At 38.7% G+C, this 57,671-nt stretch carries 59 protein-coding genes, 2 pseudogenes and 1 riboswitch; of the genes and pseudogenes, 19 read left to right on the top strand and 42 right to left on the bottom strand.

Annotated features, from left to right (window positions below):
• Nucleotides 1-250: 250 nt before the first annotated feature.
• The 10 genes from COJ96_RS10075 to COJ96_RS10035 all read right to left on the bottom strand — a co-directional run bounded on the left by COJ96_RS10075 (nt 251) and on the right by COJ96_RS10035 (nt 11,703).
• Nucleotides 251-907, bottom strand: coding sequence for a CpsD/CapB family tyrosine-protein kinase (locus COJ96_RS10075; RefSeq protein ID WP_098572815.1), 657 nt, complete (start codon nt 905-907; stop codon nt 251-253).
• Nucleotides 894-1,631 (bottom strand): YveK family protein, encoded by a 738-nt coding sequence (locus COJ96_RS10070; protein WP_098572814.1) that lies wholly within the window; start codon nt 1,629-1,631, stop codon nt 894-896. Before COJ96_RS10070 ends, COJ96_RS10075 begins: the two co-directional genes overlap by 14 nt.
• Before the next feature lie 237 nt (nt 1,632-1,868).
• Entirely contained in the window at nt 1,869-3,668 is a 1,800-nt protein-coding gene (locus COJ96_RS10065; protein WP_098572813.1) for an ABC transporter ATP-binding protein, read from the bottom strand.
• 11 nt (nt 3,669-3,679) lie between these two features.
• Nucleotides 3,680-4,858, bottom strand: a complete 1,179-nt coding sequence (locus tag COJ96_RS10060; protein ID WP_098572812.1) for a nucleotidyltransferase domain-containing protein — start codon at nt 4,856-4,858, stop codon at nt 3,680-3,682.
• Entirely contained in the window at nt 4,851-5,324 is a 474-nt protein-coding gene (locus tag COJ96_RS10055; RefSeq protein ID WP_098572811.1) for a lasso peptide biosynthesis B2 protein, read from the bottom strand. Before COJ96_RS10055 ends, COJ96_RS10060 begins: the two co-directional genes overlap by 8 nt.
• Nucleotides 5,325-5,368: 44 nt before the next feature.
• The gene (locus COJ96_RS10050) at nt 5,369-5,668 is read right to left on the bottom strand and encodes a lasso peptide biosynthesis PqqD family chaperone (RefSeq protein WP_098572810.1); all 300 of its coding nucleotides are present in this window, start codon (nt 5,666-5,668) and stop codon (nt 5,369-5,371) included.
• Complete coding sequence (locus COJ96_RS10045; RefSeq protein ID WP_098572809.1) at nt 5,665-6,600, bottom strand: aldolase; 936 nt, start codon at nt 6,598-6,600, stop codon at nt 5,665-5,667. Before COJ96_RS10045 ends, COJ96_RS10050 begins: the two co-directional genes overlap by 4 nt.
• An 88-nt stretch (nt 6,601-6,688) precedes the next feature.
• Complete coding sequence (locus COJ96_RS28220; RefSeq protein WP_142332979.1) at nt 6,689-6,823, bottom strand: paeninodin family lasso peptide; 135 nt, start codon at nt 6,821-6,823, stop codon at nt 6,689-6,691.
• 14 nt (nt 6,824-6,837) lie between these two features.
• Entirely contained in the window at nt 6,838-8,775 is a 1,938-nt protein-coding gene (locus COJ96_RS10040; protein WP_098572808.1) for a lasso peptide isopeptide bond-forming cyclase, read from the bottom strand.
• A gap of 339 nt (nt 8,776-9,114) precedes the next feature.
• Nucleotides 9,115-11,703 (bottom strand): carboxypeptidase-like regulatory domain-containing protein, encoded by a 2,589-nt coding sequence (locus tag COJ96_RS10035; RefSeq protein ID WP_098572807.1) that lies wholly within the window; start codon nt 11,701-11,703, stop codon nt 9,115-9,117.
• 310 nt (nt 11,704-12,013) lie between these two features.
• Nucleotides 12,014-12,127, top strand: a riboswitch (SAM riboswitch).
• Nucleotides 12,128-12,261: 134 nt separating this feature from the next.
• On the opposite strand from COJ96_RS10035, the gene COJ96_RS10030 reads away from it, so the two are divergent.
• The 11 genes from COJ96_RS10030 (at nt 12,262) to COJ96_RS09975 (ending at nt 26,678) form a co-directional block, all read left to right on the top strand.
• Nucleotides 12,262-13,374 carry a methionine biosynthesis PLP-dependent protein gene (locus COJ96_RS10030; protein ID WP_098572806.1) on the top strand — a complete coding sequence of 371 codons (1,113 nt, stop codon included), beginning with the start codon at nt 12,262-12,264 and terminating at the stop codon, nt 13,372-13,374.
• Nucleotides 13,374-14,567 (top strand): cystathionine beta-lyase, encoded by a 1,194-nt coding sequence (gene metC, locus COJ96_RS10025; RefSeq protein ID WP_098572805.1) that lies wholly within the window; start codon nt 13,374-13,376, stop codon nt 14,565-14,567. The genes COJ96_RS10030 and metC overlap by 1 nt, the downstream gene beginning before the upstream one ends.
• Complete coding sequence (locus COJ96_RS10020; protein WP_098572804.1) at nt 14,564-16,429, top strand: bifunctional homocysteine S-methyltransferase/methylenetetrahydrofolate reductase; 1,866 nt, start codon at nt 14,564-14,566, stop codon at nt 16,427-16,429. The genes metC and COJ96_RS10020 overlap by 4 nt, the downstream gene beginning before the upstream one ends.
• Nucleotides 16,407-19,856, top strand: coding sequence for a methionine synthase (gene metH, locus COJ96_RS10015; protein ID WP_098572803.1), 3,450 nt, complete (start codon nt 16,407-16,409; stop codon nt 19,854-19,856). Before COJ96_RS10020 ends, metH begins: the two co-directional genes overlap by 23 nt.
• A 422-nt stretch (nt 19,857-20,278) precedes the next feature.
• The gene (locus tag COJ96_RS29205) at nt 20,279-20,404 is read left to right on the top strand and encodes a hypothetical protein (protein ID WP_257148477.1); all 126 of its coding nucleotides are present in this window, start codon (nt 20,279-20,281) and stop codon (nt 20,402-20,404) included.
• Nucleotides 20,405-20,748: 344 nt separating this feature from the next.
• Nucleotides 20,749-21,162, top strand: coding sequence for a MarR family winged helix-turn-helix transcriptional regulator (locus COJ96_RS10005; RefSeq protein WP_098572801.1), 414 nt, complete (start codon nt 20,749-20,751; stop codon nt 21,160-21,162).
• A 126-nt stretch (nt 21,163-21,288) separates the two neighbouring features.
• Nucleotides 21,289-22,500 (top strand): MFS transporter, encoded by a 1,212-nt coding sequence (locus COJ96_RS10000; protein WP_098572800.1) that lies wholly within the window; start codon nt 21,289-21,291, stop codon nt 22,498-22,500.
• A 215-nt stretch (nt 22,501-22,715) separates the two neighbouring features.
• Nucleotides 22,716-23,279 (top strand): NAD(P)/FAD-dependent oxidoreductase, encoded by a 564-nt coding sequence (locus tag COJ96_RS09995; RefSeq protein WP_098572799.1) that lies wholly within the window; start codon nt 22,716-22,718, stop codon nt 23,277-23,279.
• Between the two features lie 27 nt (nt 23,280-23,306).
• Nucleotides 23,307-23,690 (top strand): VOC family protein, encoded by a 384-nt coding sequence (locus COJ96_RS09990; RefSeq protein WP_098572798.1) that lies wholly within the window; start codon nt 23,307-23,309, stop codon nt 23,688-23,690.
• 172 nt (nt 23,691-23,862) lie between these two features.
• Entirely contained in the window at nt 23,863-25,374 is a 1,512-nt protein-coding gene (locus tag COJ96_RS09985; protein WP_098572797.1) for an MDR family MFS transporter, read from the top strand.
• Between the two features lie 329 nt (nt 25,375-25,703).
• A complete protein-coding gene (locus COJ96_RS09975; protein WP_180230045.1) occupies nt 25,704-26,678 on the top strand; it encodes a nuclease-related domain-containing protein in 975 nt (324 codons plus the stop codon).
• Between the two features lie 222 nt (nt 26,679-26,900).
• On the opposite strand, the gene COJ96_RS09970 is transcribed toward COJ96_RS09975, so the two are convergent.
• From COJ96_RS09970 to COJ96_RS28550, 6 genes are all read right to left on the bottom strand, one after another.
• The gene (locus COJ96_RS09970) at nt 26,901-27,299 is read right to left on the bottom strand and encodes a cytosolic protein (protein WP_098572794.1); all 399 of its coding nucleotides are present in this window, start codon (nt 27,297-27,299) and stop codon (nt 26,901-26,903) included.
• A gap of 96 nt (nt 27,300-27,395) precedes the next feature.
• Nucleotides 27,396-27,545: a hypothetical protein gene (locus COJ96_RS28555; protein ID WP_180230044.1), complete on the bottom strand. Its 150-nt coding sequence runs from the start codon at nt 27,543-27,545 to the stop codon at nt 27,396-27,398.
• Nucleotides 27,546-27,563: 18 nt separating this feature from the next.
• A complete protein-coding gene (locus tag COJ96_RS09965) occupies nt 27,564-28,784 on the bottom strand; it encodes a tetratricopeptide repeat protein (protein ID WP_098572793.1) in 1,221 nt (406 codons plus the stop codon).
• A gap of 164 nt (nt 28,785-28,948) precedes the next feature.
• Complete coding sequence (locus COJ96_RS09960; RefSeq protein WP_026567945.1) at nt 28,949-29,887, bottom strand: magnesium transporter CorA family protein; 939 nt, start codon at nt 29,885-29,887, stop codon at nt 28,949-28,951.
• A gap of 229 nt (nt 29,888-30,116) precedes the next feature.
• Nucleotides 30,117-31,013: a cation diffusion facilitator family transporter gene (locus COJ96_RS09955; protein ID WP_098572792.1), complete on the bottom strand. Its 897-nt coding sequence runs from the start codon at nt 31,011-31,013 to the stop codon at nt 30,117-30,119.
• Between the two features lie 122 nt (nt 31,014-31,135).
• Complete coding sequence (locus COJ96_RS28550) at nt 31,136-31,273, bottom strand: hypothetical protein (protein ID WP_180230043.1); 138 nt, start codon at nt 31,271-31,273, stop codon at nt 31,136-31,138.
• A gap of 100 nt (nt 31,274-31,373) precedes the next feature.
• Between COJ96_RS28550 and COJ96_RS09950 the strand changes: the two genes are divergently transcribed.
• Entirely contained in the window at nt 31,374-31,589 is a 216-nt protein-coding gene (locus COJ96_RS09950; protein ID WP_098572791.1) for a YozQ family protein, read from the top strand.
• A 54-nt stretch (nt 31,590-31,643) separates the two neighbouring features.
• Here the strand turns inward: COJ96_RS09950 and COJ96_RS09945 are convergent, their stop codons facing one another.
• Nucleotides 31,644-32,402: a yteA family sporulation protein gene (locus tag COJ96_RS09945; RefSeq protein ID WP_098572790.1), complete on the bottom strand. Its 759-nt coding sequence runs from the start codon at nt 32,400-32,402 to the stop codon at nt 31,644-31,646.
• A 230-nt stretch (nt 32,403-32,632) separates the two neighbouring features.
• Here COJ96_RS09945 and COJ96_RS28545 point away from each other — a divergent pair, with 230 nt between their 5' ends.
• Together COJ96_RS28545 and COJ96_RS09940 are read left to right on the top strand one after the other, a co-directional pair.
• Nucleotides 32,633-32,794 carry a hypothetical protein gene (locus tag COJ96_RS28545; RefSeq protein ID WP_180230042.1) on the top strand — a complete coding sequence of 54 codons (162 nt, stop codon included), beginning with the start codon at nt 32,633-32,635 and terminating at the stop codon, nt 32,792-32,794.
• Nucleotides 32,795-32,850: 56 nt separating this feature from the next.
• Nucleotides 32,851-34,167: an amino acid permease gene (locus COJ96_RS09940; protein ID WP_098572789.1), complete on the top strand. Its 1,317-nt coding sequence runs from the start codon at nt 32,851-32,853 to the stop codon at nt 34,165-34,167.
• Nucleotides 34,168-34,201: 34 nt separating this feature from the next.
• Here COJ96_RS09940 and COJ96_RS09935 read toward each other — a convergent pair whose 3' ends face one another.
• The gene (locus COJ96_RS09935; RefSeq protein WP_098572788.1) at nt 34,202-34,828 is read right to left on the bottom strand and encodes a LysE family transporter; all 627 of its coding nucleotides are present in this window, start codon (nt 34,826-34,828) and stop codon (nt 34,202-34,204) included.
• A gap of 239 nt (nt 34,829-35,067) precedes the next feature.
• Between COJ96_RS09935 and COJ96_RS09930 the strand changes: the two genes are divergently transcribed.
• Complete coding sequence (locus tag COJ96_RS09930) at nt 35,068-36,054, top strand: potassium channel family protein (protein ID WP_098572787.1); 987 nt, start codon at nt 35,068-35,070, stop codon at nt 36,052-36,054.
• Between the two features lies 1 nt (nt 36,055).
• Here the strand turns inward: COJ96_RS09930 and COJ96_RS09925 are convergent, their stop codons facing one another.
• The 6 genes from COJ96_RS09925 to yugI form a co-directional block, all read right to left on the bottom strand.
• Nucleotides 36,056-36,463 (bottom strand): YugN-like family protein, encoded by a 408-nt coding sequence (locus tag COJ96_RS09925; protein WP_098572786.1) that lies wholly within the window; start codon nt 36,461-36,463, stop codon nt 36,056-36,058.
• Between the two features lie 105 nt (nt 36,464-36,568).
• Nucleotides 36,569-37,915 carry a glucose-6-phosphate isomerase gene (locus COJ96_RS09920; protein ID WP_098572785.1) on the bottom strand — a complete coding sequence of 449 codons (1,347 nt, stop codon included), beginning with the start codon at nt 37,913-37,915 and terminating at the stop codon, nt 36,569-36,571.
• 119 nt (nt 37,916-38,034) lie between these two features.
• Nucleotides 38,035-39,198 (bottom strand): iron-containing alcohol dehydrogenase, encoded by a 1,164-nt coding sequence (locus COJ96_RS09915; RefSeq protein WP_098572914.1) that lies wholly within the window; start codon nt 39,196-39,198, stop codon nt 38,035-38,037.
• Between the two features lie 93 nt (nt 39,199-39,291).
• The gene (locus COJ96_RS09910; protein ID WP_098572784.1) at nt 39,292-40,575 is read right to left on the bottom strand and encodes a Glu/Leu/Phe/Val family dehydrogenase; all 1,284 of its coding nucleotides are present in this window, start codon (nt 40,573-40,575) and stop codon (nt 39,292-39,294) included.
• 27 nt (nt 40,576-40,602) lie between these two features.
• Nucleotides 40,603-41,802 (bottom strand): ornithine--oxo-acid transaminase, encoded by a 1,200-nt coding sequence (locus COJ96_RS09905; RefSeq protein WP_098572783.1) that lies wholly within the window; start codon nt 41,800-41,802, stop codon nt 40,603-40,605.
• Between the two features lie 179 nt (nt 41,803-41,981).
• A complete protein-coding gene (yugI, locus tag COJ96_RS09900) occupies nt 41,982-42,386 on the bottom strand; it encodes a S1 domain-containing post-transcriptional regulator GSP13 (protein WP_098572782.1) in 405 nt (134 codons plus the stop codon).
• 232 nt (nt 42,387-42,618) lie between these two features.
• Between yugI and COJ96_RS09895 the strand changes: the two are divergent.
• Nucleotides 42,619-42,813 (top strand): annotated as a pseudogene (locus COJ96_RS09895) (helix-turn-helix domain-containing protein); the annotation flags it as partial.
• A 145-nt stretch (nt 42,814-42,958) separates the two neighbouring features.
• Here the strand turns inward: COJ96_RS09895 and COJ96_RS09890 are convergent.
• The 6 genes from COJ96_RS09890 to COJ96_RS09865 form a co-directional block, all read right to left on the bottom strand.
• Nucleotides 42,959-43,222 (bottom strand): DUF1871 family protein, encoded by a 264-nt coding sequence (locus tag COJ96_RS09890; protein ID WP_098572780.1) that lies wholly within the window; start codon nt 43,220-43,222, stop codon nt 42,959-42,961.
• A 108-nt stretch (nt 43,223-43,330) separates the two neighbouring features.
• A complete protein-coding gene (locus tag COJ96_RS09885; RefSeq protein WP_098572779.1) occupies nt 43,331-44,527 on the bottom strand; it encodes an alanyl-tRNA editing protein in 1,197 nt (398 codons plus the stop codon).
• Nucleotides 44,528-44,654: 127 nt separating this feature from the next.
• Complete coding sequence (locus tag COJ96_RS09880; RefSeq protein ID WP_098572778.1) at nt 44,655-45,089, bottom strand: hypothetical protein; 435 nt, start codon at nt 45,087-45,089, stop codon at nt 44,655-44,657.
• A 154-nt stretch (nt 45,090-45,243) separates the two neighbouring features.
• Nucleotides 45,244-45,771, bottom strand: coding sequence for a superoxide dismutase family protein (locus tag COJ96_RS09875; RefSeq protein ID WP_098572777.1), 528 nt, complete (start codon nt 45,769-45,771; stop codon nt 45,244-45,246).
• A gap of 84 nt (nt 45,772-45,855) precedes the next feature.
• Nucleotides 45,856-46,065, bottom strand: coding sequence for a hypothetical protein (locus COJ96_RS09870; RefSeq protein ID WP_098572776.1), 210 nt, complete (start codon nt 46,063-46,065; stop codon nt 45,856-45,858).
• A 93-nt stretch (nt 46,066-46,158) separates the two neighbouring features.
• Nucleotides 46,159-46,902, bottom strand: coding sequence for a peptidylprolyl isomerase (locus COJ96_RS09865; RefSeq protein WP_098572775.1), 744 nt, complete (start codon nt 46,900-46,902; stop codon nt 46,159-46,161).
• Nucleotides 46,903-47,016: 114 nt separating this feature from the next.
• Between COJ96_RS09865 and kapB the strand changes: the two genes are divergently transcribed.
• Complete coding sequence (gene kapB / locus COJ96_RS09860; RefSeq protein WP_098572774.1) at nt 47,017-47,397, top strand: kinase-associated lipoprotein KapB; 381 nt, start codon at nt 47,017-47,019, stop codon at nt 47,395-47,397.
• Nucleotides 47,398-47,615: 218 nt separating this feature from the next.
• Here the strand turns inward: kapB and kapD are convergent, their stop codons facing one another.
• The 9 genes from kapD to COJ96_RS09820 all read right to left on the bottom strand — a co-directional run bounded on the left by kapD (nt 47,616) and on the right by COJ96_RS09820 (nt 54,334).
• Nucleotides 47,616-48,239, bottom strand: a complete 624-nt coding sequence (gene kapD, locus COJ96_RS09855; protein WP_098572773.1) for a 3'-5' exonuclease KapD — start codon at nt 48,237-48,239, stop codon at nt 47,616-47,618.
• Between the two features lie 177 nt (nt 48,240-48,416).
• The gene (locus tag COJ96_RS09850) at nt 48,417-48,800 is read right to left on the bottom strand and encodes a hotdog fold thioesterase (RefSeq protein ID WP_098572772.1); all 384 of its coding nucleotides are present in this window, start codon (nt 48,798-48,800) and stop codon (nt 48,417-48,419) included.
• A gap of 108 nt (nt 48,801-48,908) precedes the next feature.
• On the bottom strand, nt 48,909-49,136 hold the full coding sequence (locus tag COJ96_RS09845) for a hypothetical protein (RefSeq protein WP_098572771.1): 228 nt from the start codon (nt 49,134-49,136) through the stop codon (nt 48,909-48,911).
• Between the two features lie 170 nt (nt 49,137-49,306).
• A complete protein-coding gene (locus COJ96_RS09840; protein ID WP_098572770.1) occupies nt 49,307-50,815 on the bottom strand; it encodes a leucyl aminopeptidase in 1,509 nt (502 codons plus the stop codon).
• Nucleotides 50,816-50,981: 166 nt separating this feature from the next.
• Nucleotides 50,982-51,590, bottom strand: coding sequence for a 3D domain-containing protein (locus COJ96_RS09835; RefSeq protein WP_098572769.1), 609 nt, complete (start codon nt 51,588-51,590; stop codon nt 50,982-50,984).
• Between the two features lie 149 nt (nt 51,591-51,739).
• On the bottom strand, nt 51,740-52,063 hold the full coding sequence (locus COJ96_RS09830; RefSeq protein ID WP_098572768.1) for a YuiB family protein: 324 nt from the start codon (nt 52,061-52,063) through the stop codon (nt 51,740-51,742).
• 141 nt (nt 52,064-52,204) lie between these two features.
• Entirely contained in the window at nt 52,205-52,330 is a 126-nt protein-coding gene (locus COJ96_RS28540; RefSeq protein WP_180230041.1) for a YuiA family protein, read from the bottom strand.
• Between the two features lie 157 nt (nt 52,331-52,487).
• Nucleotides 52,488-53,015, bottom strand: a complete 528-nt coding sequence (locus tag COJ96_RS09825; protein ID WP_098572767.1) for an NUDIX domain-containing protein — start codon at nt 53,013-53,015, stop codon at nt 52,488-52,490.
• 101 nt (nt 53,016-53,116) lie between these two features.
• Complete coding sequence (locus COJ96_RS09820; protein WP_098572766.1) at nt 53,117-54,334, bottom strand: NAD(P)/FAD-dependent oxidoreductase; 1,218 nt, start codon at nt 54,332-54,334, stop codon at nt 53,117-53,119.
• A 444-nt stretch (nt 54,335-54,778) separates the two neighbouring features.
• Between COJ96_RS09820 and COJ96_RS09815 the strand changes: the two genes are divergently transcribed.
• Nucleotides 54,779-55,777, top strand: coding sequence for an NAD(P)/FAD-dependent oxidoreductase (locus COJ96_RS09815; protein WP_098572765.1), 999 nt, complete (start codon nt 54,779-54,781; stop codon nt 55,775-55,777).
• 41 nt (nt 55,778-55,818) lie between these two features.
• Here the strand turns inward: COJ96_RS09815 and COJ96_RS09810 are convergent.
• The 3 genes and pseudogenes from COJ96_RS09810 to COJ96_RS09800 all read right to left on the bottom strand — a co-directional run.
• Nucleotides 55,819-55,911, bottom strand: a pseudogene (locus tag COJ96_RS09810) (iron-sulfur cluster assembly accessory protein); the annotation flags it as partial.
• Nucleotides 55,912-56,137: 226 nt separating this feature from the next.
• Nucleotides 56,138-56,317 (bottom strand): hypothetical protein, encoded by a 180-nt coding sequence (locus COJ96_RS09805; protein ID WP_098572764.1) that lies wholly within the window; start codon nt 56,315-56,317, stop codon nt 56,138-56,140.
• 51 nt (nt 56,318-56,368) lie between these two features.
• Nucleotides 56,369-56,677: a hypothetical protein gene (locus COJ96_RS09800; RefSeq protein ID WP_098572763.1), complete on the bottom strand. Its 309-nt coding sequence runs from the start codon at nt 56,675-56,677 to the stop codon at nt 56,369-56,371.
• Nucleotides 56,678-56,952: 275 nt separating this feature from the next.
• On the opposite strand from COJ96_RS09800, the gene COJ96_RS09795 reads away from it, so the two are divergent.
• The coding region (locus tag COJ96_RS09795; protein WP_142332978.1) for a dihydrodipicolinate synthase family protein at nt 56,953-57,671 on the top strand (719 nt) is incomplete at its 3' end.

Genomic DNA, 57,671 nt, shown 5'->3' with positions numbered 1-57,671 from the left:
TATATGAACTTCGTAAAGAACACATAATTAACATTTTTATTAATTTCCGGGCATCTAACCCGTCCTCACATCACACTATTGACGACTAGCGTCTAAGGTCAAAGACCCACAGCATGACCGAGTACCTCCATAGATAACGGCAAGGAGACATCACCAGAATCACCCTATTAATCTTAAAAGAAACGTTTTTTTCTTAATAACGAACAAATGGGTTAAAAAAATTTCCTTACCTTTTTCCCGATATGTATTACTATTTGTTCATCACAACTCCAACTAATTTTGCTTTTGCAAATTCTAACACCTTTTTAGCCTCTGCCGCTTTTTCAAATTTCGTTTTACCGTTTTGGATGACCAAGATGACCCCATCACATTGATTTGCTAATAGTTTGGTATCTGTTACCTCAAGTAGTGAATTAGAATCTATTAATATGGCGTCATATGATTTTAAAGCGGTCTTTAGTACTTCCTGAAACATTGGTGATCCTAGTAATTCGACTGGATTATACTTGATAATCCCACTTACTAAAAGGTCTAACCTTCCAATCCCAGTATGATGAATCGCCTCATAAAAAGAAACCTTGCCAGTAAGAACGTCAGTTAACCCAGTAGAATTTGATGTCTTAAAAAAGGTATGCAAGGAGGGTTTTCTTATATTGGCATCAATTAACAGAACCTTTTCTTTCTGTTGTGCCATTGACACAGCTAGATTCGCTGCAGTAGTTGATTTACCTTCACCATCGCCAGGAGATGTAATTAAGAAGATTCGACTTTTTTCTTCAGCCATAGAAAATTTAATATTTGTGTGTATGGTCCGAAATTGCTCCGATATACGGGATTCAGGATGTAGTTGAGTAACAATGGTTCTTTTTTTGTTAGCTAACAAAGATTGACGCTTATTTATTACCAATGTTCTCACCCCTAAGATTAAAGTCAATCTGCATAATATTATTTTTCTTTTTAACACTTCTTCTGCTTACTTTTGAAACCCTTCCTAAAACAGGCAACCCTAGCAATAATTCAATCTCACTGACAGAACGAATCTTATCATCAAAGGACTCTAATAAAAACGCTAAACCAATACCAACTACTAAACCACCTATAATTGCTATAAATAACTTATTATTTTTACTTTGATTAATAGGTGAAGAGCTAACTTTAGCACCGGATAATAATCGTACATAGTCTTGACCGATTATGTTTGGTACTTCATCCCTAAATACCTGGGCCGTCTTATCTGCTAGTTTTGCAGCAAAAATAGGGTCTGAATCTATAACACTTATACTTACAACCTGGGAGCCCTCCACACTTGCAACACTTATTTGACCTGCCAATGCTTCAGCAGATTTATTCAGAGCTAGTTCTTTTATTACTTTATCCAAAATAACTGAGTCTCTAACAATTACTTGAAGAGTTTTTCTTGATTCTTCATCAGCACCTATGATGATCCTTGAGGAAGATTGATAGAGCGGAATTGTGGTTGTGTTATTTTGTATTCCCCCTACTAAACTAGCTAGAATCGTAACTAAAACTATTACCCAAAATCTCCTCTTAAGAACTTGAAATATTTCTTTTAAATTAATTTCCTTAGCTCTTTTTTTGTTTACATCATTAAATTGGTCAAGATTATTCATTAAACCACCTTATTCTGAGACATTTAGTCAAACTCTCTTTCTTCATTGTTCTTGATATAGAACCACATTACAAAAAAAATTGACCCCGAAAAGTTTGTTTTTATCAGGTAAAAATAATTAATTGATTAAAGTTGGTGTGAAGGTTTTTATACTCTCAATATTAGTTCTTTATAAAGAACATGTCAATGAATAACTTAAATTTTCAAAAATAAATGTGGTTGTTACCAATCTAAAAAGTCATACACTTACCTCAATTTGCTTCTTAAGTAAACTCCTAAATGTTCCCCCTTCCTCATTCGCGAGTTGCCTAAATTGTCCTTGCTGTATAATTTCTCCTTGGTCTAATACAATTACCTGGTCAGCATTACTTATCGTAGATAAGCGGTGAGCAATAACAATTATCGTCATTTTCCCTTGTAATTTTTCTATGGCAGTTTGAATTTTCCGCTCATTTTCCGTATCAAGGGCACTTGTTGCTTCATCTAAGACAAGAATTGCTGGTTTACGCAAAATAGCTCTGGCAAGAACGAGCCTTTGCCTCTCCCCCCCAGAAAGCTTTATTCCTCTATCCCCTATTTGTGTATTTAATCCTTGAGGAAGCCTTTTAATAAAGTCAGCCGCCGCTGAAAACTCTAGTGCTTCCCACATTTGCTCTTCGCATGCATTCTGATCAATTATCAATAGATTTTCTTTAATGGTTGCATTAAATAAAAACGGATCTTGAGGAACGTAGCTAACAGAGCGTCTAAGTGAAAGTAAATCTTCTTTCCTTAAGACATTTCCGTCAATTAGGACTTCACCTTTTTCTGGTTGGTTAAGACCCATTAAAATATCAATTAATGTACTTTTTCCAGCTCCTGATCGTCCTACAATAGCAGTCATTCTGTTTACTGGAATTTGTAAACTAATATTTTGTAATGCATAGTTATTCTGATCTTTGTTGTACCTAAAAAAAATATTTTGAAATCCTAACCCATTTTTTATAACTACAGGTTTAATATTTTGAAAATCACCTTCATTTATTTCCCTAGCCTCAAGGCATTGGTTTTGCAAATCAACTACGGCCTTAAAAGATGGTGTGATTGATCCTAATTGTTCTAAATTCGACTGAATACCTGTAAACCTAGGCCATAACCTTGAAAATATAATAATAATTAGTATTAATTGTGCAGGCTGGGCCTTAAACAATTTTACAGAAAAGAAGATAAATACAACGATTAATAATGCCGATGCGACCTTATAGATTAATTGAGACATTGTTTTTAATTTGAAGAACTCAATTATATTAGTTTCAATTCTTTCATTTAAATTACGAAACCAAGATAAATGTGATTCCTCAAGAGTATTACTTTTAATTTCTTTTATCCCATTAAAATGATCTGTTATAACTGCTAAATATGTTTGTGATAAATGGAGAGTATTTTTTCCTAATGCGTTTGATTTACTTATAAATTTTCGCGAACAATATATGAGAGCAAATCCAAAAATCAAGACCAGAATGGTCATTTTTGTTGATAACCAAAATGCAATTCCAACCTGTATGGATGTAAATACCAGAGAGGTTAGGAATTGTAAAAACAATTGCACTCCCCCACCAACACGAGCTATCTCTGTAGTCATTAAGTTGATAATGTCTGATTTTCTCTTGTTCAGAAAAAACCTCCAATTAGCTTGGAGTAAGGATTGATATGTTTGTTCTCTTAAGTATCTAAGAAAACCTTGCTGAATTTTCGCGTTTAGTATCATCTGTTTTTGCTCGAAAAGGCTTTGACAAACTATTAGTAATAAATAGGCTGCTAAAATGAGGAGTAAACTCAATGATTGCGGAATTTTATCAAAAAAACCTGAAATCCAAGAAATTAAGGAAGATCCTTTCGAATTAACAACCATAATTCCAGTTAGACTTAACAATGGGATTAATAAAAAGATTCCCACACTCTCAAATAAGCTAATTAAAACCATGCCTATAAGATTAATATAAAGATTCTTACCTGTAAATGAATGGATTTGCTTCGTAAAATACAGGATATGTTTCATTTCCTATCCTCCTATGACAATGCATGGTTCCTAGTTTTCCTCCAAGCCCATAAAAAGGGGCGTAATGGAAAGTATAAAAAGTGGAAAAATTTTGGTAGAGGTAATGTCTCTGCATCAGCAGGGTAAGGGTATAGAAAGCTTACAATAAAAAATAACTTTTGTTGAATAGACATTAAAGAAAATAAGTGCCGTTTGTGATAGCTTGCTATGTCTTTGGGAACTGGCTCCGTATGTAGATTAACCATTTTTTCAAAATAAAACATTGCTCCCTGAGCTAATTGAAAAGGTCGAAATCCTTTTATTAAAATTTCTATCTCCTTTTTGATTGGGGTTTTTAATAATTGAGAGGTTAGTACCAGTGCTTGCCCACCAATTTGTAAATAATGATATTTTTTTAATAACATTATTAATTTTGACCAATCAAGATTTTGTCTTACGATTCGGTCAATATCTATTAACCAACGAAGCCTTGACCAACCATGACGTGCTCCATGTGAGACAAGAAATAGAAATAAATCTTCTGCCCCTAAAAAATAGAGTGGACTAGTTGTTAATGAACTAATTCTTTTTCTTTCCCATAATTCATCAAATTTCGGTTCCTTCCCTGGGCCAGGATTTAATCTCCAATGAACTTCAAGTTTAATTCCCTTCTCAGGGTGAAAAAATGTAAAATGATGATGCCTCCACTTCCAATCGCTTAATACAGTTTCGATATAATCGTCTTTAACATAGCCAGACTTAACTAAAAGTTTCTCCATTTCTTCCAAATCATCTATAGAAATTAGAACATCTAAATCAATGGAGGTTCGAAGAGAAACATCTCCATAAAGCTCAGCAGCTAAAACCGGACCTTTTAAAAATAGAACACGGATATGATTTTCAATACAGTTGTTATTCACTTGTTCCATTTCCGAACATAAATAAAGCATTTGAAATGTGTTCCTTTTGTTAATTTGGGAAATGGTTTGAACTACATGCGAAGGGATTAAATTGTTTTCAGGATTGGTTGAATTTAATATTAATGGGTAAACTCGGTGGTGTATCACCAATTTAAGAAACTTTTCCCAATCAGTATTTTTAATCTGTTCTTTAGTAATTTCACATTCATTTTTACTATTCTTGAGTATATCAAATATTAATATCAATTCATCGGGAACCCTTTTTAGGTCAAGTTGGAAAGTTTTATTCATTGCCTTCTCCTTCAATATTTTCATTACTAAATGTTCTTGCAAACATACTGACTACATTATATTTCTCCATACCATCTGCTCCAGTAATGTAGTAGTGTCCACTTCGAAGCCATGCATGGGCAGCAAACCTTCCAAATTCATCCTTACCAGTGCCTAAATATAGGGTGCTTTCAATTCTTCGTCTTTCCAACATTTTCATACCTGCAATCGCCCTTACTAGACATTGGCTTTCCCAGAAGGTATAACGGCTCATTATCTGAATGGACTGAGATACTTTCTTAAGAACTTTAATATTCATGTCTTCATGAGAAAAAGAGGTCTCATTCATATGTTCCCCTAAGGACGGTGCAACTTTATTAAATGGAAAACATTTGAGAATTCTTGCCCATCCTAAAAAAATAAAGGCCTCTAAGAAGAATAACCTTGTATTAATATCTAATGTCAAAAAGATCCTTACTTTATTCATATCACTAAATTCCTTCCAGTATAATACTTATAACAATTTAGGAATTAGGTTTCATCTCCAATAATAATTAATCCCTCTCTATTCAAAAGTTCAAGAAAGGTTATAACTTGTTCCTCACACATGGATTGCTCAATATCATATTCGGATAATAGTATAGCAATCAGGTTAGTTACAGATATTTTTGTTTCAATTATATCCCAAATAACACCGCCTAATTTACCCAAATTATAATATTTACTATTTTTTATACTCATTAATACTTTTTCCCCATCCATATCAGATGCTATATTACCTTTACTTTGAATAATGGATAATTTCAATGAAACATTTTGCGTTTTTATCATTTAGAGGTCCCCTTGTGTATAGTATTTAGAATCAATAACACTAAATTTCGGGCAGTAAATTCTGTTGCAGGACGACGGAGCCTGAAAACATCTACTTTTTTTGAAATTTTTACTGAACTAGTAAAATGCCAACCCATCAAGTCTAGTAATTCTATTAAAAAATTCCGATAAGTATGTGTAAATAAAATTTCCATACGTTTAATTCCTACAATACTTTGAATATTAATACTTTCATTATTGTCTGCCTTTATTAATTCAAATACACCCGCTAAGGGAACAGCATTTTCGGAGAAATTTGAGACAACTGGAACAGCAAATTTTGTTTCCCTTTCAATTATTGGATGATAATTATTTGTTTCCATACCAAATTCATCTAGACTTTCCTTCCAAAGTTTCTGTTGGGGATAAGAAGGGGTAACATAGGGGATATCATCTTGTGAAAAGAATACTGGAACTACATCATCACTTAGCATCTTATAGCCCTTGCTTAAGAAAGCAGATGCAAGAGTCGACTTACCTGCCCCAGAATCACCAATAATAGCGTAAGCCTTCCCTTCAATTTCCACTGCACTCCCATGCAATGGCATTATTCCCCTTTGGATCAAAAGTGCTCCCATACACGTACCAAGTAAGTAAAGCCTAATCTTGCCTTCATCTGCTCCATTCATTGGAGCCACAATAATTTTTTTTCCTTCCTTAATATAAAAAATTGCGGTATTGGGAATCATGAATAAAATGATGTTCTTTTTAACTAGATATTTTGCATTCTTTGGAACTAACTCGTTCCATTCATTTGTCAGATCATTAATTTCAATTACAACATCTACTTTTTCCTTTAGTTCAATAATAGTTGGTAATTCAGGTAGATTTATATCACTCAATAAACTAAGTCCAAAAGCTCTAAAAATAAACTTATCTCTAATACCAATCACTTTATCACACCCCAAATGCCCAAGATGAGTTTTAGAAAGCCCTTATACTATTTCTAACTGTATAAGGGCAGTTTATAACTACAAATATTTAGCTATGCAAATGTACTTCTTCACCATCAAACGGATCTCTTACAGTTAAATCGATACCCCCATTATTGGCTCCTAGCATTGTCATGTTGATGTTAAGAATTTCTAATTCCGGTTTTTGCCACTCTTTTTTCATATATTCACCTCCCTTCAAGTTAACTTTTTGAGAAATCTATAAACTATTAAACTACGCATCAACACTCGAAATTCCGGATTAAATGCGTAATCACTACGTGGTTCTGATTCAAATTTTGAAACAAGGGATTTGATTAATCCTATATTTAGAAATTCAGATACTATTGGATCTCTAGTAAGTTGATGAAATTCATCCATTAATGAATACCATGAAGGTATCATACGATACACCCAATCTGCCCCCTGGATACCTCGAAAACGCTGGTTTAACCGTACCTTATCAGGCAAGTAACCCTTTGTTGATCTACGAATAAGAGATCGATTATAACCATCTTGGACAAATTGATTTTCTGGTACAGATAGACAATAATTTATCACTCGTATATCATTTGTTGGATCCCGGCTCCATAACGAATAGCGAAGTGATAATTTAGAAAGCGCCGTGCCTGACGCATTCCAATAGTATCCATTTTCAAACCACTTTTTTCTTTCATTATAAGGATTAGTTATAGAAGAACCTGTTACATCAATACCTTGCTCTTTTAATTTTTCAAAAACGTTTGCTTCCCTTGCAAATTCATGATTAATTGTTAGTGGAAACGGAAATATTTCGTTCGATGATAACATCTGGTAAACAGATGGAAATGCAGTTTTTCCAATTGCTGAAATAATTTTAGATTTTCTTGCTCCTGTGTTTTTACAATAAAGATTTGCTTCATGATAAAGTCGCATCCATCTGAATTTTTTTAAAAGAAGTGCATAATACTCTAAAGCGGGACCCCAGGAAATTGTAAAGTTTCCTCCTCCCCCACTTAATAACACTCCCACCCCTTGACTGTGGGCCTTCTCTAAAACCCCCTTCATCCAAAACGAATTTTCAAGAAATTTGTATGGCATCTCCATAATTTCAAGCCAATCATCTAATTCAGATAGCGGACTTTTTCCCTCAAAATCCAAATAGTTATCATTAATATTCCCCACGTGTCTTACTGTTGATTGTATAAACGGCCTCTCATCAGCAATTCTGTATTTGGGTGTAAAATCAACAAAATCATTAGGAGGTATATAACTGTACGTATGTAAATGTTTATTTTCCTTACGTAACGTATTGACAGCATAGCTAACTACCGAACTAGAATCCAATCCACCACTTAAGTGCGAACCAATCTGTTTGTGGGTACGTAACTTAGCATTTACAGATAACTGAAACACATCACGAAATGCTTCCTCATATTCTTCGTTTGACTTTAATTGTAGCGATTTTCCCATAGTTACTGCTGCGAAATTTCGTAGTGTTACCTTGTCCCCCTTTATTAACAAGGTATGGGAGGGAGGGATTTGTTTTATATTCTTATATACTGTTGAAGTTGTATCCACTGAATCAAACAAATCAGGTATTGCTAAATACTCCGCAAGCCACTGCTGGTTCAATTCTTTCTTAATATATGGCAACGAAAATAACGGCTGAATGGTTGTTGAAAAGGCCAGTTTTTGTTGGTCACTGAAATAATAAAGTGTCCTTGCTCCTGCGAAATCTCTCGCTCCAAAAACCTGCTTTTTATTGTTATCGCAAATAACGAATGCAAAATCACCTACTAAATATTTTGGTGAATCTTCACCCCATTTATAATAGGATTTTAATATTAATTGGCTATCAGATATCGTTTTTCTATGAGATTTTTCTACTTGCAATCTCTCAAATAATTCATCACGATTATCAATAATTGCATCTGACGTTATTACACATTGTCTTTCATAATCATAAAACGGCAGTTTTTCACCGATAGATTCCGGAGTAATCCACTGTGCATGGCACCCTAGGAAAACATTATCTTTACACCAAACTTGAACATCATCTGCAGGGAAGCTTTCTAAAGACTGCATTAAGTTTCTTCCATGTTCAATATTTACAGGTTGTTTATTAAAATGAACAATCCCTACAATTGCACTCATTGGCTCCTCCTGGTTCTGTTCACGCTAGTGTAGTTTGATAAACTTGAAGATTACTAATATATCAGTGAAATATGTATTGATACTTCTTTTGCATAATAATCACAATAAAGAATCGTTCGTTCTTTATGAAGAACGATTATACTTATAAAATACCACCTCTCCTAATTAGTGTCAACTATATATCACAAAATAGAAAATAAAATCTAAAGTTGTTCAAATTTAATTTCCATAATGATTTAGTACATTATTGTTTAAAAAAGGCTTATTTATATCTACAAACAGTAAAAAGGACCTAAACTTCTAAAAGTAATAGGTCCCTAAATATACTTTCTTGTATTTTTATTTTATTCCATATGCTTTTAAGTTGGCTTTTATATATTCTAAGTAGTTAAGTGAATAGGCATTCGCTTTCAATGCTTCATTAGTACGAGCTTTCGATGTTGACAGTGAGCTTGTATTTATACCCTCATCTAGTTTTGTGGCTGCTAAAACGTTTTGCTGCTCAGCTAAAAGCATATTATTTCGGAGAACGGTTAATTGGCTTGCAGGTATTTTCGTACCGTTATATGCAGCTAAAAGTTCTTTTAATCTTGTAATTTTTACTTTCGCCTCGGCGTTTGATGCTTTTGCTTTATTTAATTCTTCATTTATTAAAGTTTTTGCCTGATTTGTATTAATCTTATCCAAAGCAGCCTTTATACTATTTTGTGTTGATAGACTCTTTTCTACAGCTGCAGTTACGATTGGCATCATATCTTCGGATTGTTGATCCGGGTTCTTAATTTCAAAATTAAAAGTTTTTACTGTTTCATTACCAGCATGATCCATTGAGGTTAAAGTAATGGTATGATTTCCAACAGCACTTACTGCTGGTAAGCTTACACTGTCTCCATTTGTTTTAACCTCATTATTTCCATCAATCTTATACGTAATGTAACGTACCCCTGCTACGTCATCAGTAGAAGAGAAGTTAACTGTAACCTGCGCGGTATAAGATGTACCATTAGTAACTCCTGTAGCAGAGATGATAGGTTTATCATTGTCTGTCGGTGTTAGAGCTACGTTTAAATCAGTGACTGGAGGCGGAATAACCACATCATGACTAGTTGTTGTCTCAAACCCAGGACGACTTACAATTACCCGATATTTTCCAGCAGCTGCATCCCATCCATATCTTCCATCAATGCCAGTAATTTGAGGATTGGTAATAGGCGACATTCTGCCTGGATATGCTTCCTCACTCATATTTACCCAAGTATCAACTTCAGGATCAAAGTACTGTAATATAACCTTTGCTCCAGGTAAGCGCCAATCTTCCCCTTTATTTCCATTATAAATAAATCCGCTTGGATCAATTAATTGGATTGGGAATTCTAACGGAGTACCCGTCGTTCCATTTGCATATCGAGGAACTACCTTTATAGTCATTGGCGATTCCCATAAGCCTACTTGGCTTGGTGTAAATGTATGCTTCCAATCCACGCCATTTGTAGTATCCATTTCATGCTCATATCTTGTACCATCTCCATCTGTCGCAATCAACGTCACTCCAATAGCTCTTGGATTATCAAAGTCTGCATTTACCGTTAACGGACTAACCCGCCCAGCAATTGGTGTTCCATCATTAGAGGTGCCCTGGCTGCCACCAAGGGTAATATTAGTTGGTACAACTGGCTCTAATGCTTCTACTTGATATTCTGCAGTTGCAAAAGGTTCATTCGAACCATTTGTATATGCTTTTACTGTAATCGTATGTCGTCCTTGTGTTGTTGCTCTAAGACTCCATGCGGATTGAGTCGTTGAACCGCTATTTACAGTTCCTATAGAATGATCGGAATCATTATTAACAAGATTGATTCCTGAATCTGCTTCAAGAACTAACCTTACATTATTTTGAGTTGTTTGAGTGTTATTTGTAAAATAAGAAATTATGTTAAAAGGAGCAGAAGACCATTCATCATATGTTAATCTTTGTCTTCCACTTAAAACAAGTGCCCTGTCTCCACCGACACCTGGTCTACCATAATAAGTAGTTATAATTTTTTGTTCTCCTGGTGCTAATGTTTTAGGTTCCCACCACATTCCTACGGCACTATCACCTGTTCTCATACCAGGTGTAACAGTATAGTCCCACTCAGTACCAGAAATTCTTCCCCAGTTTGTTATGGCAAATCGATCTGGGGCAGTAGCGTCACGTCCGCTCATAGAATATTGAGCACTTATATCTGGATTATTGAAGTTGTTGAACGCTTGCCAAAATGCAGGGACTGAACTTCCAGAATAATCCTTTTCATAATTGATAGATTCAACTTCTCCATTTCCCGGAACTTTAAATGGGGCTTGGTCATTTCCATCAACCATTGTATCCAACATCATTCTTAAACCAACATCATGGTTTTCCGTTCCTGTGTTTGTAATAATGTACCTAATCTGTAATGCATCAGGCAGACCTGTTGCCGGATTTATTCCGGCCTGTAAGACTTGCTTTACTGCTATGTCGCCAGTTTTCCATACAGATTCATTTTTTGTATTTCCATCATTATTAACTGGAGCTTGGGTAAACTGACCATCAGGCTGGTTACCATAGATTAGGGTATTCCCATCGACTTTTAACGTTGTAAAAGAGGTTCCTGGGCTTGATGGCCAACTATAAATGAGATTAAACCATCTTTCTGCACCCTCTTCTTTAAGTCCTGCATTGAATCTTCCATCAGAACCGACTTGAGCCTGGATAAAATCATTTCCTATGTTCCCACCATAAAGTGAGGCGATTGAAAATGTCCGGGCCTGTTTGGTAGGAAAAGGTTTTTCCTTAATGGTTTCCGTCTTTGGTTCTTCCGCCCCGTAAACCACACTTTGCATCGCGGATAACAATGCCAGTACAAAAACTAATGTTACAGATAACCGTTTTTTAAAACTACTCAACATTTAAAAATCCTCCTGCTCTCTAGTTTAATTCTCAACAAAAGCTTTTTATTTGACCTCTTCTTTTAGTCCCCCCTCTTTATTCGCGTTCTTAATTAAGAACAATGTAATTATATTCCATTTATCACCTGAACTAAAACTAATTAATGTAGTCAAATACTATGAAAATAGCTGATATATCAACATCATTCGCCAACTTTCCCTAAATACTTACATGATATTTATGGAACTATTTATAGATATTAAAATAAAAAACAAATTTGACATAACAAGAATTTTGTAGTAAATTTTATAAATAATCTAAATAATTGTTTTCTTATCAAGAGAGGTTGAGGGAAGGGCCCTGTGACACCTCAGCAACCTTCAATGTTTATTCTCATTGAAAAGGTGCTAAGTCCTGCAAATTTATTAATTTGCTAGATAAGAAGAATGACAGTGCGTTGTGCATACAAAAGTCTTCTTCTTATAAGAAGACTTTTTTTATTTATCAAAAAGCTTTATTACTCAATCGCGTTAATGTGAAAAATTATATTCATTTTTTATTACTAAGGAGTGTCCATCATGTACAAAATCGATACGAAACTTGCCCAAATAGGTAACCGAAGTGAAACAACTACTGGAACGGTTAACCCACCTGTATACTTTTCAACGGCCTTCCGCCATGAGGGTATTGGCCAATCAACTGGCTTTGACTATACGCGAACAGGAAATCCAACACGCCAGCTCCTTGAGAAAACAATTGCTGATTTAGAGAATGCGGATCAGGGATATGCATGCAGTTCTGGTATGGCGGCCATTCAACTTATCCTTGCATTATTTGAATCTGGTGACGAATGGATCGTCAGTGAAGATTTATATGGAGGTACCTACCGCCTATTAGAACAGGGATATAAAAAATGGGGCTTAACGACTCAATATGTGAATACCTGTTGTCCGGATGAGATTGAAAAGAAAATTACCCCGCAAACAAAAGCTATTTTCTTAGAAACACCAACTAATCCGCTCATGCAGGAATCTGATATTGCGGCAGTTTCAAAAATTGCAAAGCAGCACGGACTTTTATTAATCGTGGATAACACTTTCTATACTCCACTCCTGCAGCAGCCGATTACACTTGGTGCGGATATTGTCATCCACAGTGCAACGAAATACTTAGGAGGACATAATGACGTCCTTGCCGGTCTAGTGGTTGCAACTGGGAAAGAGCTTTGTGAAGCATTGGCCTTCCACCATAACGGTGCTGGAGCGGTGCTAAGTCCATTTGATTCGTGGTTATTAATGCGCGGAATGAAAACATTGTCCCTTCGGTTGGAACGACATGAAAAAAATGCAAAAAACATCGTCGAATTTCTTTCGGAGCATGATGCGGTAACAGATGTCCTTTACCCTGGCCGAGGTGGAATGGTTTCCTTTAGGATCAAAGACGAAACTTGGGTTAATCCATTTTTACAAGGTTTAAAGCTTATTAGTTTTGCGGAAAGTTTAGGTGGGACAGAAAGCTTTATTACCTATCCGGCAACACAAACACATGCCGATATTCCAGAAGAAGTTCGAATTCAAGCAGGCGTTTGTAATCGGTTATTACGTTTTTCTGTCGGACTTGAGGATTCACAGGACATAATAGAAGATTTAGAAAAAGCATTTATCCATGTTCAAGAAGGAGTGATTGCCTAATGTCACACGATCAATATACTTTTGAAACCAGACTCCTTCATAATAAGCACAAAATTGATCCAGTAACTGGAGCGGTTAGTGTACCGATCCAACATGCATCAACCTTCCACCAATCGGACTTCGATCAGTTTGGCAAGTATGATTATGGCCGCAGTTTAAATCCGACAAGAGAAGCACTTGAAGATGTGATTGCAGAACTCGAAGGTGGAATCAAAGGATTTGCCTTTTCATCTGGGATGGCGGCCATTTCAACAGCGTTCCTCTTGCTTTCTGCAGGTGATCATATTGTTATTACAGAGGATGTGTATGGCGGGACATTTCGGATGGTCACGCAAGTTCTCACCCGACTCGGAATTGACCATACCTTTGTTGATATGACAAATTTAGAGGAAGTAAAAGAAGCTATTCAGCCGAATACAAAAGCGTTTTATGTAGAAACACCATCAAATCCATTAATGAAAGTAACTGACATACGAGCAATAAGCAACCTTGCAAAGGAGACGGGTGCATTAACATTCGTTGATAACACGTTCCTTACCCCTTCACATCAAAAACCATTAGAGCTAGGTGCCGATGTTGTCCTGCACAGCGCGACGAAATTTTTATCTGGACATAGTGATGTTGTTGCTGGCCTTGCCGTCGTCAATGACGAAGACCTGGCGAAAAGATTAGGCTTTTTACAGAATGGATTTGGAGCCATCTTAGGCGTTCAAGATGCATGGCTAGTATTAAGAGGAATCAAGACACTGCACGTACGCTTGGAACAATCTCAAAATTCAGCTATCAAACTAGCAGAGTTTTTAAATGCACACCCGCTTGTTGATAAGGTCCATTATCCGGGACTTGAAAGTCATCCGCAATATCAAATTCAAAAGGAACAGGCAGCAGGACCTGGAGCTGTCCTATCTTTTGAATTGGCAAATGAAGATGCACTGCGAACCTTTTTAGCAAACGTGGAAATACCTGTTTTTGCTGTCAGTCTTGGAGCAGTAGAATCTATTCTTTCTTACCCGGCAAAAATGTCCCATGCTGCAATGCCTCAAGAAGATCGAGAAAAGCGCGGGATTACCAATAGTCTTGTTCGTTTATCGGTTGGACTAGAAAATCCTGATGATTTGATAAAGGATTTTTCACAGGCTCTAGAACATGTTCGTAAGAATCAGTTGGTATTACAACAAGGAGAATCATCATGAGCTTTTTAGAAAAATTAAAAAATCAAATCTTAATCGCCGATGGCGCCATGGGAACTCTATTGTATTCCTACGGTAAGGATAGTTGTTTGGAGGAATTGAATCTTTCCCAGCCAGACCACATTCAATCCATCCATAAAGCCTATATTGATGCCGGAGCTGATGTGATTCAAACCAACACCTATGCAGCAAACTACCTTAAGCTGCAAAGGTACGGTTTAGAGGATTCCGTCAAGGAAATTAACAGTGCTGCTGTCCGATTGGCAAAACAAGCTGCTTCCAAGTCCAATACGTTCGTTCTTGGAACGATTGGCGGCAACCGCGGAGTTAAACCAGATTCAGTTTCGATTGAAGAATTAAAACGAAGTTTCCGTGAACAATTGTATTGTCTTCTTCTAGAAGGAGTAGATGGCCTATTGCTCGAAACCTATTATAATCTGGAAGAGCTTGAGACAATCCTAACCATTGCTAGAAAGGAAACAAAACTGCCAATCATTGCCCAGGTTTCTCATCAAGAGCCGGGTTTTTTACAAGATCGTACGCCTGTCAATGACGCTTTACAGCGACTAGAAGCGCTTGGGGCAGATGTAGTCGGACTTAATTGCCGGCTTGGTCCCCATCATATGTTGTTAGCCTTGGAGCAGATCGAACTACCTAAACAAGCCTACTTATCTGCCTATCCAAACGCTAGTCTCCCTGCCTATACAGATGGTAAATTTCATTACGAGGGAGATGCCGATTATTTTCGAAATTCAGCACGGGCTTTCCGCAGCCAAGGCGTTCGATTACTTGGGGGCTGCTGCGGTACAACGCCAGAACATATTAAAGCCTTTGCAGCTGAATTAAAGAATAGTGTTCCGATTACTGAAAAAATAGTAAAATTAAAACCAAAGAGAATTATCGTTGATCAACTTTCTCCACAAAGGGAGTTCACTCCCCTTCATGAAATCGTGAAAGAAAGGCCATCGGTGATTGTAGAATTAGATCCTCCTAGAAAACTAGATACAACTAAGTTCTTCGAAGGAGCCAAAGCCCTAAAAGAAGCAGGGATTGATTCGATTACTTTAGCTGATAATTCTCTTGCAACGGTTCGTATATCAAACGAATCTTTAGGATATTTGGTGAAAGAAAAATTAGGAATGCGTCCGCTGATCCATATTGCTTGCCGTGACCGCAATATCATTGGCTTGCAATCCCATTTAATGGGGCTTCATACGCTTGGCATGAATGATGTTTTAGCGATTACAGGTGACCCTGCAAGAGTAGGCGATTTCCCTGGTGCTTCTTCTGTTTATGATGTTTCTTCTTTTGAATTGATCCAGATGATTAAACAATTAAATGAAGGCTTATCTTTTTCTGGAAAGGATTTGGGGCAAAAGACGTCTTTTAGTATTGCTGCAGCCTTTAATCCAAATGTTCGCTCTGTTGAAAAAGCGGTAAAGAGATTAGAGAAGAAGATACAGTACGGTGCTGATTACTTTATATCCCAGCCTGTTTTTTCGGAGGAAAAATTAATCGAAGTCTATGAGCAGACCAAACATCTTGATGCACCTATTTATATAGGCCTTATGCCGCTGACAAGCAGTAAAAATGCCGAATTCCTTCATAATGAAGTGCCGGGAATCAAAATTGCTGATTCAATCCGGAACCGAATGGCAATGTTCAACGATAATCCCGAACAGGCAGCGCGTGAAGGAATTGAAATAACTAAATCACTTATCGATACTGCACTCGATTTATTTAACGGAATTTATTTGATTACCCCATTTTTACGCTATGAATTAACCGCTGAATTGGCGTTATATACTCGTCAGCGTTCAAGTGAATTGAGGAGGAGCAACTATGCCGAAAACACCATTTACTGAACAACTCAAAAAACGAATCCTCGTCATGGACGGGGCGATGGGAACAATGATCCAAGAAGCAAATCTGACAGCGGAAGACTTCGGCGGCGAGCAGTACGAGGGATGTAACGAGAACCTTGTTCTAACTGCACCCTCGGTTATTGCTAATATTCACCGCGAATATTTAGAAGCTGGGGCAGACATCATCGAGACAAATACGTTCGGGGCGACAAGCTTGGTCCTCGATGAATATGAACTTGGTTTTAAAGCTTATGAGATCAATAAAATCGCTGCCTTTCTCGCTGTGAAGGAAGCATACAAAGTATCAACAGATGAGTGGCCTCGATATGTGGCTGGATCGATGGGACCGACAACAAAAACATTAAGTGTCACGGGTGGAACTACTTTTGATGCCCTGGCTGCCTCCTACGAAGAACAAGCGATTGGTCTCATTGATGGCGGTGTTGATTTACTACTGCTTGAAACAAGTCAAGATATGTTGAATGTAAAAGCAGGCTATGTTGGGATTGAGCGGGCGTTCGAAAAAACGGGGAAAACACTGCCGCTGTTTATTTCGGGAACAATTGAGCCAATGGGGACAACACTTGCAGGACAATCAATTGAATCGTTTTTTATCTCCGTTGAGCATATGAAACCTGTTGCTGTTGGACTTAACTGTGCTACAGGTCCTGAGTTCATGCAGGACCATGTCCGCTCACTTGCAGATTTGGCATCAACAGCTGTAAGCTGCTATCCAAATGCTGGTTTGCCTGATGAAGAAGGACATTATCACGAAACACCTGAGACGTTAGCGAAAAAGCTGGCTGATTTTGCTGCTCATGGCTGGCTGAATATTGTTGGCGGCTGTTGTGGAACGACTCCTGCCCATATAAGAGCCATCGCAGATGCGATGAAGGAATTCCAACCGAGAGAATTTAAGCCAAATGCCGTTCATATGGTCTCAGGTATTGAACCATTTATCTATGATGACCCTACACTAAGACCAATTATGGTCGGTGAACGGACAAATGTAATCGGCTCACGCAAATTCAAACGTTTAATCACGGAGGGGAAATTCGAGGAAGCAGCAGAGATTGCCCGTGCTCAAGTCAAAGGCGGTGCGCATGTCATTGACCTCTGCCTTGCCGACCCTGACCGTGAAGAAATGGTTGATATGGAAAACTTTATTAAAGAAGTGGTAAAGAAAGTAAAGGCTCCCCTTGTTATCGATTCTACTGATGAAAAGGTTATTGAGCGGGCGCTTAAATATTCACAAGGTAAAGCCATTATCAATTCCATTAATCTCGAAGATGGCGAAGAACGCTTTGAAGCGGTAGTTCCATTAATCCATCGCTACGGTGCAGCTGTGGTTGTCGGCACCATCGATGAGGAAGGCATGGGGGTAACGGCCGAGCAAAAACTGAAGATTGCGAAACGATCCCATGATCTTCTTGTCAATAAATATCGTCTAAAACCACAGGATCTCATTTTTGACCCGCTCGTGTTTCCTGTTGGGACTGGCGATGAACAATATATCGGTTCCGCCAAGGCTACGGTTGAGGGGATCCGGTTAATTAAGGAGCATTTACCAGAGGTACAAACCATCCTTGGCATTAGTAATGTTTCCTTCGGGCTTCCTCCAGTCGGAAGAGAAGTTCTCAATTCTGTATTCCTATACCACTGCACCCAAGCAGGACTAGATTATGCAATTGTTAATACGGAAAAACTAGAGAGATTTGCTTCCATTTCTAAAGAAGAAGTTCAATTAGCAGAAGCGCTTCTTTTTGATACAACCGATGAGTCGCTGGCTACCTTTACGGAATTTTATCGCGGCAAAAAGAAAGAATCGAAATCCACTGTTCCAAATATGACTCTTGACGAGCGGCTCGCCTATTATGTGGTGGAGGGAACAAAAGAAGGATTACTGCCAGATTTAGACCTATCCCTTGAAACCTACCCTGCCCCGCTGGATATTATTAATGGGCCATTAATGGAAGGGATGAAGGAAGTTGGCCGTCTCTTTAACGATAATCAGCTCATCGTTGCCGAGGTTCTTCAAAGTGCAGAAGTTATGAAAGCTGCCGTTTCGCATTTAGAGCCACACATGGAAAAAGGCGATGTGTCTGCTTCTAAAGGAAAAATCATTTTAGCTACGGTCAAAGGTGACGTTCATGATATTGGGAAGAACCTCGTCGATATCATCCTCAGCAATAATGGTTATGAAGTAATCGACCTTGGGATTAAGGTCAATCCAACCGATTTAGTCCAGGCGATTCAGCGTGAAAAACCAGACATGGTTGGCTTATCTGGCTTACTGGTAAAATCCGCACAGCAAATGGTGTTAACAGCACAGGATATGAAGGAATCCGGTATTGCCATCCCTATTCTGGTTGGAGGAGCAGCCCTTTCTCGGAAGTTCACTGATTCGAAGATTGCCAAGGAGTATGATGGACTTGTTCTTTATGCCAAAGATGCGATGACCGGTCTTTCGATTGCGAATCAATTGAATTCAGAAGAGGAAGTTCAGAAATTAATGCAAGAGAAAAATGAAAAATTAGAATCTCTAGCTATTCCTAGAGAGTTTGAGCGCCCTTCCTCTGTTTCCGTTGCTGTAAAACCGAAGCCAGCCGTGTCGACCCAGGTTCCTGTCTTTACGCCAATGGATACAAAGCGGCATGTCCTTAAATCATATTCCCTTTCTCATATTGAACCATATATCAATATGCAAATGTTGATTGGTCACCATCTTGGTGTGAAAGGGAAAATTGCCAGGTTATTAGCCGAAAAGGATGAAAAAGCGGTTAAGGTGAAAGAAGTCGTTGACCAGTTATTGACTGATGCGCGGGTAAACGGCTGGATTTCTCCAGCTGCTGCTTATCAATTTTTCCCAGCACAAGCGGATGGTAATAAAGTGCTAATCTTTAATCCTGAAAATCCAGACGAGGTCATTGAAACATTTGACTTCCCACGCCAGGAATCGGCACCACATCTTTGTTTAGCTGATTTCCTTAAGTCAGTGGACAGTGGGGAGAAAGATTATGTCGGCTTCTTTACGGTTACAGCTGGCAGAGGAATCCGTGAAAAAGCAGAGCAATTTAAGCAGGATGGACGCTTTTTAGAGTCCCATGCCCTCCAAGCGCTGGCATTAGAGACGGCGGAAGGTTTTGCCGAGTTAATTCACCGTCAAATGCGCGACCGTTGGGGCTTCCCAGATCCACTTGATTTCAGCATGCAGGATCGTTTTACGGCCAAATATCAGGGTCAGCGTTTTTCATTTGGCTACCCTGCTTGTCCAGAATTGGAGGATCAAAAAAAGCTATTTAAGTTGATTCAACCAGAGGAAATCGGCATTCAGTTAACAGATGGCTGTATGATGGAGCCAGAAGCTTCTGTTTCAGCCATCGTATTTGCCCATCCGGAAGCACGGTATTTTAATGTATTAAGATAAGTGTAGTATAAATTCCGCAAAATCCCTGTGATTTTGCGGAATTTTTGTTTTTCCATTAATTTCAAGAATTCTGTATAAAAATAACCTAAACTTAAGGACTTTTAGACTATAACCTCATTTACAAATTAGTAAAAACATAATATAATTCTTGTTAAGGAACAGTTATGAACACTATAGAGAATAATAAAAATTGGCTAAGGGGGGTGTCTAAATTTTGAAAGGAATCATCAGTTTGATCGGTACCCTACTAATAGTTTGTACATTAATGATCCCGACTTCTGCCTATGCCTCATCAGCTACAACTCAAACTAACTCCACGGGCGGATTTTTTCTTACCATCTCATATTCTGACCTTTTTTCATTCTTCAAGAATGAAAATAAAATTAAAGATTTTCAGTATAATAGTAGTTATAGTGGAGGCCATGAGAAGGATAATTGGTGGGACAGTTTTTGTATGTGGTGGAATAGCCGTGGCCATAATAGCGGCGGGACGGACGATGAATGTAAGAATGATAAGTACAGTTGGGGCAATGATGACGGTTGTCTAGACTCCGCGGAAATTTGGAAAAGATGGTATTGCAACTAATCATTTGTTATGTACATATTTGCCGCTAGATATATAAAAATAACTTGACTATCATCCTAAATAGGAATTGATGGTTCTTTTTTGTTTCTAGAGGTATCTATTCTTTCCTCGAAAATCTCTTGTGATGCGTTAGATTTTTAACGATAATGCCCGGAACTTTCACCATATTTCCAGCCGATTTATTAAAATTTTACTTATGGAACATAAGCCCTCAGTCTGTATACCTTCCTTGACAATTTTCAATAAATACACTATAGTTACCTAGGTAACTAATTAACCAAAAGAAGTTTGAGGTGTGCTACATAAATGAATAGCCACGAATTATTCCATACACTGCATCAGCTTTCACGGCACCTGACTAATACACTCAATGAATCACTGAAACCTTTAGGTTTATACGGATCACAATGGTCCGTCATTTTTGTTTTACAATCCAAAGGCTCCTTAACCCAAAAAGAACTTTGTGATTATTTATTCGTTGAAGCCCCACCGATGACACGCACCATTCAACGGCTTGTCAAACAAGGATACGTACGTCAGGTCCCAGGTAAGGACAAGCGCGAGAAACTGGTTCAATTAACAGATGCGGTATTGACACTGTACCCAGAGTGGGAAAAAGCCGTCATAGAAAATAATCAATCATTATTGAAGCATCTTCCAGAAGCCTCACAGGAGGAGCTTCTTCATCTACAAAAAAGCTGGTTACAAAAGCTTTTATAAAAGGCTGTGTTATAGGTTAATGTTGATTTTTGCACTCTGTTGATTGGAGCGGAAGGCACGAAGACTCCTGCGGGNNGGAAATCAACAGACAAGTTTTACACAGCCTTATAAAAAAGGAGTGATCATATGAATAAACCCAAATTATGGACGAAAAGTTTTATAAGTATTTCGTTAAGTAACTTTTTTCTATTTTTAACCTTTTATGTTTTACTCGTTACACTTCCTATATATGCAATCCAGGAATTTGACAGTAACGCTTCACAAGCGGGATTGATGACAACTGTGTTTTTGATTTCGGCGATTATCTCTCGTCCGCTTGCTGGACAATGGCTTGAAAAAGCGGGTCATAAAAAAGTCCTGCTCACTGCACTGATTGTTTTCTCAGGTGCCTCGCTTTTATATTTCTTTCCAAAAACAATCCTTGGATTCTTGGCCATTCGATTGTTACATGGGGTTGGTTTTGGCATGGCGACAACTGCTGCAGGGGCAATCGTGGCAGACCTTATTCCGATTTCGCGCCGCGGTGAAGGAATGGGTTATTTTATTATGTCAACCAATATGGCCATGGTGTTAGGGCCATTTATCGGCTTAACCTCCATTCAGCAGTGGGGCCCGGAAACTCTGTTCATTATTAGTGTCATTGTTGCGGTCGGGGCCTTGGTCACTGGATTAAGTGTAAACGTTAAAGAAACAGAGGAAACTGTCCATCCGGTTGTACAGTCAGCCTTTTCAATCAAAAGCCTGTTTGAGACTTCGGCCGTTCCGATCGCCATTGTAGGCTGCTTTCTTGCCATCGTTTATTCAGCCCTTCTATCTTTCGTATCTGTTTTCGCAACGGAAATACACCTTGCAGAGGTTTCCTCCCTTTTCTTTGTGGTTTATGCGATTGTTTTATTAATTTCACGACCTTTTACTGGAAAATGGCTAGACCTGTATGGACCAAATGTAATTGTCTTTCCATCCATCGTATTGTTTGCGATTGGAATGTTGGTCTTAAGTCAAAGCGGCAGTGCGGTTACCTTTCTCCTTTCTGCAGGAATGATTGGTTTAGGCTGGGGAACGCTGTTTCCAACCTTCCAAACAATCGCGATCCAAGACGCTGCTCCACGAAAAAGAGGACTAGCTACCGCTACTTTCCTATCAATCTATGATATCGGGATTGCCTTGGGCTCGTTTGTGGTCGGATTAGCAGCCGCAAAAATGGATTATAGCTCTCTTTATTTCTTTTGTTCTTTCTATGTTCTTTTGGGTATTGTTCTTTATTATTTCCTTCATACCCGAAAACATGCTTCGTTTAAAGAACATAGCCAAAGAGAGGTAAATAACCTAAACTCGTAATATAAATGACCATCTATACCGCTTCAAACCAAGAACCTTCATTTTCTAAAAAGGGAATGATGGTTCTTTTTATTTTGCGGACAGTGATATAGAGTTTGTTTATTAGAAAAATTCAAATATTTTATCGAAAGATAGGCAGTTGATTTTACATATCTTTCTATTTACGCTAATCTTATTTTGAAATCAATTTTTCAATATATGGGGAGGTAAATACTATGTTTGATGTATTAATTGTTGGTGCTGGACCTACTGGCGCAAGTGCGGCTCTTTTCACTGCGAAAGCTGGAAAGAAAACAGTGGTTATTGATAATGATAAGAGCGTGACAAAAAGAGCATGGATCGAAAACCATTATGGAGTGGCAGAAATTACTGGACCAGATCTTGTTGAAATTGGGAAAAAACAAGCAAGCAAATTTGGTGCAGAAATTGTTCAAGCTACTGTCTCAAATATCAGTAAAACAGAGGCAGGATTTAAAGTAGAAACAGATCAGGGGGAATATGAAGCAAAACATGTGATCCTTGCTACAGGAATGTCTGTTGATCTTGCGGAATCTGCCGGATTAACAACAAAGCCAGGAACTGAGCCCCGAATCAAAGCAATTTTTGATGTTGATGCTTCAGGTAAAACAAATATTGACGGGATTTGGGCAGCTGGCACAGTTGCGGGTGTGAGCATGCATACTATTATTACTGCTGGCGATGGGGCCAAAGTGGCGATCAATGTTATCAGTGAAATTAATGGTGAACGCTATGTTGACCATGATGTTCTCAAAGCTTAAATAGGGATACATAAAGGAGGAAGTCAAATGGCTGTTAAGAAAATGGACCATGTCGGTGTATATGTTAATCACCTAGATGCCTCCCTAACCTTTTATCAAGAAGTGGTTGGTTTGGAGATAAAGGACAGGTTTACAATTGAAGACGGTTCGATTACACTAGCATTCCTTGGATTTAATGGTTTGGATGAAACTGAATTAGAATTAGTTCACGGTGGAAATCCTAATCTTCCAGCAGAAGGGAAAGTCAATCATATCGCCTTCCTGGTTGATGATATTGAAGAAGAATTCAACCGTTTACATGGTTTAAATGTAGTCTTTCTTAGTGATGAAATTGTGACACTTCCGAACGGGTATCGTAATTTCTTTGTACAAGGCCCCGATGGTGAAAAGGTCGAGTTTTTCCAAAGATAAGATTATATTAAAGAAAGGGACTCAGTGCGGATGGGTCCCTTTCTTTTATTGGACGCGTTCGAGGCTTTTCACATAAAAATTGACAGGTTTAAACCTTCCTTTTAAAATTGGTTTAGCTTGATTATCAATAAAAAAGCGGAGCCTTTTATTTTTAATATTAAGGGGAAATTTTATGATCAAAAAAGACACAAATCTTAAACCCGTTGTCGCGGGTTTGCTGTTGGGGATTTTAATGGCAGCTATGGATAATACCATTGTGGCAACAGCGATGGCGACCATTGTAGCAGACCTCGGTGGTTTTGATAAATTTATTTGGGTCACCTCTGCCTATATGGTAGCTGTAATGGCAGGGATGCCTATTTTCGGTAAGCTTTCCGATATGTACGGACGGAAACGCTTTTTTATTTTTGGACTGATTGTCTTTCTGATTGGATCGGCTTTGTGTGGTGTCGCCCAGAATATTATTCAGCTTAGTATTTATCGAGCGATTCAGGGAATCGGCGGCGGGGCACTAATGCCAATCGCCTTTACCATCGTTTTCGATATCTTCCCACCCGAAAACCGCGGAAAAATGACTGGTTTGCTTGGGGCTGTTTTTGGGGCATCCAGTGTATTAGGTCCGTTACTAGGTGCGTACATTACCGATTATATTAGTTGGCATTGGGTATTTTACGTGAATGTACCTATTGGCATTGTTTCGATCTTTTTAATTGTTCGTTACTATCATGAATCACTGCAGCATTCGAAGCAAAAGGTTGATTGGCTTGGCGCGATTACCCTGGTTATTTCGGTGGTCAGCTTAATGTTTGCGCTTGAACTAGGCGGAAAAGAATACGCTTGGGATTCTACTCCTATCATCAGTTTGTTTGCAAGCTTCTTTGTCTTTTTTGCAGCCTTCTTCATTGCAGAAATAAAGGCTGCTGAACCGATTCTGCCGCTTTGGCTGTTCAAAAGACGCTTATTTGCCACCTCGCAAATCTTATCGTTTTTATATGGCGGAACGTTTATTATCTTAACGGTATTTATCCCAATCTTCGTTCAAGCTGTCTACGGTGGATCAGCTAAAAATGCAGGATTGATTTTGACGCCAATGATGCTTGGCTCTGTTGCGGGGAGTTCTGTCGGGGGGATTTTCTTAACGAAAACGTCCTACCGCAATTTGATGATTGTTTCGATTATTTCCTATGCTCTTGGCATGTATTCCCTTGGAACGTTGACGGTTGATACAGCCCGCTGGCTGCTGACCATCTATATGATTTTGGTTGGCTTTGGGGTTGGCTTTTCATTCTCCTTGTTGCCGACGGCATCTATGCACAATTTAGAACCGCAAAATCGCGGCACAGCCAACTCTACGAACTCATTTTTGCGGTCGTTTGGAATGACACTTGGCGTAACGGTTTATGGCACCCTGCAAAACAACTTGTTTGCTGATAAATTAAAAGAAGCATTCAAAGGTATGCAAGGGGCGGGAGATTTTAAAATGAGCGATCCACGCCAAATCTTCCAAGCGAGTGAACGCTCGAAAATTCCTGACTTTATCTTGGATAAAATTATTGCGGCGATGTCCGCTTCGATTACACATACCTTTTTACTAACACTAATTCCAATTGGGATTGCGGCGGTTACGATCTTTTTCATGGGCAATGCCCGAGTGGTTGTCAGTAAAAAAACTGGCAATGGATAATGAATAAGCACTTGGACGATGTTCCGATCGTTCCCCAAGTGCTTATTTTTGTTGTTCTGCAAACTTACCGGCGATTGGATAAAATAGGGATTCGCTCATTGAATTTGGAGGATTCGCTCATTGACTACCGGAATTCGCCCATTAACTACTGAAATTCGCTCATTGAAACCCGGGAATCGCTCATTAACTACTAAAATTCGCTCATTGAATTCCGACCATTCGCTGATAGAATTATATTCGAAAAATATTTTACAAGAATCGATAAAATTCAGCAGGAATTTCAATCCACATATTAGAATTTTAAACTTAAAATGAGAGGAGTGATAATTTTGGTAATAAAAGAAAGGACAAAACCATTAATTTTGCTTATTTTAGAGGCTTTAATGCGGCGTCTTCCCCCCTGCCACCCAAAGTACCAGCAAATTTTAGAAGAGCATGGACGGAGGCAGGCCGGGTACATCGGTGAGAAATCGCTCGATTACTATTACCGTGAACTTCCACATCAAAAATATATGATCCTCCACGATTTAAACCTTCCTGATGGCGACTATAACTGCCAAATTGATACCCTTCTTTTAACACCTGAATTCGCCCTAGCAATTGACGTCAAAAATATGGCTGGAAAGTTAATCTTTGATACGGAAAATGAACAGTTTATTCAAATCAATAATGGGAATGAAAAAGGATACCCCTATCCGATTGCACAGGCGGAAAGACATCAGAAGTACTTGCAGAAACTTCTAGCTGCACATCATTTTCCTCCCGTTCCGGTTGAATATTTAGTAGTGATCAGTAATAGTTATACTTCCTATGCAGTTACAGGAAAAAATGCCCACAAAATAAAACCGCGAGTATGTAAGGCCGATGTCTTCTTAAACAAAATTACCCTTTTAGAAAAAAAATATTCGAAACCGCTTCTGACCTCCAAAGAACTCAAGAAGCTTTGCCGCCTCCTAGTGAAAATGAATACCGTTCCGACAAGCTATGTACTAAATAAGTACGGTATTCAAAAATCAGACTTGTTAACAGGTGTCCACTGTCCTACCAACTCTAATCATTCCCTCATTCGTAAAAAACAAAATTGGTATTGCCCTTCCTGCGATGCTTTTTCAAAAGACGCACATATTAACGCACTGAAGGATTATTTTCTGCTGTTTGGTCTGACGATAACCAATAAGCAGTTTCGGGAATTTGCTCATATTAAATCACGTGATGTGGCAAAAAGGATACTTTTATCTTGTAATCTTCAATGCCTTGGAAAGTACAGAGCACGGTATTACGCCCCTAAGAAGTTCCCTTGGTGAGTTTTTAATTACTTTCTAACAAGATAAACTTTCGATTCGCTCATAAAGTATTAAGATTCGCCCATTGAACATGGAAATTCGCTCGATGATTGATGGAATTCGCTCATTAAACACCGAAATTCGCCCAAAAGCTAAAATATGCAACTCTTAGATTTCCCATTTCAGAGAAAAAACAAATAAAGGACACCTAATTTAGGTGTCCTCAATCCAATAACTCACTATTTATACCTCAATATCTTTCCCTTCCTCAACAACATGGAACAATAAATGGGCTAAGTGATGAATCGGGCCGTATTCTTCTTGATCTTCATCGTCTGGTTCTTCGTTAAATTCCATATCATTTAAGAACAGTGCCATGAACTCGTAAAAGTCCTTCAATTGGAAAGAATAGCAGCCGACTGGGTCTTCATTGTCTTCTTCATAATGCAATATCATGTAGGAGAGGTCCCCGTCCACATCTTCTGCATCAAAAAACACAAATAGGCCAATGTTTGTGTCGAGCTCGAATAGATGCCTTGTTCCACCTTCTGTTGCTTTCGTGAAATCGTCCTGGCTTAGTTTCTGAATTTGCATGCTATCTACATTATCTTCTTGATGGAATCCGACAACAAATGATTTCATGATTTCCTCCTTCATTTACTCCAAAAATAAAAAACACATGTCATTAGCATGCCCTAATACAATAAAAAAATCCCTGATAGGTTCAGGGATTTACAATCAGCCAATCGGCGGTTGAATTGGATGGTTTAACACATTATCTTCCGTCGAAATGGCCACATCATATGTAGTTGAAACTTTTACATCTTTCGTGGTCGCGAAAAGTGCAATCAGTGAGATTGAAAACAATAGGACAACAAACTTTTTCATTGAAATTGCCTCCTAAACCTAAATTATTTTATTTAAATATTTTACGGCATCGATCGCCAGACCCTTTTGAGTATAATAGTCGGCAAGTATTTTATAAAAATGGGTTAAGTCTTCACTATGCTCATTTTCCTCTTCCAGGTAGGGAATGACCTTCCCTTCCAAATATTTAAATGCTTTTACAGGAGATGTTAGAAGAAGGAGATAATAGTCTGCTAAGATTCGATATTTTTTTACGGATAGTTCTTTTGAGAGAAGGTTCACTTCTTGGAAACAAAGCTTTGCCTTCTCTAATGATTTAAGAGAATGGTGAAGCTCGCCAATTGCATATAACGTGACTAGGTAGTGCTGGTTTTTGTTTGGCTGCAGGGCCAAACTCTTTTCATAATAGTATAGTGCTTTCTTTGCATTATTCATTTTAAATTGCAAATGGCCCATATTATGATAGATTTGGGGAAGTAATTTATCTTTTCGCAGTAATTCTGCATTGCGGATTAAGTGTTGAAAACACTCTTGTGCTTCTTCGTAAATATTGGAATGGGTATAATTAATACCTAACAGCATAAGTGTGTGGAGTATTCTGATGAAGTTGTGCTGATTCATGAATATTTGCAGTGCCATTTTTCCAAAATGGATGGCATGTCCTGAAAGCTCCAGTGAACTTTTTACAAGCGCTCGATGGTACAAAAATTCACCACTTGTTGTTTCTTTATTGTTTTCTGTATGTAAGGCATCGAGAATTTCATCCGCCGTTTGAAATTGACCCTTCCACATTAAGAATATCGCATTATAATAGCGAAATAAATAGTCTTCATGTTGGGAAAAATTTTTCTTTTGCTTATATAAAAGCGCTCGTTGACCATCTGCTTCATCCACTTGGCCTTTAAAAATTAAATAACGGAACTTATATAGTTCGTAGATATAAATATATTGAGAGAATGGAATTAGATGTTCAATCTCCTTAAGTTTTTGATAATATTCTTCTATTTCATCTCTAAGATAAAAATTAATCTTCTCGTCAAGTCCTTTTAATAAGGATTTAATTTCTTCCTCTTGCTCCTCCATCTCTTCGAGTCCGATATTTAAACGCTTTAGTAATAGAGCAATCGTCCCTTCATTTGCTTCTTTTGAGTTGTTTTCAATTTTACTTAAATGCGGGACAGAACAAATTCCTTTAGAAAGCTCTGCCTGTGTTATTCCTTTTTGTGTTCGATAGAATTTAATCAGGGCTCCAAATTCCATATTGCCACCAGACTATGCCTTTCCCTTTTTTACTATTTTACAACAATATGAGATTTTCACATAGACACTTTTCAGATTATTAAAAAATATTACTTTTAGAGCCCCAAAAAACTTGGGAAAGTTTTTTAAAACGGTAAAAAACCAGCCCCTAAAAGGACTGGTCTCTAAAAATATTTCTTTTTCCAAAAAATAAAAGCTGTTAAACTCGTTAAAAATGCCGAGATTACTAGTGGTATGGCATACGAATGGGTAGCGTGCTGCAAAGGGATATCAACATTCATCCCGTAAAAGCTTGCCACCATTGTTGGGAAGGATAGGATAATGGTAATCGAAGTTAAGAATTTCATGACGATGTTTAAGTTATTGGAAATAATGGATGCGAAGGCATTCATCATTCCGGTTAAAATGGATCGATAGGTTTCGGCCATCTCAATCGCCTGTGTTTTTTCAATAATCACGTCTTCTAATAAGTCCTTGTCTTCTTCATACATTTTTAGATAATTAAATCGCAGAATCTTATCGAGGACAACCTTATTTGATTTTAACGAAGTTGTAAAATAAACCAAACTTTTTTCTAATGCTAGGAAAGCGAACAGCTCTTTATTTTTTAATGACTGGTGAACGACATGTTCAATTTCATTTGTTTTCTTGTTAATTTGTTTTAAGTACCGTAAATAGTACGAAGAAATAACGAACAGTATTTGCAGAGCAAAACGGGTCTTTTTAAACGTAAAAAACTCTTTTACTCTGTTTTTCCGAAATTCTTCTAAAATGGGGGTATCTTTTAAGGAAACCGTAATGATACAGTCATCTGTTAGAATAATGCCGATCGGGATCGTTTCATATCCAGCAAAGCCATTTTCATCATGAACGATATAGGGAAAATCGACAATGATATAGACTCGGCCATCGTCTCGTTCAATCCTCGGACGTTCCTCATCATCGAGAGCATCTTTAATGATATCTACATCGACTTGGGCTTCCATGGACACCTTATTGATTTCTTCTTGGGTTGGGGAATACATATTAACCCAGCACCCTTTTGATATAACATCAACCGTTTCTAAAACTTTTGTCTCTGTACTTTTAAAAATTTCCAGCATGACTTAACCTCCTCACTCACTTTGTTCGAGGAAGCCAACAACCTTTTCTAGAGTTGATATTCTTGCTATTCATTTCAATCCATTCAAAGATCACATTGACTTCCCCACACCTACTACTTGGGTCCGGGTCTACGGAATAACTCAAAAATATCAACTCCCTCTAACTTTTTATATTTCCTATCCTATCATAAACCCTATTCACTGAAAGTACAAAGGAGTTTTTCTGAATTTATTCATCTTCTGCAAAAAAAGGATTTAAATGGATCAAAACTTCCTGAATGTTATCGTTCTTATCCATCAGTTTTTGTTTGATCCCTTTTGCCAAATCATGTCCCTGCTTGATGGTTTTATAATGATCGATTGAGATACGTAAATCCACCAATACATAATGACCAAGTTCTCTCGCTCTAATTCGGTCAATTCGTTTTACTTCATTGAATTCCTTCACAACTGCAACGTATTCTTTCAGTGTCTCTGTATCAATGTTCCGCTCCAATAAAATATCAAATGCCTCGGTTAACATCTCCTTAGCGATTTTAAAGATTAAATAAGCGACAAAAATACTGGCCGCCTTATCCCCGTATAATAAAAAGTGAATATCAAAACGGCTGCCAGCAATTGAAAGCAGCACCCCGATTGCAGCCGCAATCGACGCCACAATATCGGCTTTGTGATCAAATGCAATGGCCTCAATGGCTTTACTCTTATTTTCTTTTGCTACTTTTAACGAACTTCGATACAAAATAATCTTAGTCACATAGGAAAAGAGGGCCACCCACATCGCCAGAAAACTCGGTGATTCCACTTCATGAAAGAAACCGCTAATTCCTTCATAAACCACATAAATGGCAACAAGAAAAAGCAAGATCCCGATAACCCCAGAAACTATGACTTCTGCCTTTCCATGTCCATATGGATGTTCGTCATCTGCTGGCTTATTAGCAATTTTTATGACTAACAAGACTATTACTGAAGCAAACACATCTGCAGCGGAATGAATCCCATCAGCGAAAACTGCGTCACTATTTCCAACCCACCCAATGATTATTTTTCCTAAAGTAAGAATAATGTTACTGATTACACTAATCCAGGCCACTTTTTTAGCCAAGGTTTCTCTCAATTCCATAAATACGTAAACCACCTTTAAAAATACCTCTAGAAAGCATAGTAAATGCCTCCATAATGGATCTAGAGAAAAAGTCTTGCCTGCTACAAGCTATGTTGTAGTCTAGCAAATTATGTAAGTAATTATCCTTCCTGGCCATCCATTTCTTCTTTCACCATTTCCACTTCTTCAACAACTGATATTTTGTTAATTTGGTCATGAAGAAAATGAAACGCCTGGTCTAATTCTTCACGTGTTGGAAACTCATTTTTTTTGTTCATTATAGTACCTCCATTGCAGATTTATTTTTTATTAGGAGTAATCCTGTTAAAAAAAGAAAAAAATACCCTTGTATCAAACATTGAAAGGGAGGAATACAGGATGGACAATAAGAATCAGAAAGCAAATCCAAAGAAAGAATTGGCAGGAAGTTTCTATCATCCAAGTTATTATCAAGAAACAGATGATCTATCTGCCGGAATAGCAACTACACATGAGCAAGCCAGTGACACCTATACTGAAGGTGAAATTGGTGCGGTAATTGATGATGTAAACGGTAAGGATATACCAATACCGCAAAAAGGCTACGATAAATAATAAAACCAGAGAAAACAGCTCTCGCTCGAAAGCTGTTTTCTTTTTTGGTTGTCATTATTTATCATCATGGTCGACATAAGGGTCATGTTCATAAGCCGGTAAATCCCCGAATGCAGTCATGGTGCCTTCCTCATCAAGGGCATCTTCGTAACTTTCATGCTGCGGGTTTGGATAAACCTTGATATTATTTCCATACATGTCATTTCCAACAAAATTTTCATAGTCCTCGACATAGCTAATGTTTTCGTCTGCTTCAGTATAGATATCACTATAACTATCCTGTGGAAAGGCTAAATCGGAAGGAGTCTCGGATGTGCCCCACGCGGCAACAGTCTGCCAAGAATCTTCTGCATCAAAAGCAACGTTCTCATCTTTTTCGTCCATATCAAACTTACCAAAGGGCGGCATCAAAACGCCTTCCTCCACGGGGCGTTTGTGTGAAGTAACCTGATCGGGACTGTGCTCAATACAATAGGTTGTATTTGGCAATGCCTGTAAACGTTCTAAAGGAATCTCCTTACCGCATACTTCGCAGGTTCCATAAGTGCCATTTTCCATTGCCTCCAAAGCGTGATCGATATTTCGGATTTGAAATTGATAATGTTCATTTAAAGCAATATCTTTCTCACGTTCATATAATTCTGTTCCCTCATCAGCAGGGTGGTTATCATAGCTCGATAACTCCCCCATCGACTCATGAAAATGACCTCTTTCTAAGCCAAAGTGATCATTTTGTTCGATATGTTGTTCTACCTCACTTTTTTCTTGTAACAACTGTAAACGTAACTCAGCAAGTTGCTGTGTCGATAACATGTGCTAAACCCCTTTCAATGAAAAGCGCTAAGTATCTTGCTCCATCTATTTCACTTTTATATTTATTGTTTTTATCTTTCTCTTCTATTTTCATTTTTTTCGTGGTTGATTATGTAATGAAAATTTAATTCCATCAAAAACCTAACTACAGGATTGATTATTAACTGAATAAGAAATGGATAGGCGTGTATCTTAAGAAATATCAAAACTAGGAGAAATGAGGGGATTATGTGGTTAATGAAAACTTTGACAAATTCAGACAAGAGCAAAAGGAGTATCGTTCAACCTATTTAGGCGGGAACAGAAACCAAAAACCAGGGCTTAATGATGCCGAATATAATAATCAAGATAATACCGACAAATCACCAGGCGCGACCGGTAGAGATATTTAGAGAAACAGGAGGATGTCGATGAGTAAATCCAATTCCGTGGGAATGAGAAGAGCGACATGAAATGGTGGCAGCTTTCTTTATTTGGCGTGGGCTGTACGATTGGAACAGGGTTCTTCCTTGGCTCAGGCCTTGCAATTAAAATGACAGGTCCATCTATTTTGGTTGCCTTTATGATTGCTGCCCTAGGGACATATTTCGTCTATGATGCTTTATCCAAAATGACGTCCCAAGAACCCTTACAAGGCGGGTTTCGGTCGTATGCGAAGAAAGCATATGGCAGGTGGGCAGGATTCAGCAGCGGGTGGGTCTACTGGTCATCGGAAGTGTTAATCATGGGAAGCCAGATGACGGCTCTATCGATTTTTTCCCAATTTTGGCTTCCCAAAATCCCCTTATGGATATTTGCTACGATTTACGCAGTTTTAGGACTAGCAGTGATTTTAATCGGAGTAAAGGTTTTAAATAAGCTCGAAAATATTCTGGCAGTCTTAAAAATCTCAGCGATATTAATGTTTATAGTAATTGCTTTTCTGGCCATCTTTGGGGTAATCGATGGTGATCGCCCTATTCAGTATCCGAATACCCAAAAAGAAATTATGCCCCATGGATTGAAAGGCTTATGGTCAGCAGTGATTTTTGCCTTCTATGCTTTCGGTGGTATTGAAATTCTTGGATTAATGGCGACCAATTTAAAGGATCCGAAGGAAGCTCCCAAAGCAGGAAAAGTCATGTTGTTTACGCTCATGATCATCTATGTGGTATCGATTGGTCTTGCAGTCATTATTGTTCCTTGGAATCAATTTAACACAAAGGAAAGTACTTTTGTTGTTGCCCTTAATGCATACCATCTTTCCTTTGTTCCTCATTTTTTTAATGCAACATTAATTATTGCAGGTTTTTCAACCATGACCGCTTCTCTTTATGGCGTAACCAGCGTGCTTGTTACGCTTGGTGAAGAGGGTGATGCACCTGCATGTTTTTCAAAGCCAGGGAAATTAAAAGTCCCGCTGGCATCCCTGCTTATTACCATGTTAGGAATTACTGCCTCGGTTGTTTCAGCCTTGGTTTTACCTAACAAAATTTATGAGTGGGTTACCACGGGTGCCGCCTTAATGCTCCTTTATAATTGGCTCTTTATCCTGGCATCCTCACGAAAAATTTTAGAGCTGCAGCTGAAGGAAAAAATTATGTATTCCATTGGCGCCTTATTTATTTTAATTGCCGTTAGCGGCACTCTTTTTCATGAAACAAGCAGACCGGGCTTTTTTATTAGCTTAGTCTTTCTGGGAATTATTGGAGTGATTACCTTATTCATGCAGTTAAAATGGAAAAAGTCGAAGAAAAAAGTGCTTAGCCCATGGCCGACTGCATAGAAAAACCAGCGAATTCTTTTTGCTGGTTTTTTTGTTATGCAAATAACACATTAAAGGCTTGCATTCCAAAATAAATCCCAAAGCCAATCAATGAAAGACCAGACAGGCAAGAAATGCCGACAAGTAATCGGGGAGTTAAGAAATTACGAAAACTGCTTGATACACTCGCCATGGCAATATCCCAAATCAGCAGCCCAATAAAAATTGCACAGCTGTAGAGGACTAATTGAGTCGGATTTGAGGATGCAGCTGTTTTCGCAAGGACGGACCCATAAATCCCTAACCAAAATAGAATCGTTAAGGGATTAGAGATCGACATAAGAAATCCCGAGAAGAATGATTTTATCAGTGGTTCCTTCCCTCTGGATTGCTCTAAATTAATTTTCCCAGCGTTCATGAAGGTTTCTATACCTGTATACATAAGGACAAAACAGCCAAAAAACCAAAGAAATGTTTGCATAAATGCGGTTTCAAGAAACTGGACAACTCCTATATAAACAACAAGCATATACACGCCATCGGCAATAACAGCCCCTACTCCAATAAGCCACGAATTCATAAATCCGTTCCTTATGCCTCTGTCAATCTGCGCTGCATTAATCGGACCAATCGGAGCAGCCAGCGATAATCCTAAAAGTATATAGCTCAAAAATACATTCATCTATATCTCTCCTTAATAACTAAGTAGAAGCCTGTCTATAATTTTTATTCAAAGAAATAGGTTTGTACCACAAAAAAATAAAACCTTCCTGTCATCGGAAGGTTTTACACTTACTGACCCTATTGTTAAAATTATCAAGCAGTCCTATAGATTAATCCGTTTTCGTTAATAATAAAAATAACTGGTTCAGTACCTGCTCTACGTGAAGGTGCTAAAAACACTAGAAAGAGGTGACAATCATGCCAAACAGAGTGTATATCAGCTTCTTACGTTTGCCGCTCCTCGTCCGAATTCTATTAATGGCATTACTTGTGTTTCTCTCATTCGGAATATCTATTCACTTTTTAGAACCAACCACTTTTCCCACCATTTTTGATGGTATCTGGTGGGCGATCATTACTGCATCAACGGTAGGATACGGCGATTATGTCCCGCACTCCTTCTTAGGCAGACTCACCGCATTGATTCTCATCCTATTCGGTGTTGCCTTTGTTTCATCCTATTTTGGAACATTGGCCGCAGCTGCCGTCACAAAACAAGATGCCCTGTCTGAAGGGAGAATCCCTTATAAAGGGGAGGGACATATCATCATTATCGGCTGGAATGAACGATCGAAGGAGTTAATTAATAAGCTTACCACCACAAAATATCAACAAATGATTGTTTTAATTGATGAATCGCTTGAAGCAAATCCCGTAAAATCAAGATTTGTGCACTTTATTCAAGGGAAGGGTCATGTAGATGATACTATCGTCAAAAGTGATATCAAGAATGCGGAGAAAGTGTTAATTACTGCAGATCGAGGAAATGATGAACTGCAAGCAGATATGAATAGCATTCTTACCTTGCTCACTATTAAAGGAATATGTGCACAAGTTAAATGCATCGTTGAGATTTTAACGAGAGAGCAAGTAATTAATGCCTACCGAGCTGGTGCTGATGAAGTAATACAATCAAATAAATTGACCAGTGTCTTTATGGTAAACAGTTTGCACTCGAATGGAGATGGACTGTTGTCAAACGTTGTCCATGAATTACAGGAAAGCAGATTGTCATCCTACCCAGCTGAGCAACCTGAAATTGGTAAGCCCTTCAGCGAGGTATGTCTCTTATTATTGAAAAAGGGTTTTCTCCTGATTGGCATTCAAAGAGGGGAGGAAACATTATTGAATCCATCCCACTCCTTGCCTATAGAGGAAAATGATCAATTATTAATTTTCAAATAAGTTAATCCTGGAGGAGAAGCATTTCCAATTCCTGTACCAGTGCTGTTCCAGAATCTCTATACCTCTCTGGAATGCTCGCATCCTTATCGACAGGTTCTTGAAATTGATTTAGGGTCCCTGAGAAGGTTCCTGTGCTTCCTTCGTCATCTAGCCCTGCTTCATATTTATGGGACAAGAGGAATGGTCTTCCCAGCCTTACTGTACAATTGTTATCATCTAGTTGCCCATCGACGGCTTGAAATGGGAGCCGTACGAATAGATAGCCGTCCTGATCATCAAGCTTATAATCAAAGGCACCATGGTCATAATCCCAGTTTCCGCCAATCGAATAGCCGATTGGTTTTAATTTTTGTTCAAGTTCAAATAGGTCAAACTGTTTTCCTTCCACTTTCGATGGTAACTCAATCATCAACATTAACCCCCTAATTTTCAATACCATTAGTTTCTCCAAATCCAATCATTTCAATAAAAAAAAGAGAACCGAATGTATTCCATCAGTTCTCTTTTCTATATTTTATAAACGTTTTTCTAATTCTGCTTTTTTCTCTTCGTATCCTGGTTTACCTAGAAGGGCAAACATATTTACTTTGTACGCCTCAACACCTGGCTGATCGAAAGGATTCACTCCAAGTAAGTATCCGCTCATGGCACAGGCTTTTTCAAAGAAATAGACAAGGTATCCTAATGTATATTCATCCATGGCTGGAATGTTAACAATTAAGTTCGGCACACCGCCATCTGTATGAGCAAGCATCGTCCCTTGAAATGCCTTATTATTAACAAAGTCTACTGTTTGACCAGCAAGGTAATTCAAGCCATCTAAATCATTTTCTTCTGCTTCAATTTTCAGCTCGTGACGAGGTGTTTCCACTTTAATGATTGTTTCAAACAAGTCACGACGACCTTCTTGAACGTATTGTCCAAGTGAATGGAGATCGGTTGAAAAATTGGCTGAGGAAGGATAAATTCCTTTTTGATCTTTGCCCTCACTTTCGCCAAATAACTGCTTCCACCACTCTGAAAAATATTGCAAACCTGGCTCATAATTAATCAGCATTTCGATGGTTTTACCCTTATTGTACAACACATTTCTAACTGCTGCATATTGGTAGGCAGGATTATTTTCGAGTTCGGATTGACCAAAGGCTGTTTGTGCCTCTGCAGCACCTTCCATGATTTTCTCGATGTTTGCCCCGCTTACTGCGATTGGAAGCAATCCAACTGCTGTTAGAACAGAATAACGTCCGCCAATGTCATCAGCGATGACAAACGTTTCATAACCTTCTTCTGTTGCTAAGGTCTTTAGAGCACCTCTTGCTTTATCTGTTGTAGCATAGATTCGTTTGCGAGCCTCATCTTGACCGTATTTTTCTTCAAGAAGTTTACGGAAAATGCGGAAAGCAATTGCTGGTTCAGTTGTAGTTCCAGATTTAGAAATGACATTAATAGAAAAGTCCTTTCCATCAAGGAGATCCATTAAATCTTTCATATAAGTGGAACTGATATTATTTCCAACAAAAATCACTTGAGGTGTATTTCGCTTATCCTTCGGAAGGACGTTATAGAAGCTGTGCTGGAGCATTTCAATCGCTGCTCTTGCCCCAAGATAAGATCCTCCAATTCCAATAACAAGAAGTATATCAGAATCAGCTTTAATTTTCTCAGCTGATTTTTGAATGCGTGAAAACTCTTCTTTGTCATAGTTGGTTGGGAGGTCAATCCACCCTAAAAAGTCATTACCCGCACCGGTCTGCTCATGTAGTGAGTGATGAGCAACTTTTACGGCATCACGTAAATATGTAAGTTCATGTTCTCCAAAAAAAGGTAAGGCTTTTGAGTAATCAAAATGAATATGTGTCATGCATGATCCTCCATAATTTTATTTACATAACCACTTTAACGAATGATGGGATGATTATCAAGGCAGGTCCACTATTGAAAGCGCACCCACTTTCGACAAATTTCTTAACTTTCGTAATTTTATAGTGATGCACGATAAATAGCTAAAACATCCTCACGGTTTAAACGGTTAAAATTCCCAAATTCACCGTTTTCCATCGCTCTGTCAGCCATTAAGTCTAGTTTCGAATCATCAATATCATAATCAATTAACCTTGATGGTGCATCAATACTATTCCAAAACTCACGTAATTTTTGAATTCCTTCGAGTCCTATTTGTTCTGCACTCTTGTCTGCTTCATTTACCCCAAACACCCGAATGGCAAGTTGCTTAAAGCGTTCAGGCTTCACCGCTAGATTATGCCTCATCCAATGTGGGAACAAAATCGCCAGACCGCCGCCATGAGGAATGTCATATACGGCCGACACAGCGTGCTCTAGATTATGTGTAGCCCAATCACCGCGATAACCCATATTTAAAATTCCATTAAGAGCCATCGTCCCACTGTAAAGAATGGTCGCCCTATGCTGATAATTTTCTAAGTCCGCAAGCAACTTAGGTGCTGTTTCCATCACAGTAATCAATAAAGACTCACACATGCGGTCTTGAAAATCTGTATTTTCTTCTAAATGAAAATAATGTTCAAGCACATGTGACATCATATCGACAATACCATAAATAGTTTGGTTCCTTGGCACCGTAAACGTGTTAACGGGATCTAAGATCGAGAATTTTGGATAAGTAACGGGACTTCCCCAGCCATACTTTTCATTTGTTTCCCAATTTGTAATAACCGAACCTGAATTCATTTCTGAGCCCGTTGCTGCGAGCGTTAACACCGTACCAAACGGAAGTGCATCTTGCGGAATAGACTTTTTAATAACAAGATCCCAAGCATCCCCCTCATATTTTGCACCGGCGGCAATAAGTTTGGTACAATCAATGACACTTCCGCCCCCGACTGCTAACAAGAAATCAATTCCCTCTTGTTTACAAATTTCCACCCCTTTTCGTGCGGTAGTAATCCGTGGGTTCGGTTCCACTCCAGGGAGTTCAAAAACCTCTGCTCCAATTTCTGCTAATAAATTTATTACATTTTCATACAAGCCGCTCCGTTTAATACTGCCCCCGCCATAGACGAGCAATATCTTTTTCCCGTAATGAGGTACTTCTGTTTTTAGTTGTTCCAACTCACCTTTTCCAAAGATCAATTTGGTCGGATTTAAAAAAGTAAAATTTTCCATCATTATACACCATCCTTTTCCTTACTTATTATTAGTTATTATCGTTCTTTTTGCAAAAAAACTTCCTCGCATCATCTGATGCAAGGAAGTTTTTTATGCCCATCCCCTACACAAGGAGGCATCTGCCATTTTTTTGACGCCGATCATATACGCCGCCAAGCGCATATCCACGTTGTTAGTTTGGGACAGTTGATAAATATCCTCGAACGACTTGACCAGTTTATCGCGCAATTTCTCTTCTACTTCCTCTTCACTCCAATAATACCCCTGCTTGTTTTGAACCCATTCAAAATAGGAGACGGTCACACCACCTGCCCCAGCCAAAACATCTGGTACTAGCAAAATGCCACGTTCAGTAAGTATATTGGTAGCTTCAAGCGAGGACGGCCCGTTTGCAGCTTCTACGACAATTTTAGCCTTGATGTTGTGGGCATTTTCAGCGGTAATCTGATCCGAAATCGCTGCAGGAACTAATACATCACATTCCTTCTCAAGCAGTTCTTTATTGGTGATGGTCCATTCGAAAAGAGTGCTAATCGTTCCAAAGCTGTCCCGACGATCCAACAGATAATTAATATTCAATCCATCAGGATTATAAAGTGCTCCATAAACATCAGAAATTCCAATTACAATCGCTCCTGCATCATGCATAAACTTTGCCACATAACTGCCTGCATTTCCAAACCCTTGAACAATGACACGGGATCCCTTAATGCGAATACCGCGTTTCTTGGCAGCCTCCTCAATACAAATGGTTACGCCCTTTGCTCCTGCCTTTTCCCGGCCCTCAGAGCCTCCAAGTACAAGGGGTTTGCCGGTAATAAAACCAGAAGAATCAAATTGGCGGAGACGGCTGAATTCATCCATCATCCACGCCATGATCTGAGAATTAGTGTACATATCGGGTGCAAGGATATCCTTCGTTGGACCGACAATTTGGCTGATAGCACGAACGTATCCACGGCTTAATCGTTCAAGTTCACCGAATGACATCGTCCGCGGGTTACAAAGAATCGCTCCTTTTCCTCCGCCAAATGGTAAGTCAGCGATGCCGCATTTCATACTCATCCACATCGATAATGCCTTCACTTCGGTTGCTGTGACCTTAGGGTGAAATCGAACCCCACCCATGGTCGGCCCAAGTGCATCATTATGCTGGGCCCTAAACCCGTTAAATATCTTGGTCGAACCATCGTCCATCCGCACGGGAATTCTAACATCCGACATTCTTAATGGCTCTTTCAATAATTCGAACATTTCTTCGTTATAGCCCATCTTTTTTAATGCATCATGAATAACAATCTGTGTTGAAGTGAGCAGGTCTAATGTCTCTATATCCTTATCACCGCCACTATTTGTTACATCATATATCCCCATTTTTGCACCCCTAGTATTTTATCCCTTTTATCCAAGTACGTTTTTAATCCTCTCCAAGGCCCAGTTCAGTTCATCTTTAGTAATAATCAGCGGCGGCGCAAAGCGAATCACCGTGTCATGGGTTTCCTTACACAATAGTCCTTGCTCTTTTAATTGCTCACAATATTTGCGAGCCGGCTGAGATAATTCAACTCCGATAAATAATCCACGTCCGCGAATTTCTTTTATGATTGGATTTTTAATTTCTTTTAATTTATTAATAAAATACTCGCCAAGTTCTAACGATTTTTCTGCTAGTTTTTCATCTACCAGCACATCAAGGGCCGCTATGGAAACTGCACATGCCATTGGATTTCCCCCGAAGGTAGAACCGTGTGATCCCGGATTAAAGACACCTAAAATATCTTTGTCAGCGACAACACATGAAATTGGAAAGACACCGCCGCCCAATGCTTTACCTAGAATATACATATCAGGTTCGATTCCTTCCCACTCACAAGCAAACATTTTACCTGTCCGGGCCAAACCAGCTTGAATTTCATCCGCAATAAACAAAATATTGTTTTCTTTACAAAGATCATAGGCGGCCTTCATAAAGCCTTCAGGTGGAATGACAATCCCAGCCTCTCCCTGAATCGGTTCAATTAAAAATGCCGCTGTATTAGGCGTAATCGCAGCCTTTAATGCCTCTAAGTCACCGTAAGGGATTAGCTTGATCCCCGGGAGCATGGGCCCAAACCCGCGTTTATACTCGTCGTCGGATGAAAGGGAAACTGCCGTCATTGTTCTGCCGTGGAAATTCCCTATACAAGCAATAATCTCCGCTTGGTTCTCGGCCACACCTTTTATATCATAGCTCCAGCGTCGTGCCGTTTTCACAGCTGTTTCCACTGCTTCCGCCCCGGTATTCATGGGCAGCACCATCTCTTTTTTCGTTAATTGACAAACCTTTTCATACCACGGACCAAGTTGGTCATTGTGAAATGCACGGGAAGTTAATGTAACTTTATCAGCCTGGTCCTTTAACGCTTGAATAATTTTTGGGTGACGATGTCCTTGGTTCACAGCCGAATAAGCACTAAGCATATCCATATATTTATTGCCTTCTGGGTCCTCTACCCAAACACCTTCTGCCCTAGTAATGACAATTGGGAGCGGATGATAGTTGTTGGCTCCATATTTCTCTGTTTTAGCAATTAATTCATTCGTATTTACATTTGCTTTCATAAATAACCCCCCGTTTCATTGTTTCATTCTAATATTATGTACATATAGTACTATTGTAGCCGAGCATGAAAAAAGAATGAACACCCCAATATAATTTTATCCATGAAAAAGCTCTTTTTATGTAAAAAAAAAGCCTAGCACCATGCTAATATAGCATTGGGTCTAGGCTTTACATGAATTTATTTTTTTATTAAATCTTCACGTTGTGACTGGTCAATCCACTCTTGTAGTTTATCTTTTAATGTGTTAAAACCTTGTTGGCCATCAACTTCTGGAATAATCGCAGCAACTGGACGTTTACGAGGTTTCTTTGCCTTCGGAGCAGCCTGTTGAACAGGAGCTTCTTCCGTTGCACGAATCGAAAGTCCAATTTTACCTGCGCCTTCATCCACTGATAATACTTTCACCTTAATTTCGTCCCCAACTTTAAGGTGGTCATTAATATCTTTCACATAACCATGGGTAATTTCAGAAATATGGACAAGGCCTTGAGTATTATCGTCAAGCGCAACAAACGCTCCATATGGTTGAATTCCAGTTACTTTACCTGTTAAAATACTTCCAGTTTCGATCTTTTCTGACATGAAAACACTCCTAAGTAATTAATTATTTTATCCCTTATATACGCATTATAATATTATACCACAAAGAACGCTTTAAATCAAAAAAGATTAAAAAATAAACTGCAAATAATGCTTACCTTAGTGGGATTGTCGAAATTTCTTAACATAATATTCAAGGAAAGGGAAAGAAATAGTTACTAAACGTGATAAACTAATAGTGAGGAAATCTATTTTAAAGGGAAGGTGAACCAGTTTGAATACCATCGGCCAAACCATTAAAAATGCCCGTGAAATGCTCCATATGTCTCAGGAAGAGCTGGCACAAAAAGTAAGAGTTGGAATTCACACAATTGAGAAATACGAATCTGGAGAACAAATTCCTAGCACCCAAACCTTATTAAAGTTATCAACTGTATTAGATCTTCCTGCCACAGAATTGCTTGAACAATAATATGAATAATAACAAAGTTTTTCTATACTGCTGTATAAAAAAAGGAAATACTGGAAACCCTTATATCATAAGGCTTTCTAGTATTCCCCCTTTTTGAAGTGGACATCCATCATGGGATGTCCTTTTTTTTTGCCATGAAGTTTTAAATGGAACAAGCATCATTTGCTTTAATGACTAATAATTCTTTAGCTATTTTCAAGCACTTTTCCAAGGGAATTATTCTTTCAAAGGAAAAATCATAAATGCTTTGTATTCTTTTGGCCAACTCATCACAATCATCTAATTCATAGATAGCCTGAATCGTATCAGCGATTTCTGTGTCATATCCTCCATTAGTTAAGTTGAAGGGATTCCACTCATTTAATAGATCTACATATTGTAAATTTGTTTGCAGTTCTTTTCTCATTATTTTTAACTCCCAAATTTCGGCTTAAAAAAGCACTATTTTATTTCCTCATGGTCTCCAGTATACTTCTTAAAAAATGGAGTGTAAAAGATTGGTGCACCACACAAGTTATCTAACTATTTCCAATAGATGCTGTAGCATTTGCTCTCCAGACACTAATGCCTCACCGCCACCCTGGGCAAATGAATCATTTCCTCCGCCTTTTCCGTTAATATGCGGAAGGGCACTAGCGATTACTTGCTTCATACTTACCGTTTCAGCTTGTCCACGTGCACAAACTACTTGCAATCGCTTATCATTTTCCGATACAAAGTAAACAATAGCCGTTTCTTCTTCAGTAATTATGATTCGTGCTAAATTCTGCAATTCTTGAATGGAGCGATTTTGAAACACCTCACTGACGAGGGGCTTCTCACGATGACTTCTTTTTTCAAGTAAGTCCTTTGCCTCAAAATGAAGGAGACTTTCCTGAGTTTGTTCAAGGTCTTTCTCTAATGTTTTGTTCGTTTCAAGGAGACGAAGGACAGCTTGTTCCATTTCCTTTTCAGGGGCATTGAGGATTTTTGTTAATTCCAGGAGTACCCTTTGTTTTTGTCCAAGCAGTGTAACTACTCGGTTCCCACCAACAAATTGGACCCGTACCTTCTTCTTTTGTCGTTCCCAATCCAATACTTTTACCGCTCGAACCTCACCAGTAGCTCTTGGATGTGTCCCCCCGCACCCGTTATCATCAAAATCAGGAATAATAACCAGGCGAATATCCTCTTTCACTTTTGTCTCTTTTCGCAGATTATATTGAGACAATTCTTCTTCTGTAACCCATTTCGTCTCAATTGGTCTGTTTTCAAGGATAACCTGATTTGCTAGCGCCTCAGCTTCTTGTACTTGTTGCTGGCTAAGATGATCCGTCTCTAAATCGATGGTAAGTATTTCTGCCCCTAAATGAAATCCAATTGTTTTATATCCAAATAAGTGATCAAACGCCGCAGATAATAGATGCTGCCCGGCGTGTTGCTGCATATGATCCAAGCGTCTTTCCCAATCGATGGTCCCTATGACTTCCTTTCCAATATCATCGAATGGCACATCAATGTAATGCCGAATTTCTCCATCGATTTCTTCCACGTTTTTTACCGCTTTATTAGCAAGTGTTCCAAGGTCGTGCGGCTGCCCGCCGCCGGTTGGATAAAAGGCCGTTTGATTTAATACAATATACCAGCTGCCTGTTGAGTCTTGTTCTTGTTTTACCACTTTCGCATTGAAAGTTCGTATGTATGGATCTTGATAATACAGTTTGTTCTCCATATTTATGGTCACTCCAATATATAATTATGAACTCATTGTCTAAAAAAAAGGAAAATAAATCAAGCAAACAAAAAACTGCTCCTCCTTTAAGTGAGGAACAGTTTTTTCTAACTCATCTGTGACTTAACTACTTCTTATTTTTACGCTGTCCAAAAGAAGTAGGCATCGTTGGTAGGTTTTGTCCACCTTGCTGGGAAGTGCCCATCATTTGAGGAAAACCAGTTTGCTGTTGGCCTCCCATCATTTGAGGGAACCCGCCCATGCTTTGAGGAGTTCCTGATTGCTGGCCTCCCATCATTTGAGGAAAACCTCCCATGCTTTGAGGAAAACCTGACTGATGGCCTCCCATCATTTGCGGAAAACCGCCCATGCCTTGAGGAAATCCTGATTGCTGACCTCCCATCATATGTGGGAATCCTCCCATTTGTGGATAACCCATTTGATGATATCCTCCCATTTGCGGGAAGCCTCCCATTTGATGATACCCACCCATTTGCGGATAGCCCATTTGCGGGTAACCAGATTGTCCTGGAAATCCGCCAAAGAATTGTCTTTTTCCCAAACTTATCGCCTCCTAAATCGTCTCCATGCTAGTGTATGTCCACCTTTAGGAAAAGCTGTAGATTTCTACCTATTTACAAGAAAAAATTCAATGTTAAAGGCTATCACACTTAACTGATAGCCTGCCAAAAAATAATATTCTCATTCTAGCCGTTTTATTTGTTCGCTTTTTTATCTTTTGTTATTTCACCACAGGCAATCCGTTTTCCAGAATCTCCTGAAGGCGGTGTCATACCATCATCTTTCCCTTCATCAATGACGATTGTGGTCCCGTCTTTTGTAAACAACGATGTCTTTCCATCTTTCAAAGTGACATTGGGTGCCGTTAAATCTACTTTTACAGACCCATCATCACCAACCATTAAATTAGGCAGATCGCCTGCATGTGCACCTTTGGGATGAAGAAGCCCATGTTCCTTATTATCGGGATTAAAATGGTTTCCTGCTGATTTAAAGTCTGGAGCTTTACATTTTCCCTTGTCATGGATATGAATCGCATGATCTCCGGCTTGAAGGCCATTTAAATCTACTGATAATTTTACGCCTTTGGCCTGCTCAGCTACCTTTATTTTGCCAAGGGAATCCCCTACCGCATTATACATCTCCACATCAATCTTTCTGATATTCTCTTCTGTACATCCTGTTAGAATGAGCAGTGGAATGATCATCCAGCTTTTCTTCATATGTATACCCCCACACTAGACAATTTGCATTTAGTATGAGCAATCCCCCGATCCTTTATCCAAACAAAAAGGAACAGTATTGGGTTAACTGTTCCTTGGAGTGTGCTCTTGATTTTGCAATTGTTTTTCTAATTCTTTTGCCTTTTTAGCCTCGCGTTTGGAGACTAAAATGATGACGCGCATCGTTAGTAAGGCTCCAATTAAGAAAATCGCAAAAGTGATTGCAGCAGGTATATATTCCGATTTATCTTCCGGAAAGTATAAAAACAATGAAAGTACCGATGGATGAAACATTTTTCTTCTCCCTTTCTCTAAAGGAACCGCTCTAATAATTCATTATAGCAACAAAAAACATTTCATACCACCTTCATAATCTACGGTTCATCGTTACTCTGCTAACACCTTGATTTTCTTAATGATCACATCTTTCTCAGGTTTATCTTGAGCACCAACAGGCGTGTTAGCAATTTTATCCACGATATCCATTCCTTCAACTACTTGGCCAAAAACCGTATGACGATGATCAAGCCACGGTGTACCACCGTTTTTATCATAGGCTTCAATAATCTCTTTCGGATAGCCTGCTTTTTCCATTTGGTCCTTCATGGCAGAATCCAGTGACGAGCTTTGCACAATAAAGAACTGACTTCCGTTTGTGTTGCTGCCTGAATTAGCCATGGATAAAGCACCGCGGAGATTATAAAGATTTTTCGAGAATTCATCTTCAAAAGGCTGTCCGTAAATACTCTCCCCGCCAGTACCGTTTCCATTCGGATCACCGCCTTGGATCATGAAATCTTTAATAACCCTATGAAAAATAAGTCCATCATAGTAACCTTCTTTACCATGTTTTACAAAGTTTTCAACTGCTTTCGGAGCATACTTAGGAAACAATTTAATTTTTATATTTCCCATTGACGTCTCCATTTCAACGAGTTGTTCATTATCAAGCACCTCTGTTGAAAGCTGAGGATAGACGGCATTTGACACAGTTTGGTCCCCTTCCTTCTGTTCCGTTTTTGGCGCGGTCTTTTTGGTGGTTGCTTCTTCTTTCTTTGTGCTTGTCCCACAAGCAGCCAAAACTAGAACAATTGTAAATAATGTTAATAAGAAATGCAGATTCTTCCTCATATATCATTCCTCCAATTTTTTGACTTTAACCGAAATAAAATTATTTCACACATTGTTTTAAATTTACTATGATTCATATTAAAATAAAAGAGAAAAGTGGAAGGGGTGTTTTTTTTGTCGGAATTACAAATTGGTAAGATTGTTACAGCCATTTATAAGACTGGAAAATATATTGGAGAAATAACAGAGGTACGTCCACAGCATTATTTAGTAAGAGTTCTTGCTGTGCTTAAACATCCCATGCAAGGAGATTTACATAACCCTAAAGATGCAGATGTACTTATTTTTCACGAGAGAAAAGCGCTCAGCTTTCGGGAGCAGGCGAATATCCCCCTCAAAATGGTAAAGCCCTTTGAGAATGAGATTCCAGATTATAGAGAGTCGTTAAAAGAATCGCTAGCCAAAATGAAACAGGAATTAACAGAAACTAATTCAGAATGGGCTGAAATGAGCCTGAGAGCCTTGGAATCGCTTGAAAAGGATTATAAAATATAGGCTGTGTTAAAGCTCAATGTTAATTTTTGCACCCTGTTGATTGGAGTGNNAGACTCCTGCGGGAGGACGGGGCAGGGGAGACCCCACAGGCGCGCAGCGACGAGGAGGCTCCCCGGACCGCCCGCGGAAAGCGAAGCGCCTGGAGCGGAAATCAACAGGCAGATTAACAGAGCATATAAAAACGCTAAAGGCCAAATCAGTTTGAATGATTTGGCCTTTTATGCGAATTCATTTAATAACTTTGAAAAATCAATCCGATCCCCAATCGTGGTTGGCTCTGGTTTTTCTAAATAACGTTTATCCTTTTCAACGAGTTTGAATATATTAAAGGTAGTCAGCGCATCATCCAGTGCACGATGATGTTTGCCCGTTCCTTCTTTCCCGTATTCCTGAACTGCCTTCCAAAGTCCCGTTTGATTTTGATCACCAAAGAATCGTTTATATTCCATGGAAAGATCCAACTCCACTGCGTTTAGCGGAAATGCAATCCCTGCCTTTAAACAATTATGACGAAGGACCTTCATATCCATATTTCCCCAAGTAACAATGGTTGTTTCATAATTATTCTTGTTGAACTCCTCCAATTTTTTAACAAGTTCAAAAATAGATAAACCCTTGTCTACCTGTTGCTGAGAAATATGTAAAAAGGATTTACAGCGTTCAGTTAGTTTTGGAAATTTAAGTGGAGTAACAAAGGATGAAAACTGTTCTGTTACTTGATCATCTACGACTGCAACAATTCCAACTTCGATAATTTCCGCATAAAAATCCTTCATGCGAACATTCCGTTCAGGCATTGTAAACTCAAAATCGATAAATAAATGTTGCCGCCTTGCCCGCATCAATTTCACCACCTTTACGTTTACTCTTACTACATTATATAAAGAAACATGTACAAAAAATTGTGCTTTTTTTCTATTTTTTCTTATATTATAACACGAAACTAATGTTAATTTTTTAAATTTTTAATCAATAATAATCCTAATAATCCATTCTTCTATAAACATATATTTTCGCGATTATTTTTTGAGCTTAATGACTGCCATCGTACATCTTGATACACAAATCATGCGGCCTTCTTCATCGGTAATTTTAATATCCCATACTTGAGTGGATCTCCCTTGATATAGGACAGTTGCAGTCGCTGTAACCACACCTTCCGTTTTCGGACGAACATGATTTGCATTAATCTCTAAACCCGCAACACCCTCCGTTTCTTTATCTGCCAATTCATATGCTCCTATACTGGCAACCGTTTCCGCCAAAGCAACAGATGCACCACCGTGCAGTAATCCAAATGGCTGACGAGTTCGCTCATCTACAGGCATTGTCGCTATAACCCTTCCTTTTTCAACTAGGGTAATCTCAATTCCTAAAGATTGCAGCAATGTATTTTCAATCATATTAATTCCTCCAATATGTAAACAGTTTTCATCTATATAAACTATTCGCTTTATTAACTAATTTTCCTTTTTTACATAAAAAAACAGCCCAAGAGCTGTTTTTTCATTTTAGTAATAATACGGGGCACCGAAGCCGGGATAAAAAGCCCCAGGAAAGCCTCCTGGCGGTGGAAATGGGGGTGGGGGCGGCGGATAAAATCCTGGATATCCGTAAAATGGCCGGCTAATTAACGCACCCCCTAATAAGCCTCCTAAAAAGCCTCCAAGTAATGGCAAACCGAAGCCAATAAATCTGTGGTCTTGGACCTGATGAGGGTTTCGATAATAAGGGTACATGCAGCAAACCTCCTTCTTCTATACTTGCCTACACTATTTCATATGCGAATGGAAGGGGTTTTGAGTGGGCAAAAACAAAAGGCGGAAGCGCCCGGTTAGCGGCGTTTGCACTGGTGCGCTCCAATAGCACAAAAAAGCCTCCAAGATGTCTCGGAGACTTTTTCAAATCACTATTTCTCGATGGGTTCAAACCGTTCTACAAATAAGGCAAGTGTCCGGGTCATCACTCCGGTTGCACCGGCAGGTCCTAAATCATGGGATTTTGCGGTGGTAGCTGTCCCCGCGATATCTAAGTGCACCCATGGTGTTCCTTCGGCAAATTCACCGATAAAAGCCCCAGCAACCAACGCATGACCTTCACTGCCAGGGGAATTATTTAAATCGGCAACTTTACTGTTTCTTACCCGTTCAATCTCCGTTTCAAACAATGGCAGCTGCCACATTTGCTCGCCTGCTTCGAGGGAAGCTCCCAATACTTGATCATATAATGGATCATGATTAGTCATGGCCCCCGTCGTATGGAGACCAAGTGCGGTAATTACTCCTCCTGTTAAAGTTGCGACATCTACAAGATAGTCTGCACCATGCTGTTTTGCATAGGTTACCGCATCTGCTAAAACTAGCCGTCCTTCCGCATCTGTATTTAAAACCTCGATGGTCTTACCGCTCATCGATGTAATCACGTCATCAGGCTTGAAGGCTTTGCCGCTAATCATATTATCCGTAGAAGGAATAACCGCGACCACATTTTGCTCAGGCTGAATCTCACCGATGATTTCCATTGCACCAAGGACTGCTGCTGCTCCGCCCATGTCAGTTTTCATCCCCACGATCCCTGATTTCGTTTTAATGGAATACCCTCCCGTATCGAAGGTTATGCCTTTTCCAATTAAGCCGATCACATCTTTCCATTCATCTTTCCCTTGATATTTAAGGACAATCATTTTAGGAGGCTCTGTTGAACCCTGATTCACGGCAAGGAATGCTCCCATTCCAAGCTTCTCTATTTCAGCTTTATCCAGGATTTCCACCTCAAAAGCATATTTACGTGCAAGTTCCCGTGCATAATTAGCCATATCTGTTGCCGTTAACATATTGCCAGGGATGTTAACGAGTGTTCGTGCCGAATTCGTTCCTTTACCAAACACATGTCCTACTGTTAACGAGGCCTGCACTTCATCCTCATCAAGGCTCTCACAATAAATCGTTAGATGATCCAGCTTTCTCTCCGGTTCGTTCGATTTTTGCTTGTATCCTTCAAATTGATAAGTTGAGAGAGCAAATGCTTCGCTCAGCGCATGGGCAGCGTCCAAACCATCAACTTGTTCAGTTGTAAAGGAATCTAAATAAAAGGCTGCTTCTTCAAGTTTATTTGCCTTCACTTCCTTAAAGAGACTGCCGAAAGCAGATTTTAGTTTATCAAAGGTAAATTCCTTTTCCTTCCCCAGGCCAACAAACCAAATACGTTTTGAGCCGATTTTCCCTAAACTATGTACTTTATTGATTCTTTTAAACTTTGCTGAAATGTCACTTGATTTTATGAGCTCTCTTAATTGGCCATTGAATGCATCATCGAGCAATGCTAAAACTCCTGTGAATTTTTCAGGTTTATCAAAGAGTCCAATGACTAAACCTTCGTGCTCTGTTGTTAATTCTAGTTCTTTTTTAACATTAAACAAATTACTTCACCTCCAAATTATTCGTGTTTAATTATAGCGAATTACCCTATTTATTTCGAGCAACTAATTATTATAAAAATAGGCTCTGGTAAAGTTGCCTGTTTCCTTCCGCTCCAATCAACATTTAACACTGCCTAAAAGTAAAAAACAGGCCAGCAGCCTGCTTCTATCTCTTCTCAGAACTAATATACTGCCCGCGGAAGACTTGCATCGATTTATCTTCATTTAATGATTTAAGTGTTTGCTCTGTTAGTTTTCCATTCCCTTTTTGGACCACATAAATATCGAGCTTCTTTTTGCCCCACTTATTATAAACATCCTCAACCGTTTCATAATAAAGGTCTAGCTCATTCCCTTTGATAGCCCCGCCTTTATCGGCAACAACGCCATATCCATAGCCAGGGATAAAGAGGATCGTTCCAATGGGAAATACATTAAGGTCTGCTGCAATCGTAGAAAACAAATCACGTTTTACTTTTACACCGGAGTAAGTTATCCCATATTCAGGATGGCCAACACTTTTTCCTGTTGATTCTACTCCTGCTGTATATCCAGTGGCAGTAACTGTTTGTTTTGGATATTTTGACCAATCAATTTCATTTTCCAAGGACCTTTGGGTTCCTGAAACAGGTTCAGTCGACGCAAGAACAGACGCAAATTGGTTTAAAAACATTTGTGCATTTACTCCAGAGATTGATTGGAAGGTCGCAAAGACTGCCATTAAGAAGAGACAAACCATGGCCAAACGCCTACTCCAATGTATCATTTTATTCATCAAAATTTTCACTCCTCCCAAAATATTCATTCCCAAGTTAAAGGAAAATATTCAAAAAAGGACAAGTGAAATTTTGCATGTGTGATTGCAAATCATAAAAAAGACTCTTTCCAGGGGGAAAAGTCCGTCTTCTCCCCTTGGTAAGAGTCTTAAAACATTTGGTATCCATTTTTTCGTAAAAGTTTGATCGTGAAACCTGCCGCTATCGCACCAGCTAGTCCACTTATTAAAATGAGAATATCAGCAGTGGCTAATGAAGTAAACCTGTGGCCCAATTCATTAAATGCCATTTTACTATTTGTAAAATATTCACTAAAACTCACTTTATCTACAATAAAAATGGCCACAATAGGATAAACTACAGCCATAACCCATGACATACGAAGCAGCATATTGAGAATAAACCCAATTCCAAAAAATAAAACAAAGAAAAGTAAAATCGATATGATTAAGACAACAATGCTCATTTGCATCCGAGATTCCCCCTTATACATCAACATTTAGTGTACTGAATGTCGAAAAAGGAGTCAATATAAACGAATGCATTTCTTTTATTTACAAGAAAAAAAGCTCCTCGAATAATTCGAAGAAGCACTTCAATGATACGATGAACTTTATTCTTTTTTCTTGCCAGTTCCTTCGCAGCAGCTGCAGGTTTCCGATCCCCCTAGAACTAATTGAAAATAGCCCTTCCCTGCACAATAATCACACGCTTTTGAATCCACGATTTTTACTGTCATTTCTAAATCATCTCCTTAATAATTAACTTAATTTTCTGATAATATATCAAGGATTTTCTAAAAAAGAAAGGACGAAAATCTGGCAAATTCAATCGAGAAAGCGGATACATGTCAAGTTTTCTTACAATTACTTATCGTTACTTAAATTTTCTAAAAATTACAAAAATATTTTATAAGCTGTATATCCAAACTGATCTCCTGGGTTTAAATCACTAATCGCTTGTTTCAAGAAGGTAATATCATTTCTAATTAAATATTGGAGTATGACAGAAGCATCTTTTTCATGGAATAATTCTTCGATCGCCATGAATCTCGCTTCATAAAGTTCGTTATCCTGATGACTAACCACCTGGTCACTCACCGGTTCAAGTAGAAAATGGAGCAAATTATCGCTAATTTCTCCTTTAATCACACCCGTTCTTAGACCAATTAGTCCCTTCACCCGGCATTGGATTCCAGTTTCCTCCAATACTTCTCTAATAACCGCCTCATCTGCTGTTTCACCCATTTCAACAAAGCCTGCGGGCAGTGACCATTGGCCTTTTAAGCCGCCATATCGTTTTTTTACGACGAGCCATTTCCCCTCATTTGACATGACAACCCCTGCAACAGCCAACCAAACCTTGCCTCTTTTTTCACGACTACTCACCGAACTCCCCCTTTCACGATTCTTTATTTTAATCATATCAAAAAGGGACAGATTTCTCTGTCCCTTTTACTAAATTTTTTCTGTGATTGAATTTTTATACAATCTAGCTGTAGCGCCAAGGCGCTCCGCTTTTCTATTTAAAATACGTTAAATTTTCCTTTTTTCAATACAAGACCAGCGCCGCCAATCATGTAAAGAGAGCGATTATCGACGACTTTTTTCATGAAGGACGCCTTTGCACCAGTTATTTTTTTACCAAAAACAACCCCGATTGCATCATCTTCACCAAGGGAACAAACAGTCCCTTTATTATCAAACGTGAAAGTTTCTAACTCAGATTTATTACGAACTAATGCAGCGATATTGCGTGCACAAACTTCCCCTTGCTGCATCGCAATTTGTGCAGTTGGTGGATATGGACGGTTGATCTCTTCATTAATCATCAATGAACTGTCACCGATCATGAAAACATCATCGAAACCAGGAACGCGAAGATCCGGCTGAACTTTGACCCGGCCTCTCATTGCTTCAAAGCCTGATTTTTCAACAATAGCATTCCCGCGAATTCCTGCGGCCCACACTACAGTACCTGCCTTGATTTCACGTGGTTCCTCTTCACCCTTAGCGACAATGATGCCTTCTTCCGTACATTCCTTAATCGCTGTTCCGATTAAGAATTCAACACCTTTTCGTTCTAATTGTGACACGGCATAATTCACTAGTTCCGGATCAAACCCTGGGAGTACTGTTGGAGCAGCCTCGACACAGATAATTTTCACTTTATGTGAATCCACATCATACTCACGACATAATTCAGGGATTCTATTTGTTAATTCCCCAAGGAATTCAATTCCCGTAAAGCCAGCGCCACCGACAACAATAGTCAAACGATTGTCATTTTTCTCTTCTTCCATATTGTATGTGGCAAATTGGTATTCAATATGTTCACGCAATTGACGAGAAGAGTTTACATTTGTGATTCCAAAAGCATATTCTTTTAATCCTTTGATCCCAAATGTTTCTGGTTCACCACCAAGGGCGATAACAAGGTAGTCATAGTTGACTTCCCCTTTTTCCAAAATAACCTTCTTGTCTTCTTTGTTAATTTCTACGACAGTATCTTGAACAAAATCCACTTTACTGCGGTCGATTACATTACGGATATCATACCGTACGCGGTCATGATGCAGTGTGCCTGCAGACGCCTCATGCAGCCATGTGGTTTCATAATGATAGTCATTTTTATTTACTAAAACAATGTCCGCTTCATTCACGCCGATTAACTTCTGTAAGCGAACTGTTGTCATTAGTCCACCGTAACCAGCACCGAGAATAACAATTTTAGGCTTTCTCAAAGTGATCACTTCCACCCTTTATTTTTTAGATAATCCCTTTTTTCTTAGTTTCCACTGCTTTGACCATTTTTATTTTGTATAATAAAAAAATGTATGTGATATAATTCACGAATAAAGTTAAAAAAAATCAATTTCCCGAAGATGTATAGGTCAAGCAAGGTAATTGCTAAGAATGCTATATTTTACTACTTGACATAAAATCGTGCTATTTATGTCACAAAAAATTAACAATCTATCCTCAATTCATCTTATGCTACTTTCACCCGATTATCAAGCGATTTTTATAAATTTTTATCTTAAGTTTTGAAGAAAATTGAATATGATATATGTTGAGAAAAGTATTTTAAAAATTGTCTCAGTTGTGAATATTCCCACAGAAGGATGTGAGAATATTTCGTTTTATGATATATTATAATGAGGGACTACAGGTTGGGGGGATACGGAGTGGAAGAAAATCAAAAAGTTTACGACATTACCATTATTGGCGGAGGTCCTACCGGTTTATTTACTGCTTTTTATGGAGGCATGAGACAAACTTCAGTGAAAATTATCGAGAGCTTGCCACAACTAGGCGGCCAATTGTCTGCGCTTTATCCGGAAAAATATATTTATGATGTAGCTGGTTTTCCAAAAATCCGTGCACAAGAGTTAATAAATAATCTGAAATTACAAATGAAGAAATTCCAACCTACGGTTGCACTAGAGCAATCTGTTGAAAAGCTCGAGAAGCAAGAAGATGGTACATTTAAATTAACAACGAACAAAGAAATCCATTATTCTAAAACGATTATTATTACAGCCGGAAATGGCGCCTTCCAACCACGTCGTTTAGAACTCGAAAGTGCTGCTCAATATGAGCGGAAAAATCTTTACTACTTTATTGAGGATTTAAATCAGTTTGCAGGTCAAAAAGTAGTTGTTTTTGGCGGCGGTGATTCTGCAGTCGACTGGGCCTTAATGCTTGAGCCGATCGCTGAGGAAGTTTCAATTGTCCATCGCAGAGATAAATTCCGTGCCCACGAGCATAGTGTAGAAAACTTATATAATTCAAAAGTAAATGTGAAAACACCCTATGTTCCTGCAGAATTAGTTGGGGATGTAAGTGGAATCAAACAGGTTGTTCTTGAAACCGTTAATGGGAAAGAGAAGGTTACAGTAGATGTCGATGCTGTCATTTGTAACTATGGTTTTGTTTCTTCACTTGGACCAATTAAGGAATGGGGCTTAGACATCCAAAAGAATTCGATTGTCGTTAATTCAAAAATGGAAACCAACATCCCTGGAATTTATGCAGCTGGAGACATTTGTACCTATGAAGGAAAAGTGAAATTAATTGCCTGTGGCTTTGGTGAAGCACCTACAGCGGTTAACAATGCAAAGGCCTTCATTGATCCAAAGGCAAAAATTCAGCCAATACACAGTTCTTCGATGTTCAATAAATAAGAAAAAGCGTCCCTTTGTAAGGACGCTTTTTCTTATTTACCTTAGCATTCTTCCGGAGTACCAGTAGCAGTAGCCGTTCTAAACGATGACCCACATCCGCATGATGCGATTGCATTTGGATTGTCAATAGTAAATTTACGTTACTGTTTGCGGTCGATTAAACGCACTAATATCAACGTTTCTTCTATTATATGTGGGTTGTTTTTCGCGAATAGGATTGTGTTGTACGACGTCTCATAGCGGTGGATGTCGATAACCTTATACTACCCTAATTTTCGACAATATTCAACCGCGTCCCTAATGTTATGTAACGAAAAAAAGACCGGCCCCACGGAGGACCGGCTGTGTCACCTGGCCCACTTACGCAGCTACCCTTGCCCTAATTCGCCGCATGACTAGCTCATCGGTAATTAATTTCGGGAGTGTCGCCCAGATATGTGAAACGGAGCAACTCCGACTGAACTTATACTGAAATTCTTCGCCCTCATAAGTACAATTCGCTACAATAAATCGATTCTCATAAAAAAGCTTAGCTGTCATCGTAAACCCCTCCAGGTCACCATTTAGGATGTAAAAAGTAGTATCATAGGCTTATTGCTTTACCTTCTTTTTAAAACCGCTAAAACAGGCTGTTTGGACGCTTAATACACGTATTTTAGTCCTTAAACCGTCGTTTTCTTTCCTTATATTCACGGTCCCTGTTGCGCCGATTTTCTTTCTCGGCAAACTCTCCGCATTTCTTACAGTAGCGCTGCCTGTTGCTTTTTCGTTCGTACGGTTGCAAGCATGATTCGCAAAAATTCCCCGACATAGTAACACCTCGCTCCGACCAGTAAAGAACTTCGATTGAATGATCGCCAGGTATGACACAATTTTCTGCGTATGAACATCTGCCGCCATGCTCCCGAAAGTAAACGCAGGTATTCTTATGAAGCTAACAGGTATAATAAAGGGTCGTTGCGGCACTCTTTATTAAACTTAAACGTTTACTATAAGTTTTTCAAATTTTCTATTAGTTTTCTAGCAATTTCATTTGTTCTAATCCCATTTCCACTATTAATTTGTATAATTATCTAAAAATTTTAAATTATTATTGACATAGTAAACGCTTACGTTGTATGATAATTTACGTAAACGATTACTATAATAAATAAAAAAATCGGAGGAATGCTAAAATGAAAAACAAAGCAAAATGGAGTGGAGTATTTCCAGCAGTTCTTATCCCTTTTAAAGATGATTACTCAATTGATGAAGAGGGCTTTCGTAAATTAGTTCGCTGGGTGGCAAGCCATGAAGGTGTTAATGGTATTGTTGTAAACGGTCACACTGGTGAAATTATGACTCTACTTCCTGAAGATCGTGCAGAAGCTGTGAGAATCGCTGCTGATGAATTACAAGGTCGGATTCCTGTTATTTCTGGAGTATCTGCTGAAGGAACAATCGAAGCGATCCAACATGCTCAAGCTGTAGAAAAAGCAGGGGGAGAAGGAATCCTACTAATGCCTCCACACTCATGGTTACGATTTGGCATGCAACCTGAATCAACAGTTGAGTTCTTCAAAGATGTTGCTGCAGCTATTAATATTGGCGTTGTAGTCCACCAATACCCAACTTGGACAAAATCATCTTACACAACAAGTCAATTGTTAGAAATGGCTGAAATTCCAAATGTTGTGGCAGTAAAAGTAGGTCAAAGAGACATGGCGCAATATGAAGTAGATGTTAGAGCGTTGAAAAAGAATGCCCCGGATGTTGCACTACTGACTTGTCATGACGAATATCTACTACCAACTCTAGTTCAAGGGATCGATGGTGCACTTGTAGGTTTCGGTTGTTTCGTACCAGATCTAATCGCTGAATTAGTAAAACATGTAAAGAATCAAGATTTAAAAGC

Source organism: Bacillus sp. AFS073361 (genome assembly GCF_002567005.1).
Classification (GTDB): domain Bacteria; phylum Bacillota; class Bacilli; order Bacillales; family Cytobacillaceae; genus Neobacillus.
The sequence above is the reverse complement of the archived record's forward strand: the minus strand, read 5'-3'. Positions and strand labels throughout refer to the sequence as shown.

Bases quoted from the DNA above. Each gene is read 5' to 3' on its own strand.
- COJ96_RS10070 (WP_098572814.1), bottom strand. From the start codon at position 1,631: ATGAATAATCTTGACCAATTTAATGATGTAAACAAAAAAAGAGCTAAG.
- COJ96_RS10065 (WP_098572813.1), bottom strand. From the start codon at position 3,668: ATGAAACATATCCTGTATTTTACGAAGCAAATCCATTCATTTACAGGT.
- COJ96_RS10060 (WP_098572812.1), bottom strand. From the start codon at position 4,858: ATGAATAAAACTTTCCAACTTGACCTAAAAAGGGTTCCCGATGAATTG.
- COJ96_RS10055 (WP_098572811.1), bottom strand. From the start codon at position 5,324: ATGAATAAAGTAAGGATCTTTTTGACATTAGATATTAATACAAGGTTA.
- COJ96_RS10050 (WP_098572810.1), bottom strand. From the start codon at position 5,668: ATGATAAAAACGCAAAATGTTTCATTGAAATTATCCATTATTCAAAGT.
- COJ96_RS28220 (WP_142332979.1), bottom strand. From the start codon at position 6,823: ATGAAAAAAGAGTGGCAAAAACCGGAATTAGAAATTCTTAACATCAAC.
- COJ96_RS10040 (WP_098572808.1), bottom strand. From the start codon at position 8,775: ATGAGTGCAATTGTAGGGATTGTTCATTTTAATAAACAACCTGTAAAT.
- COJ96_RS10035 (WP_098572807.1), bottom strand. From the start codon at position 11,703: ATGTTGAGTAGTTTTAAAAAACGGTTATCTGTAACATTAGTTTTTGTA.
- COJ96_RS10030 (WP_098572806.1), top strand. From the start codon at position 12,262: ATGTACAAAATCGATACGAAACTTGCCCAAATAGGTAACCGAAGTGAA.
- metC (WP_098572805.1), top strand. From the start codon at position 13,374: ATGTCACACGATCAATATACTTTTGAAACCAGACTCCTTCATAATAAG.
- COJ96_RS10020 (WP_098572804.1), top strand. From the start codon at position 14,564: ATGAGCTTTTTAGAAAAATTAAAAAATCAAATCTTAATCGCCGATGGC.
- metH (WP_098572803.1), top strand. From the start codon at position 16,407: ATGCCGAAAACACCATTTACTGAACAACTCAAAAAACGAATCCTCGTC.
- COJ96_RS29205 (WP_257148477.1), top strand. From the start codon at position 20,279: ATGAGAAGGATAATTGGTGGGACAGTTTTTGTATGTGGTGGAATAGCC.
- COJ96_RS10005 (WP_098572801.1), top strand. From the start codon at position 20,749: ATGAATAGCCACGAATTATTCCATACACTGCATCAGCTTTCACGGCAC.
- COJ96_RS10000 (WP_098572800.1), top strand. From the start codon at position 21,289: ATGAATAAACCCAAATTATGGACGAAAAGTTTTATAAGTATTTCGTTA.
- COJ96_RS09995 (WP_098572799.1), top strand. From the start codon at position 22,716: ATGTTTGATGTATTAATTGTTGGTGCTGGACCTACTGGCGCAAGTGCG.
- COJ96_RS09990 (WP_098572798.1), top strand. From the start codon at position 23,307: ATGGCTGTTAAGAAAATGGACCATGTCGGTGTATATGTTAATCACCTA.
- COJ96_RS09985 (WP_098572797.1), top strand. From the start codon at position 23,863: ATGATCAAAAAAGACACAAATCTTAAACCCGTTGTCGCGGGTTTGCTG.
- COJ96_RS09970 (WP_098572794.1), bottom strand. From the start codon at position 27,299: ATGAAATCATTTGTTGTCGGATTCCATCAAGAAGATAATGTAGATAGC.
- COJ96_RS28555 (WP_180230044.1), bottom strand. From the start codon at position 27,545: ATGAAAAAGTTTGTTGTCCTATTGTTTTCAATCTCACTGATTGCACTT.
- COJ96_RS09965 (WP_098572793.1), bottom strand. From the start codon at position 28,784: ATGGAATTTGGAGCCCTGATTAAATTCTATCGAACACAAAAAGGAATA.
- COJ96_RS09960 (WP_026567945.1), bottom strand. From the start codon at position 29,887: ATGCTGGAAATTTTTAAAAGTACAGAGACAAAAGTTTTAGAAACGGTT.
- COJ96_RS09955 (WP_098572792.1), bottom strand. From the start codon at position 31,013: ATGGAATTGAGAGAAACCTTGGCTAAAAAAGTGGCCTGGATTAGTGTA.
- COJ96_RS28550 (WP_180230043.1), bottom strand. From the start codon at position 31,273: ATGAACAAAAAAAATGAGTTTCCAACACGTGAAGAATTAGACCAGGCG.
- COJ96_RS09950 (WP_098572791.1), top strand. From the start codon at position 31,374: ATGGACAATAAGAATCAGAAAGCAAATCCAAAGAAAGAATTGGCAGGA.
- COJ96_RS09945 (WP_098572790.1), bottom strand. From the start codon at position 32,402: ATGTTATCGACACAGCAACTTGCTGAGTTACGTTTACAGTTGTTACAA.
- COJ96_RS09940 (WP_098572789.1), top strand. From the start codon at position 32,851: ATGAAATGGTGGCAGCTTTCTTTATTTGGCGTGGGCTGTACGATTGGA.
- COJ96_RS09935 (WP_098572788.1), bottom strand. From the start codon at position 34,828: ATGAATGTATTTTTGAGCTATATACTTTTAGGATTATCGCTGGCTGCT.
- COJ96_RS09930 (WP_098572787.1), top strand. From the start codon at position 35,068: ATGCCAAACAGAGTGTATATCAGCTTCTTACGTTTGCCGCTCCTCGTC.
- COJ96_RS09925 (WP_098572786.1), bottom strand. From the start codon at position 36,463: ATGATTGAGTTACCATCGAAAGTGGAAGGAAAACAGTTTGACCTATTT.
- COJ96_RS09920 (WP_098572785.1), bottom strand. From the start codon at position 37,915: ATGACACATATTCATTTTGATTACTCAAAAGCCTTACCTTTTTTTGGA.
- COJ96_RS09915 (WP_098572914.1), bottom strand. From the start codon at position 39,198: ATGGAAAATTTTACTTTTTTAAATCCGACCAAATTGATCTTTGGAAAA.
- COJ96_RS09910 (WP_098572784.1), bottom strand. From the start codon at position 40,575: ATGGGGATATATGATGTAACAAATAGTGGCGGTGATAAGGATATAGAG.
- COJ96_RS09905 (WP_098572783.1), bottom strand. From the start codon at position 41,802: ATGAAAGCAAATGTAAATACGAATGAATTAATTGCTAAAACAGAGAAA.
- yugI (WP_098572782.1), bottom strand. From the start codon at position 42,386: ATGTCAGAAAAGATCGAAACTGGAAGTATTTTAACAGGTAAAGTAACT.
- COJ96_RS09890 (WP_098572780.1), bottom strand. From the start codon at position 43,222: ATGAGAAAAGAACTGCAAACAAATTTACAATATGTAGATCTATTAAAT.
- COJ96_RS09885 (WP_098572779.1), bottom strand. From the start codon at position 44,527: ATGGAGAACAAACTGTATTATCAAGATCCATACATACGAACTTTCAAT.
- COJ96_RS09875 (WP_098572777.1), bottom strand. From the start codon at position 45,771: ATGAAGAAAAGCTGGATGATCATTCCACTGCTCATTCTAACAGGATGT.
- COJ96_RS09870 (WP_098572776.1), bottom strand. From the start codon at position 46,065: ATGTTTCATCCATCGGTACTTTCATTGTTTTTATACTTTCCGGAAGAT.
- COJ96_RS09865 (WP_098572775.1), bottom strand. From the start codon at position 46,902: ATGAGGAAGAATCTGCATTTCTTATTAACATTATTTACAATTGTTCTA.
- kapD (WP_098572773.1), bottom strand. From the start codon at position 48,239: ATGCGGGCAAGGCGGCAACATTTATTTATCGATTTTGAGTTTACAATG.
- COJ96_RS09850 (WP_098572772.1), bottom strand. From the start codon at position 48,800: ATGATTGAAAATACATTGCTGCAATCTTTAGGAATTGAGATTACCCTA.
- COJ96_RS09845 (WP_098572771.1), bottom strand. From the start codon at position 49,136: ATGTACCCTTATTATCGAAACCCTCATCAGGTCCAAGACCACAGATTT.
- COJ96_RS09835 (WP_098572769.1), bottom strand. From the start codon at position 51,590: ATGAATAAAATGATACATTGGAGTAGGCGTTTGGCCATGGTTTGTCTC.
- COJ96_RS09830 (WP_098572768.1), bottom strand. From the start codon at position 52,063: ATGCAAATGAGCATTGTTGTCTTAATCATATCGATTTTACTTTTCTTT.
- COJ96_RS28540 (WP_180230041.1), bottom strand. From the start codon at position 52,330: ATGACAGTAAAAATCGTGGATTCAAAAGCGTGTGATTATTGTGCAGGG.
- COJ96_RS09825 (WP_098572767.1), bottom strand. From the start codon at position 53,015: ATGATTAAAATAAAGAATCGTGAAAGGGGGAGTTCGGTGAGTAGTCGT.
- COJ96_RS09805 (WP_098572764.1), bottom strand. From the start codon at position 56,317: ATGACAGCTAAGCTTTTTTATGAGAATCGATTTATTGTAGCGAATTGT.
- COJ96_RS09800 (WP_098572763.1), bottom strand. From the start codon at position 56,677: ATGGCGGCAGATGTTCATACGCAGAAAATTGTGTCATACCTGGCGATC.